The organism is Peribacillus sp. V2I11 (assembly GCF_030817135.1).
GTDB lineage: Bacteria > Bacillota > Bacilli > Bacillales > DSM-1321 > Peribacillus > Peribacillus simplex.
The window spans coordinates 4100316-4157736 of the sequence record NZ_JAUSYW010000001.1 but is presented as its reverse complement, the minus strand read 5'-3'; the positions used below and the strand labels follow the sequence as shown (position 1 = coordinate 4157736).

The window sequence follows — 57421 nt, the reverse complement described above, 5'->3', positions numbered from 1 at the left end:
GAACCCCCTTTCATCTCAATGTATGAAATGAAAGAGGGTTCTAGCACAAAATTATAAGGGAATGAAAGTCTATTTTTTCAGATGGACTGAAAAAATCCAGGGATCCCGAATTACCTCCTGGACCTTTGAAGACTTCGCTTCGCCCTTGGCGGTCCCAGCACTTCTGACATGATGATGCCATCAATCAGCTGTTTTTTGCCAAAAGACGGTCCTTTGCGATAGACCGGACTGTGATTATCAGATAACGCTGATGTAATTTGATCTACCTTCGCTTTTTGATATGAACGCTCTTGATCGTACTTCTGCTGAAGCCGTCTAAGCTCCGCAATCCTTTGATTCGCTTCGTTCTTCGTCTCATCGATCACTTCAACAGCCTGTGCTGCCTGCTGTTCGACTTTCCTTACGGGAGCAGGTGCAGGCCTTTGCTCTTGATTACCTTGTACCATTTCACCTTGAAGCTCCCGCATGACCTCCTGCCACTTCTTTTTCGGAGGCGTGTTTGGATCATCACTTTGCTGAGGCTGCTTTTTCTTTCCTAACATGGACGTTAAAATACCGATCAAGACAATGATAAGGAATGGGTTCTTGAGAAAGAAATCAATAAAATCTCCCATTTAAAGACCTCCCTTCCCTGACCTAATTATTATTATTATGGTTATTGTTGTTATCTTTTGGATTTTCGGATATTTTACTGATTGAACCGCGCATATCCGTATCGGCCGTGATATTTTGGATATTCATATAATCCATCACTCCAAGGTTTCCGCTTTTCAGTGCATCGGCCATGGCCAACGGAACTTCCGCTTCGGATTGAACAACCTTCGCTCTCATTTCCTGAACACGGGCAACCATTTCCTGTTCAAGCGCAACAGCCATCGCACGGCGTTCCTCGGCCTTTGCCTGGGCTATTTTCTTATCGGCTTCGGCTTGGTCCGTCTGTAATATGGCCCCGATATTTTTACCGATATCCACTTCAGCGATATCAATGGAAAGAATTTCGAAAGCCGTTCCTGAATCCAACCCTTTCGATAATACCGTTCTTGAAATCAAATCGGGATGTTCCAGTACATCCGTGTGCATTTTCGAAGCACCGATCGTCGATACGATCCCTTCCCCTACACGGGCAATGATTGTCTCTTCACCGGCACCACCGACCAGGCGTTCAATGTTGGCACGGACCGTGATCCTTGCCTTCGCTTTCACTTCAATACCATTCATCGCTACACCTGAGATGAACGGAGTTTCGATCACTTTCGGATTAACGCTCATTTGAACGGCTTGCAAAACATCACGACCGGCAAGGTCAATAGCTGCACCCCGTTCGAAAGGTAACGTGATATTGGCGCGTTCTGCAGCAATTAATGCATTCACCACTCGATCGACATTACCGCCAGCAAGGTAATGGCTCTCCAATTGATTCGTTGAAACATTGATCCCAGCCTTATGGGCCTTGATAAGGGGATTGACGACCCTGCTTGGTATAACGCGGCGAAGCCTCATCCCAACTAATGTAAATATACTGATTTTGACTCCTGCCGCTAAAGCGGAAATCCATAACATTACTGGTACGAATGTGAAAAACACTGCCAACACGATGATGGCAGCAATCACTGCCAGTATAATAAATATCGTTCCTGAAGTTATCACTTAATGATTCATCCTTCCTGTATCTCTTAATTTTAATTTGAATCCGGAATTTCCCGGACGACGACCCTTGATCCTTCAACTTTAACGATAATGATTGACGAACCTTTGGAAATAAAGCTTCCTTCGGTCACGACATCCACTCTTTCTTCTTTGACCAAGGCTGTTCCTGAAGGCCTCAAATCTGTAAGGGCCTTCCCTTCTACACCTAATAAATCCAAACGATTAGGATTGCTGACATACCCTTGTTCCGTTTTTGTTGCATCGGTTAATATCATTTTCCTGAAAAATTTCATCTGTTTTCCAAACACCTTTACAAGTAGGATGAATACCAAAATGGATACGGTGACCGCAATTAGCAAGGATATCGTCATATGGACCGGATCTCCCGTTGCGAGGAACAGACTCCCCACAATCGCTGTAAACCCGAGCAGCCCGATAATCCCCCCTGGGATAAAAAATTCAACTAGTACGAGAATGACCCCAATGATGAACATCGCTAACGATTCGTATCCGGTGATACCGGCGACAAGATGACCATAGAAGAATAAGAAAAGACTGGTGATTCCAATGACCCCCGGGATACCAAAACCAGGTGAAAATAATTCCATCACAATTCCGATTCCCGCTATCGTTAATAAAATGGGAACGACGATCGGGTTGGTCAAAAAGCGGGCAAGTTTCTCCGGAAAGCTTTCTTCGATTGACCGAATATCAGCATCCTCAACTCCAAGTATACTATACAGCTCCGCTTTCCCAGAGACGGTGCCTTCACTATATCCAGCCTTTTTTGCCTGTTCAGCTGTAAATGTCAGCAACTTCCCTTTTTCCGCTCCATATTCGGGTAGATCGATGTCAACATCCGCCATCGCCTGGGCGTATATGGGATCGCGTCCATTTTGTTCTGCAGCAGTCTTCATGGCAGCTAACCAATAAGATTGCGCTTTCTTACCTGCAGCGTTCCCTGTTGAATCAATCACAGCCGCAGATCCCATGGTGGCACTCGGAACCATATAGATCTCATCTGCACTTAGTGAAATGTATGCCCCTGCAGATAAAGCCCTGTTATTGACGTAGGCAACTGTCTTGATTGGTGAATCCGACAGTAACTTTGCAATTTCCCCTGCTGCATCCACAGCACCTCCAGGGGTATTCACCTCGAAAACGACAAGATCTGCATCAGCTGCTTCAGCAGTGGTCAGCGCGCGTTCCAAAAAGGCCGAGAGTCCCTTTTCCACCGTTTCTTCAATAGGTACATGGTAAACGATCTTCTCGTTTGCAGATACCGTCGATCCCCCAAAAGAAGACATGGTGAACAGCAATCCAAATAAGAGTACAGATAAATAACGCCAAATTTTCAACGGAACGCCCCCTTTCCCGTATTAAACGCGGTAAGTTCCTCCAGTATTCAGGAGGAAAACCTACCAGTAAATTCAGCACGCAACTAAAATTCGAATAAGGAGCAAATGAAGCAACCCTTTACCCTGTTCTTTAGTTATTACGTATGTATATGAAAAAGGTTTCAAAAAAAGCTAATAAAATTAAAAGTGCCCCTATTATCTTGGGCTTCGTTTGAATAATATACGCATAAAAATCATGAAATACACAAAAACCACAGGCAATTTGCCTGCGGTTTGGTTTCGAGTTTTAAGTTTAGAGTTTAAGATAGATGTTGTTGTACTAATTTGTTTACTAGAGAACCATCCGCTTTACCTTTAACTTTAGGCATTAAAGCTCCCATAACTCGGCCCATATCTGCTTTGGATGTTGCATTGACTTCTTCAATCGTTTGTTTAACGATTTCAGAAATGTCTTCTTCTGAAAGTTGCTCAGGCATATATGCCTCTACGTATACTAGTTCGGTGCGGACTTTATCCACGAGATCTGAACGACCTGCGTTTTCAAACTCCTGGAGGGAGTCTTTGCGTTGTTTTAATTCGCGAGAGAGCACTGTCAATTCTTCATCATCTGTTAAATCTTGTCTCTGCTTCAGGGCTTCGTTTTGAATAGAAGCTTTCAGCATCCGAATAACAGATAGTTTGTCCTTTTCCTTGTTCTTCATCGCTTGTTTCATATCATTATTTAAACGCTCGAGAAGACTCATCTTTCCACCCTCTCTTAGAATTTACGTTTTCTTGCAGCTTCAGACTTTTTCTTACGTTTTACGCTTGGTTTTTCATAAAATTCACGCTTCCTAGCTTCCTGAAGCGATCCTGCTTTAGATACAGTACGTTTGAAACGACGAAGAGCATCTTCAAGCGATTCGTTTTTACGAACGACGGTTTTAGACATCTCTTTCCCTCCCTCCGAAAACAACACACTAACTCAAGTTGTCAACATGTTATACATGTACTAAACAATTATAATATATCATCTTTAGCAGGTCAACCAATAAAATCAAACTTATTTTTAATATCATCATGTTATTATCATAATTTTTCACAAAACGATCATTCAACTTGCATGAAAATCCAATTTATAGCATGTCTCCCTTTAATGGGCCATAAGCTTACTAAGGGGTGACAGTCATGCATGAGCTATTTTTATTCCTTTTATTCATTGCGATATTTTTGGCAGGTATGTCAGTTTTACGAATTGGACTGTTCAATATGTCCGGTGCAGCATTAAAAACTTTTCTTTCAAAGGTTACGGATAAGCCCTGGAAAGGCTTCATGGCCGGAACCATCTTTACGGGGATCCTGCAGAGCAGCTCGGCGGTCATGGTCATGACGGTCGGCCTCGTTTCCGCAGGAAGCTTAACGTTCCCGCAAACAATCGGGATTATTCTTGGAACGAATATCGGCTCCACCTTTACAGCAGAGTTCATGACCTTCTCTTTGGATCGTTGGATCATTCCCGGTGTCGTAAGCGGCGCTTTCCTATGCTTCATGCCAAAAGCATTACCGAGAAGCTTAGGGATGTCCCTGATCGGAATCTCGGCCATCTTCGCGGCGATGAGTGGTTTTAAAACGCTTTCGACACCGATTGCAGCCTATCCATCCATTCAAACGCTCATCCATTACATAGAGGGCCATATGAGTTATGCCCTATTAGCAGGGATATTATTGACAGCACTCATTCACTCCAGTTCGGCAACCATCGGGATAGCCATGAGCTTTTTGATGAATGGGGAGTTATCCGTCTCCTCTGCAATCATCATCATGCTCGGATCGAATATAGGCACTTGCATCACCGGATACATGGCCAGCATCGGTTCTGGTAGACAAGCCGCCTTCACAGCTTATGCACATATTTGGCTAAACGTCATCGGGGTTGCCGCATTCTTGCCTTTTGTGGGCATCCTGGAAAGCACCGCTGCCTTTTTTACCGAAAACAAGGGGACACAGCTCGCCCACGCCAGTGTCATTTTCAATATCTTGACTTCTTTGGCCGTCTTGCCATTCGCACGGCAATTCTCCAACCTCATTCTTTTGGTGCATCGGCCACACTTAAAAAAATAATGGGCTGTCCAAAAATCGTTAGAGACTTTATTTCGGGGCAGCTTCGGGGAAAGATTAGACATAATATGTAGCTGCAACAGATAAATGATTAATGGGAGATTTTTTAGTTAATCTTTTATAATCAGTTTATTGATTTAATAAGTTCAACCACTCATCATAAGTCGTGTTAATGATAAAAGAAAATTAACGATTTCCTCCCCCTGTTTAAGATTTAATATAAGTACGTACACTCCCTGTTGATACCCCCTAATATCTATTAAATCCACAGTAAACTTTTTTTGAATTTTCAGGTTCCAAAAAATGATACGGGTCTTCTTTTTTTCATGGAAGAAATGGACGCAATGCACAAAGGCATGGGATATCTCCTTGAATTACAATCCGATTTAATTATGGAAGTAATAAAAAACAGGCTAGAAAAATATTTCATTTTTCTACGCCTGTTTTATTTCAGGGACTCATTATACGGTCCCTTACAAAATCAATAATCGGAATCAGCCGTTAAGCCCTTTACGATGGAGACACCTGCACTCGCTCCAATTCTTGTTGCACCAGCTTCAATCACTTTCTGGGCATCGCTCGTGTTGCGGACTCCGCCTGAAGCTTTGACACCGATATCCGGGCCAACCGTTTTTCTCATAAGCGTGATATCTTCAACAGTCGCTCCGCCGGTCGAAAAACCAGTTGATGTTTTCACATAATCCGTTCCGGCTTTTACGGCCAATTCACATGCACGGACTTTTTCTTCATCAGTCAATAAAGAAGTTTCAATGATCACTTTTGAAAGAGCCTTACCAGTGGATGCCGCTACCACAGCACGAATATCCCGCTCTACCAACTCATCATCCTTGTCCTTCAATGCCCCGATATTGATCACCATATCGACTTCGTGAGCGCCATTGGAGATGGCGTCTTTCGTTTCAAAAGCTTTGGTTTCCGGTGTGGTTGCACCTAGAGGGAAGCCGATAACCGTACAAACTTTCACTTCTGAACCTTCCAAAAGTTCGCTTGCATATTTCACCCAAGTTGGGTTTACGCATACGGAAGCAAAGTTATACTCTCTCGCTTCTTCGCATAATACCTTTATTTGCTCTTTGGTTGCATCTGCTTTTAATAACGTGTGGTCAATTAAGCCTGCTACATTTTGTGACATTAATAAATCCTCCTCAAAAACAATCTATAACTAGTTGTACGTACCTCTCATGATACCATATTTTATCCACTTTGACGATATATATAGTCTTTACCCGAAAGTGCCAAGAAAACACATCTGAAAGAGGATAAAAAAAAGACAGCGATTAACCGCTGTCTTAGATATTGGATGCTTGTTGCAACGGAAAATCCTTCATGACCGTCACGAACTGACCTTCACTAAATGGATAGCCAGACTTTGTAATTTTCACTTTGACGATTTCACCGACCATTTCTTCCGAAGCCGGGAAGACTACTTTCATGTAATTATCGGAGTATCCCTCATAAAGGCCATTTTCCAACTTCGTTTCAGGAATGACTTCAAGAACTTCCCCCTCGAATCGGGAGGCATACTCTTTTGCCAGCTGATCCGACAAAGTGATAAGGCGGTGGACGCGTTCATTTTTGACCTCTTCATCCACTTGATCTTCCATACGGGCAGCCGGAGTCCCTGTCCGTTTTGAATAAGGGAAAACATGAAGTTCGGAGAATTTATATTTTTCTATAAAGTTATATGTCTCCATGAATTCATCTTCGGTTTCACCTGGGAAACCTACGATGACATCAGAGGTAACAGCAAGACCCGGAAGTGCAATTTTCAACTTTTCGATTCGATCACCGAAGAAATCCATCGTATATTTACGTCTCATCCGTTTTAGAACTGTATCGGAACCCGATTGGATTGGTATATGCAAATGACGAACCACTTTTTTCGATTTCGTCAGCACTTCAATGATCTCATCTGTAATTTGGCTGGCTTCAATGGATGAAATGCGGATACGCTTCAGCCCATCGACTTTTTCCAAGTCCCGCAGCAGCATAGCCAAATTATAGTCTTTTAAATCGTCTCCGTAGCCGCCAGTATGAATTCCGGTGAGGACTAGCTCTTTATAGCCTGCCTCGACAAGCTGTTCAGCCTGGTGAACGACTTCTTTTGGATCGCGGGAACGCATCAAGCCACGAGCCCAAGGGATGATGCAGAAAGTGCAGAAATTATTGCAACCTTCCTGAATCTTAAGTGAAGCGCGCGTACGGTCTGTAAAAGCAGGTACATCCAACTCTTCGTAGACACGGTTTTTCATGATATTTCCTACGGCATTGATTGGTTCACGTTCAACCTTGAATTGCTCGATGTAATCAAGGAGTTTAACCCTGTCTTGTGTTCCTACAACAATATCCACACCTGGTATGGCCATGATTTCTGCCGGCGATGTCTGTGCGTAACAACCCGTTACCGCTATGACGGCATTCGGATTTTTACGAATGGCACGACGGATGACCTGACGGCTTTTCTTATCGCCAGTGTTTGTCACCGTGCATGTGTTGATGACATATACATCTGATGTATTTTCAAACTCAACACGATCATATCCCCCAGTTTTGAATAATTGCCATATAGCCTCTGTTTCATAATGATTCACTTTACAGCCTAATGTATGGAAAGCGACCGTTGCCATTTTTCATCACCTCAAAAGTTCTACATGATAAGAAACAGCGGAAAGTGCATATAAAGGTGCTGTTTCAGTTCTTAATATTCTTGGTCCAAGACCGCAAGCCATAAAACCGGCATCAGTCAGTTTTTCAATTTCCTTATCTGCTAAACCACCTTCAGGCCCAAAAACGAATAGGATGGATTGCCCAGCGGTGATATTTTTCAAGACAGAAGCGAGTACAGAAGTTTCCCCCCGTTTAGCCTCTTCTTCAAAAGCGATTAATTTATGATCGAAACCGGAAGCATACCCGGCTAGCTGATCTGCCGTCATCGGTTCCTTGATGGCAGGGATGACCGTGCGGTGAGATTGTTCGGCCGCCTCTTTTGAAATCTTCTGGAGCCTCTCCAATTTCTTACCTACCTTTTTGTGGTCCCATTTTACCACCGAACGAGCAGCAATAAAAGGGATAAATTCAACGGCACCCAGTTCAGTACCCTTTTGAACGATATATTCCAACTTATCCCCTTTAGGCAGACCGCTCGCTATCACAACCCTCACAGGAAGTTCCTTTTCTTCATTCTTCCATTCGGTAACGGTCCCTATAACAGCATCATCAGTAATTTCCGAAATTTCCGCGACAGCCGTCATACCATTACCTTTCACCGTGATGATCCGCTCCCCAGGTCCCATTCTCATCACCCTGGCGATATGGTGAAAATCATCGCCTGATATCGTCACTGTGTTTCCATTGATGTCTACTTCGTTAAGAAAATACCGTTGCACACTGCCACCTACTTCGTCTAGTCTAAAAAACTCACAGGCTAACAGTCAGGAATCCAGAATGCAAGCCGTGCAAAGATTCAAGCTAAAAAAAGGTACTCTGACTATCCAAATACCCGATAATCAGAGTAACTTTTTCAATTAATCATTTCTTTTCGCGATTATTGCCACCCAATCTTCCATCAAGATCGTTTCTTCAACGGTGAAACCAGATGTTATAATCGCATCCTTCACATCTTGTTTCTTAGTTTGAATGATTCCCGAGGCGATGAAGTATCCGCCAGGTTTAACCACTTTCGCTACATCATCCGTAAAACGCATGATCACTTCGGCAAGAATATTAGCCACGACGATATCCGCTTGTTCATTCACACCATCCAGCAAATTGCCTTGTGAAACGGACACTTTATCCTGCACGTTATTTAGTTCCACATTTTGTATGGCTGACTGTACAGCCACTTCATCCAAATCAAGGGACTGAATTCGTTTTGCGTCCAATAATGCAGCTGCAATGCTCAGAACACCAGAACCCGTTCCAACATCAACGACTAAATCCCCAGGCCGTACTGTACGTTCCAGCGCTTGGATGCACATGACCGTCGTCGGGTGTGTTCCCGTTCCGAAGGCCATGCCTGGATCAAGTTCAATGATCAATTCGTCACTGCTTACTGGAGTGTAGTCTTCCCATGTTGGCACGATTGTAAAACGTTCGGATATCTTGACGGGGTTATAATATTTTTTCCAAGCCGTCGCCCACTCTTCTTCATTCACTTCACTGATTGAAACAACATTTTTCCCAAGGTCTATATCAAAAAGAAGGAGATTATTGATTGATTCCTTAATAGCATCAATGGTATCGCCAAGGAAGCTGTTAACGGGCAGATAAGCCTTGATGACTACACCTTCATTCGGATAATCATCTGGGTTTAAGTGGTAGATTTCGCCAAAAACATTTTCACGTTCCTTGACTAATTCTAGAGGATCCTCAATGACAACACCACTCGCACCTGCCTCATGAAGAATATTCGAAACAGGTTCAACCGCTTCATTCGTTGTTTGGATTGCAAATTCAGACCACTTCATAATCTACCAACTCCCAATTTGTTCTTTTACTTTTATTCACCTATCTTTAAAAGCACGCTTTACTTTTGAGAAAAAGCCATCTTCTTGTTCATCAACACCTTGTCCGCTGATATCACTGAACTCACGAAGCAGGTCCTTTTGTTTTTCCGTTAATTTCTTAGGGGTGACCACTAATACGACCACATGCTGATCTCCTTGGCCATATCCTCTGACATTCGGAACACCTTTTCCTTTTAAACGGAAACGAGTGCTTGTTTGTGTACCTGCAGGAATCTTCAGCTTCACTTTACCATGCAGCGTCGGAACTTCTATTTCATCGCCTAATGCTGCCTGGGCAAAAGTAACCGGCATTTCACAATAAATATCATCGCCATCCCGCTCAAAGAATTCATGGCTGCGCACATGGAAGACTACATACAGGTCTCCTGCCGGGCCGCCATTGATTCCTGGTTCTCCTTGGCCGGTTACACGCAACTGCTGGCCATCATCAATACCTGCTGGCACCTTGACTTGGATCTTTTTACGTTTTTGGACTTTTCCGTCGCCGCCGCATGTTGAACATTTATTAGGAATGATTTTTCCTGTTCCTTGACAATGGTGACATGCTCTCCGGTTCACAATCCTTCCGAACGCCGTGTTTTGTTCAACATTCAATTGACCGGTTCCATGACAATGTGAACAGTTTTCCACTTTTGTACCTGGTTTGGCACCGGATCCTTTACATGTATCACAATTCTCTTCACGCGGAATTTCGATCTCAGTATCTTTTCCGAATGCAGCCTCTTCAAAAGAAAGCGTCATCGTATACTGTAAATCCGCACCTTGACGCGGCGCATTAGGATCTCTTCTGCGTCCGCCGCCGCCAAAGAAGCTACTGAAAATATCTTCAAAACCGCCGAAACCGCCAAAGTCCTGACCGCCAAAGCCCTGATTGGGATCTGTATGTCCGAATTGGTCATAATGGGCCTTTTTCTGTTCGTCACTCAACACTTCGTAAGCTTCCTTGATTTCCTTGAATTTATCCGCAGCATCGTCCGCTTTATTAATATCAGGGTGATATTGTTTGGAGAGCTTTCGATACGCTTTTTTGATTTCATCCTTCGAAGCACTCTTCGAAAGGCCTAACACCTCATAATAATCGCGTTTACTCATATCTAAAATCCACTCCCGATTCGATTCACATAAAGGTAATATTATCACTGAACGAAGATAATAATCAACTAGAAAAGTGCAAACGGCTTTAACACATTTTTGTAAATGGTATTGCCAGCCCCAATTTGCACACATTTTTCTCTGAAATCCCACGATTCCCCACCAGTGATTGTAGCACTTCCCGACAATGATTCCATCCACTGTAAAAAAAGCCAAAGTCAAGATAACCTGACTTTGACTTTTTTACAATGGCAGGCAGAAATACTGCCCAATATATCAGTGTCCCGATTGGGCCACTTTTTATTTTTTCTCTTCTTCGTTAACTTCAGTGTATTCAGCATCAACCACATTATCGTCTTGAGCAGACTCGCCAGCACCGGCTTCGCCAGCTTGCTGAGCTTTTGCAGCTTCTTCATAAAGCTTCATTGTCAAAGCTTGAACGATTTCGTTAAGCGCATCTTTTTTCACGCGGATTTCTTCAAGCTCATTCTTCTCGATTGCAGCTTTCAGCTCATCCTTCGCTTCATTCGCTTTTGTTACTTCCGCTTCGTCCACTTTGCCTTCTAGATCTTTAAGAGTTTTTTCCGTTTGGAAAACTAATTGATCAGCTTCATTACGAAGTTCAACTTCTTCTTTACGTTGTTTATCGCTATCGGCATTTTCTTCCGCTTCACGTACCATGCGTTCGATCTCTTCATCAGAAAGTCCTGAAGATGATTTGATGGTGATCGCTTGTTCTTTGTTCGTGCCAAGATCTTTCGCACGAACATTCACGATACCATTCTTATCGATATCGAATGTCACTTCAACTTGTGGAACTCCACGCGGTGCCGGCGGAATGTCACTCAATTGGAAACGGCCAAGAGTTTTGTTATCCGCTGACATTGGACGCTCACCTTGAAGGACATGGATATCAACTGCCGTTTGATTATCAGCCGCTGTCGAGAATACTTGTGATTTACTTGTCGGAATCGTAGTATTACGGTCAATCAGTTTCGTGAATACTCCGCCCATCGTTTCAATTCCAAGTGAAAGTGGAGTTACATCAAGAAGGACAACGTCTTTAACATCCCCTGTTAATACGCCACCTTGAATTGCAGCACCCATAGCCACCACTTCATCAGGGTTTACACCTTTGCTTGGTTCTTGACCGATTTCTTTTTTGATCGCTTCAACAACCGCAGGAATACGTGTAGATCCACCAACAAGGATTACTTTGTCGATTTCAGATGCTGAAAGACCAGCATCTTTCAATGCTTGACGAGTTGGTCCCATAGTACGTTCCACAAGACCTGTAGAAAGCTCATCGAATTTAGCTCTAGTCATCGTTACATCCAAGTGAAGAGGGCCAGCTTCTCCAGCTGTGATGAATGGTAAAGAAATTTGAGTTGACGTTACGCCGGAAAGATCTTTTTTCGCTTTTTCAGCTGCATCTTTCAAACGTTGAACCGCCATTTTATCTTTTGAAAGGTCGATTCCGTTTTCTTTCTTGAATGCTTCAACTAGGTAATCGATGATGACCTGGTCGAAATCATCCCCGCCTAGACGGTTGTCACCAGCTGTGGACTTAACTTCGAAAACGCCGTCTCCAAGTTCCATGATCGACACGTCAAATGTACCGCCGCCAAGGTCGAATACAAGGATCGTTTGATCTTCTTCCGTTTTATCCAACCCGTATGCAAGTGCTGCAGCTGTCGGTTCGTTGATGATACGTTCCACTTCAAGACCGGCAATTTGACCAGCATCCTTAGTTGCTTGACGTTCTGCATCATTGAAGTAAGCAGGTACAGTGATAACCGCTTTAGTTACTTTCTCGCCAAGATACTCTTCAGCGTATGATTTCAAGTATTGAAGGATGATTGCAGAAACTTCTTGAGGAGAGTATTCTTTTCCTTCAATTACTTCTTTATGATTGGTACCCATATGACGTTTAATGGAAATGATCGTGTTAGGGTTTGTAATCGCTTGGCGTTTTGCCACTTCCCCTACTTGCCTTTCTCCATTTTTGAATGCCACTACGGATGGTGTTGTACGGTTTCCTTCTGGATTCGGGATTACTTTTGGTTCCCCGCCTTCAAGTACAGATACACAAGAGTTTGTTGTACCTAAGTCAATACCAATAATCTTGCTCATAGTTTCACTACCTCCCAATTATTTATATGTAAAAATCCTATTCGTTCACTTTTACCATTGCAGGTCGAATCACACGGTCTTTAAGAAGGTATCCTTTTTGGAATTCCTCGACGACGATGTTCGAACCGAAGTTTTCATCTTGTACTTGCATGACCGCTTGATGCAAACGCGGATCGAACTCTTCGCCAACCGAACTGATCGGTTCGATGCCTTCTTTAGTCAATGCATCAGTAATCGCTTTATAGACCATTTCCATGCCTTGAAGCAAGGATTTCGTCTGTTCATTTTCCGCTTCGATTTTTGTGGCTCTTTCAAAATTATCAAGAGCCTCCACTAAATCACTAGCAATACTTTGAACTCTATATTTTTGAGCCGCCTCCATATCAAGCTTGGCACGGCGTCTTGAATTATCAAAATCTGCCTGCAGACGAAGATAACGGTTATCCATTTCTTCGATTTTCGCCTCAAGTTCAGCAATCTTTTCATGAGCCAATTGAAGTTCATCTTTCTCAACCGGACCATGGTTTTCTTCCGCTGGAATTTCTTCTTCAGCGAAAACTGCTTCTGCAGCGCTTTCCTCGATTGTTTCATTTTCCAATGTTTGTTCTTCGTTTTTATTTTCTGTCACAATCTCACCTCCCTAAAAGGGTTATACAATTTATGCTAAAGTAATATGCCAGGCCGCGGAATATACTCCTCCGCCACCTTAACAATATTACCTTTGCTACTATTTTTGATACAGTTTTGTCATCAGGGCCGTTAAATCTTTCGAGAAAAAAGAAAGCAAACTGATCACTCTCGAATACTCCATTCTCGTTGGACCCAATATGGCTAATGTGCCCACTTGCTCCTGCCCGATTGAGTATGTTGCCGTTATCAAACTGCAGTCATCGAGCACTGTGTTTTGATTTTCACGGCCAATCTTGACGTGGATGCCCGATGGATTTTGAGTAATGAGTTCATAAAATCCCTGTTCCTGCTCAATCATCGATAAAAGCGTGCTTACTTTAGCAATATCATGGAACTCCGGCTGCCTCAGCATATTCGTTTTCCCGCCGAAAAATATTTTTTCGGGCTTTGTGTCCGTCAGGGTCTCCGCAAGGACCGAGACCATCGATCCATAGTTATGAATATGGCGGCTCAATAGAACTGCCACTTCCTTATAGATCTTATCCTTTAGATCAACTAGAGGCACATCGACCAAACGGGAATTCAATATGTTCACCATCTTTTCAATTTCGTTTATATCAAAAGAAGGCGGTAAGGAAATCATTCGATTTTCCACATGACCTGTATCCGTAATGATGATGGCTATTGCCGTTTCGGGACTTAAAGGAATGATCTGGATTTTTTTCAGCTTATGCTCATTCACTTTGGGCCCGAGTACAATCGCCGTATAATTCGTCAGTTCCGAAAGTATTTTCGCTGACTTCTGAACGATCTTTTCCAATTCATAAATTCGTTCTACAAAAACTGATTTTAATATCTTCATTTCATTCTTTTTCGGAGCTTGAGGAGAAAGTAAATGATCCACATAATATCTATACCCTTTTTCAGAGGGGATCCTACCCGAAGAAGTGTGGGTTTTTTCTAAAAATCCCATTTCTTCAAGATCTGACATTTCATTGCGAATTGTGGCAGAGCTGAACGTAATTTCATCTTTCTTCGACAAGCTTCGTGACCCGACTGGCTGGGCAGAATGGATGAAATCCTCGATTATCACTTGTAGAATCAATAATTGACGATCAGTTAGCATGTATGATCACCTCTGTTAGCACTCTGTCTCATCGAGTGCTAATATACTAATAAATTATCAAATGAAGCTTATGATGTCAACAATGAAAACCGCTAATTCATCGTTAAAATAACATAGATTTCCTTCAGTCAGAATCAATGACGCCTAAAAATGATTGGAACACTTCATTTCCAAGCAGTTTGCCCCGCTCGGTCAAGCGCACGAACCCGCCTTCCACCTTAAGCAGACCCTTTGCCGATCCTTCTTCGAGCGGTTTCCTGAAAATCTCCGTCATTTCAACAAAAAATTTATTTTTGAAGATTTCCAATGAAACACCTTCCGTTTTCCGGAGCCCCAAAAACATTTCCTCTTCCATCCGTTCATGAAGCGGTACCGGGTGTTCTTCCAATACAGGCAGCTCGTTCACCAGCAATGGCGTGATGTATTTCTTCACAGGCCCATGATTGGCCACCCTTTTACCTCCAGTATAGCCATGTGCACCGGCACCAATTCCATAATACTCCACATTATCCCAATATGTCAGGTTGTGCCTGCTTTCAAACCCAGCTCGGGCAAAATTACTGATTTCATATTGATGCAGACCATGCTTCTCCATCTCTTCCATCAGCCTCTCATACATCAAAGCCTCGAGCTCCTGCGGCGGCAGGTTTAATTTACCCCTTCGCATCTGATTATAAAAAACCGTCTTCGGCTCAACGATCAATGAGTAGCTGGAATAGTGCGGCAATTGAAGGGCAATCGCTTTATCCAGCGTATCCTTGAAATCTTCCATCGCTTGTCCCGGCAATCCATAAATCAAATCGATGCTTATATTCGTAAAGCCAACCTCTTGAGCCAAATGAATCGTTTCATATACTTCAGAAGCCCGGTGAGTCCGGCCAATTCGTTTTAATAATTCATCATTGAAGCTTTGCACTCCAAAGCTAAGTCTATTGACCCCTGAATCATAAAGTATCTCGAGTTTTTCCCTCGAAAGATCCCCTGGATTGGCTTCGAATGTATATTCACCTTTTTTTGGATCAAATGGCAAGGTTTCATTGATTGCTTCACATAAGAATGCAAGCTGCTTTTCATCTAGAGATGTCGGTGTCCCTCCACCTACGAAAACCGTATCCAATTCGGCAGTCGGGTATTTGGAAAGCTGCATACCCATTTCCCTTTTCATCATCTGTAAATATTCGTCAACCGGCTGTCCCTGCAAAAATACTTTATTGAAATCACAATAGTGACAAATATGTTCACAAAATGGTATATGGAGGTAGGCGCTTTTAATCATTGTGTTCACAACCTTTTAATCGAATGAGTCGATAGAAAAAGAGGCTAGATCTCCTCTACCCTCTTTTTTCTATCTATCGTTTATTTTATTTATTTCTTTGGTGTCGTATCATCCATTTTCAAAACAGCCATGAAAGCTTCTTGCGGCACTTCAACGGAACCTACCTGTTTCATCCGCTTTTTACCTTCTTTCTGTTTTTCGAGCAACTTACGTTTACGGGAAATATCGCCGCCGTAACATTTAGCCAATACGTTTTTGCGCATTGCGCTAATCGAAGAACGAGCCACGATTTTTTGCCCGATTGCTGCTTGGATCGGCACTTCAAATTGTTGTCTCGGAATCAGTTTCTTCAATTTTTCAACAATCACTTTACCGCGTTCATAAGCAAAGTCCTTATGGACGATGAAACTTAAAGCATCGACAGTTTCAGCATTCAGCAAGATATCCATCTTCACAAGCTTGGACGGTTTATAGCCGATCATCTCATAATCGAATGACGCATAGCCTCTTGTATTGGATTTCAATTGATCGAAGAAATCATACACGATTTCCGATAATGGTATTTCGTAATGAATGCTTACACGAGTCTCATCGATATATTCCATATCAATGAAGTTACCGCGTTTATTTTGACAGATTTCCATGATCGCCCCGACAAACTCCGTCGGTGCCATCATCGTTGCTTTGACATATGGCTCCTCGACCCGTTCGATCTTTTGAGCATCCGGCATATTCGACGGATTATCCACTTTCAGGACTGTTCCGTCTGTTTGGACCACATCATAAATAACACTTGGTGCAGTGGTGATCAGATCAATTTTGAATTCACGTTCAATCCGTTCCTGGATAATTTCCATATGAAGGAGTCCAAGGAATCCGCAACGGAAACCGAAGCCCAATGCTTGCGATGATTCCGCCTCGAACTGCAGCGCTGAATCGTTCAATTCCAATTTCTCCAACGCATCCCGTAAATCATTGAATTTCGATGCGTCAATTGGGTATAAACCGCAATATACCATCGGATTCATCTTCCTGTAACCCGGCAATGGTTCTGACGCACTATTCACAGCGCTGGTAATCGTATCACCAACAGTCGTATCACCAACGTTTTTAATGGCAGCCGTAAGGAAACCTACATCACCGACGTTCAGTTCATCCAACAGCTGGGTCTTAGGGTTGAAGACACCCAATTCGGTAACATCGAATTCCTTGCCAGTGGACATCATTTTGATTTTGTCTCCCACTTTAATGGAACCCTCAACAACACGGATATAGGCAACTACACCGCGGTACGCATCAAACAGTGAATCGAAAATAAGCGCCTTGAAAGGAGCATCGGGATCACCTTGTGGAGCTGGAACCAATTCAACGACCTGTTCCAAAATATCCTCGATTCCGATTCCCGCTTTAGCCGAAGCCAAGACTGCATCGGAAGCATCCAAGCCAATCACTTCCTCGATTTCTCCACGCACCCGTTCCGGATCTGCACTCGGCAAATCAATTTTATTGATGACCGGAAGGATTTCCAGATTGTTGTCCAAGGCTAAATACACGTTTGCAAGCGTTTGGGCCTCAATCCCCTGTGCCGCATCGACAACAAGGACAGCACCTTCACACGCTGCAAGGCTTCGTGACACTTCATACGTAAAATCGACATGTCCCGGTGTATCAATAAGATGGAAAATATATTCTTCGCCATCTTTTGCGTTATATTTCAATTGAATCGCATTCAATTTAATCGTAATTCCACGCTCACGCTCTAAATCCATGGAATCCAACAGCTGACTCTTCATTTCACGCTGAGTCATGGCGTTCGTTTTTTCAATGATACGATCCGCCAATGTAGATTTACCATGATCAATATGAGCAATGATGGAAAAGTTACGGATCTTTGATTGTCTTTTTAATTTTTCTTCTCTATTCATGACGTTCACTCCCACTAGTCGACACAATACACTATTTTTTATTATATCAATAGAAAATGCAAGATTCAACAGAATAGTTACAAAAGAAGCATCATTGCAGGGCATTGGATAAAAAAAGGCTGCATTCCGGATTCGGATGCAGCCTTTTGGCAGGGCATACTCAACTTATTCCATACCTATATCATATCAATAAGCGATTGAAAGGCCCCTGATATGGTCTCTCCAAGCGTTTTACCGATCGATGAGAAAAAGTTGAAGGCTTTCATTTCTTCAAGCTTTTCTTTTTTCGTCTCCAAATCATGACTCGTTACTTTTTCGCCAAGGATATCCGCTTCCATCTCCCCTTGGTCCGATTGGTTAATAATGAATGCACTATTCAAAGAGGGATCTTCATACCCCTTCATTTTTTTCATCCCGTCGTTCGCTTGCTGCATACCGATTAGAACACCTAAAAATAATACGAGCACAATCCCTGTACATTTCAACCAAAATCGAACCATGATAAAAGAACTCCTTTCAAATTACTTCGCTTCCGAATCCCCGGTCGTGTTATCCACTGCTTTGGCATCCCAGTAAAATTCACTGAAAACATTGCTAAAGGCATCAACGGTCAAGTACATTTCCTCGAAAGTATTATCAACACCGCCTATTTCTATGAGCATGGCATTGCTTGACAAATCCTGATTGTATACTCCATTCTGCCCCGCTCCGCCTTGTTTCATAACCCCTCGTGAAATGCCAGGGTATTTTTTCTCCAATGCTTTATGAAGCTTATTGGCAAGCGCCGCATTTTTTTCGAAGTTCGGGTTATTGCCCCCGATCACGAAGGCAATCTTGGCATAATCTTTACCGTTAATGTTAATGGTCGTATGTTTTTTTCGTTTAGAATCACGATGGATATCAATCATATATTCTAGATCTTTGTTGGTAGCCAACGCAGTCTGAACGGATTTACGAGACTCTTGATAGGATTTGGCATAATTCAATCCTTTATTATTCAGATTTCCCATGATGTCCGTTTTATCGAGCGAGGAGCCAATCCCCTTATCAGCCAAATCTTCAACCATCCGTTCCCCGAGTTTCGTAATATTGATTTTCGAATGGTAGGCTAGGTCGGGATTGGTCACTCCTTTTAAATATGGAAGATATGACTCCCGGTTATGGCTATGGTATATCTCGACCACTTTCCGTCCATTGGTCGTTTGTTTCGGCTGATTGGACACTCCTTTTTCCGGTTCTTCAATCTCATCCAGGTTTTGCAGGGATGCATCCCTTTCTTCATTCAGGACGTCTACTGGCGGCGAGGATTCATACGGCATATTCGTATAATTCGTTCCTTCCCCAGCAACGAGAATTTCATTATCAAAAATCGAAAAGCCAGGAAGTTCCCTGCCAAGTAAACTTCGCGGGTCCTCGAGTGAAATGTTGGTCGAGATTTTTATCAATTGATTCGTGATCACCGATTCCTCTTTACCTTCCGGCAGGGCATTAAAAAGATAATGATTTTCATTTGCCAGCATCGAGAACAGCATTTTTCCCGAGAATTGGTTGGCTACAGTATGTACGGAATTAGAAGATATCCGATACTCCGGTCTTAGGGAAGTCATGACCCCACTGACTGAAAAAACAAAAAGAAGCAAGGCGAGAATACCTAGAAAAGTTTTTATTATTGTTGATCCGTGAATGGCTGTTATGATTCCTGGGGAATTTCTTCTTTTCATCCTTCCACCCTCTCTATAGCTTGTCTATTAATACCTATGACTTTGCTAGAAAGGGTAGAACACCATTTTTGGGCACTGAAAGTGATTTAACGGGTATAGTAGCCGGTATTATCTTGATTTATTGAATGATGCAAGGCTGCATTTAACCCATTGGCTATCAAATTGGCCATATCCTCAATGAAAACATCGACTTCTTTCGGTGTAACCATTAAATTTTGACCAAGCGGTGACAGTACCTCATAAATCAATTTCCGTTTCTCATCATCAGGGAGGACACCTATCATCCCCAAGAAGGTTTGGCGCTCCTTTTCACCCGGCATATCCTCTTCGGTCAGCTTTGTGCGCTTCCCAAAACTGAATCCAGCGGGTGCCAACGAACGTGATGGTCTGTCCCCTTCATTCAGTTCCTTGCCAAAGTGCTTCAAAATATAATCTATCGTATCGCTGGCAATTGATACGGCATCCACGACGGTAGGTATTCCAATTGCTATAACAGGAACTCCCAGTGTTTCCTGGCTCAATTCTTTTCGTTTATTTCCAACACCAGACCCTGGATGGATGCCTGTATCCGTAATTTGAATCGTCGAATTCACCCGGTCGATCGAACGGGCAGCCAATGCGTCAACCACGATCAGGAAATCAGGATTACTTTTTTCGATGACTCCTTTTATGATGTCACTCGTCTCGATTCCCGTAATCCCCATCACCCCGGGGGAAATCGCACTGACCGGCCGATAGCCTTCCTTGACGGACTCCGGCTGCAATTCGAATAAATGTCTTGTGACTACAAGGTTCTCAACGACTGCAGGCCCAAGAGCATCGGGAGTAACATTCCAATTACCAAGACCGACAACCAAACAACTGCTTTCTTTGGTGATTTTATTCCGTTTCAAGAAGTATGCCAGTTCGTTGGCGAACACCTTTTCCACCCGTTGCTGCGTATCCGTGTCCTGCTGGCGGATTCCCTGCACTTCAATGGTCAAATAGCTGCCCTGCTTCTTACCGATTTCTTTTTCACCCTCAGCCGTGACCTCGACTAAGGATACCTTAAGATCATCCACATCTTTTTCCTTAATAATGACCCCTTCGATACGGGATACATCCACTTCCTCTACAACACCTTTATGTTCAAGGGCAATTTCCTTTGCTTCAATCGCCAAATCTGTACGAATTCCGTATTCACTAAGGTCCAAATTATTTTCCATAACGGCCTCCTGATGTTTGAATTGTATCTAATCTAGTATTTTCAATAGTCTCTCTTAAACATTCTGTCATTTTTGCTTTTTTATTATTCATTTTTTTGGTACAATGAATGATGACGAGATGAATTTATTACTGAAATTATAATTCCTTTTATAATTCCTTTTCGATTCTCAATCTGAAGTATTGCATATTTATGAGCAGTCTGATAGAATATCACTTGTGCTATTTGATATGGATTTGAAAAGTCGAGTTCATATAATCTCGATTTCTTTGTAGGAGGTGAACGGAATGCCAAACATTAAATCTGCTATTAAACGTGTGAAAATCAACGACAAAAAACGCGTTCATAACATTACTGTTAGATCAACTATGCGTACTACAGTGAAAAACGCTGAAGTTGCATTAGCTGGTGAAAACGTTGAAGCTGCTAAAGAAGCTCTTTTAACAGCTGCTGTGAAATTAGACAAAGCTGCATCTAAAGGATTAATCCATAAAAATGCGGCAGCCCGTAAAAAATCTCGTTTAGCGAAAAGACTTAACGCTCTTAACGCATAATGACAAAAAATTAAACGATCCAATCGGATCGTTTTTTTTGTGCCGTTTTTTCATAAAAAAGGTGACAGGATATCTGTCACCTTCAGACTGTAGACAAACTCGATGAAAATCGAGTTTGTCTATTTTTATGGCTTGTACAATTTGGACGTTGATTTCCACTCCAGGCACTCGCTTTCCGCGGGCGGTCGGGGAGCCTCCTCGGCTTTCGCCTGCGGGGTCTCCCCTAGACGCGCTTTTCCCGCAGGAGTCTCGTACCTTCCGTTCCAATCAACTATGTTTAAAAATTTAGATAGAACTCCTTTTGCCTACAGTCTTTTTTGTTTTAAAATAGAACTATTAAAACTTGAGGTGATGAGGATGCTTTCGAAACATGATTCTATTCAGCGAGATCAACTTGAAATGATTACTTTAGATCAACTGGTGCCACCGAACCATTTGGTTCGTAAAATGGAGGCTTCCATTGACTTCACTTTCATTTACGACTTGGTGAAAGATATGTATTCAGAGGTAGGACGCCCAAGTATTGATCCAGTTATTTTAGTTAAACTGACATTCATTCAATATACCTTCGGTATTCGTTCCATGCGTAAAACGATTGAAGAAGCTGAAACAAATATGGCTTACCGTTGGTTCTTAGGCTATGGTTTCCATGATAAAGTACCTCATTTCTCAACGTTCGGGAAAAATTATGAGCGACGCTTTAAAGATACAGACCTGTTTGAACAGATTTTCTATCGCATCTTAATAACAGCTGCTGATAGAAAGTTAATAAGTGCTGAACACGTATTCGTCGATTCCACACATGTGAAAGCCAATGCGAATAAGCGCAAATTTGAAAAGAAAATCGTACGCAAAGAAACACGAGCATATCAAGGACGTCTTCAAGATGAAATCAATCAAGATCGTGAAAACCATGGAAAGAAACCTTTTCCACCAGATAAATTTGATAAGAAAGAAACCAGAGCAATTAAAGAAAGTACTACGGATCCTGAGAGTGGCTACTATGTGAAAGATGAACGAACAAAACAGTTTGCCTATTCATTCCACGCGGCCGCAGACCGCAACGGTTTTGTATTGGGAACGATTGTAACACCTGGTAATACACATGACAGTCATATTTTGGAACCACTTGTTGAGCAAGTGATTGAGAAAGTTGGAAAACCAGAAGCCGTTGCCGCAGATGCAGCTTATAAAACACCAGCAATTACAAGCTACCTATTTAACAAAGAAATTACACCTGCTTTACCCTATACACGTCCTCGTACAAAAGAAGGATTCTTTCGCAAACATGACTATGTTTATGATGAACACTTTGATTGTTACCTTTGCCCTTCGGGCGAAACTTTAAAGTACTCAACAACAAATAAAGAGGGCTATCGCGAGTACAAATCGCCAAAACAAATTTGTGCAACATGCTCTTTTTTATCACGGTGTACAGAAAGCAAAGACCATCAAAAAGTAGTGACACGGCATATCTGGCAAGCATATGTGGAAGAAGCAGATCATCTGCGTCACCATCAAGATGTAAAACCTATATATGCGAAACGCAAAGAAACGATTGAGCGTGTATTCGCAGATGCAAAAGAAAAGCATGGTATGCGATGGACTACTTTAAGGGGACTTAAAAAATTGTCGATGCAAGCGATGCTTACTTTCGCTGCCATTAATTTAAAGAAGATGGCCACGTGGACATGGCAAGGTCATAAAATGGCTTAACATAGTGGCTCGAAGAGCCCAAATCTCTTAACCTTTGGTCAAAATTTAAAAGGGAATTTCAAAAAGGGTTCGGAATTTTTTAATTCCGAACCCCTTTTGTCTACAAACTGAAGGTGACAGGATATCTGTCACCTTTTTTATCATCTAATTTTTAAAAGCAGCAGCTCAAGCGTGATCGCCTTATCGGCTTGGCCGGTCTTCATTTTATAATCCGCTTCCGCTAAGTCGTTCATGATGCTCAACAGCTCGCGTTCCTGGAATTTCCCCGTCTTTTCAAGTGCCAGCTTTACCCTGTAAGGGTGCACTTTCAGTTGACCTGCAATTTTTTGCTGGCTATAGCCCTGACGGGAAAGCTCCTTCACTTGATACATGAGCCTGACCTGACCTGCCATGACACTCAAGATCTTGATCGGCTCTTCATTCTGCCTGAGAAGATCGTGCAGGATCGTCATGGCACTCTCCATCTTTCGCTGTAACACATGATCAACAAGCGTGAAGATATTCTGTTCAAGGGATTTAGCGACCAGCTTTTCCACTACCTCGACCGTAATGTGTTTATCAGCTTCTGCATAAAGCATCATTTTATCCAGTTCATTCGTCAGCATCATCAGATTCGTTCCTGCAAGTTCAAGTAAAAGCTCTGTAGCCTGTTCATCTATTTGGACTGAAGAAGCTTCGACCCTCTCCTTCACCCACCCCTTTAAGTCATGATCACCAAGCTTTTTCGCTTCAACGAGAACCGCCTTACGCTTCAGTTCCTTGGTGATTTTTTTCCGTTCATCCAATTTCTCATAAGGTGCGGTCAATACGACAATAGAATAAGGAACCGGGTCAGCCAAATACGCTTCCAGTCTTTTCACATTATGTTCAACTCTTGACTTCGTTTTTTCAGCTGTCAAAAAAAATGGGTTTTGCATGAAAACAAGGCGCCTTTCCCCGATAAACGGGAGGGTTTCGACATCTTCAAGCGCAGTTTCAACAGGCGTCTCTTCTAAATCAAATTGAGAAAAGTTAAAATCCATCTCATCTTCGTGAAGGACATTCTCGATCAATAGCTGCTTCGTTTCATTAATTAGATAGGCTTCCGTCCCATATAACAAGTATACTGGAGCGAATTGCCCTTTTTTTATACTTTTCCAAACGTCTAATACCAATAGAATCCGCCTCTTTACTATGTATTCTTCTCTAATGGTATAGGTGGATGGACCATTTGACAAGCTATAAAGGGAACTAGCCCCTTAAAAGGGCTAATTCCGGATCTATATGAACACTTTCAAGAAAGGCCCGGGTAATCTTCCTTGAAAGCGGGTAAAGTATTCATGTAGAACAAAAAATGAGCTTTTCTTTTTCGCTTGCTTTGTCTGTACTTATATTTTGACCTCAAAATCCCAAACTATTTGTGACAACTCTTGTCAGTAAAGGAAATGAAGGAATGAAGCCTGTAGATTTTTTTTTGGTAATGTTTTATACTATTAGCAGAAATAGGAGGGGTAAATAATGAACGAATTCGAAAAGAATGTTCAATCAAAGACAGATGACGTCGCTGATTCCGCTATAGGATTCATCGGTTCTTTTGTATTTTTCGCTGCCATGTTCACCATAGCTGTCGTCATTAAAGCTGTCGGATCCTGATTTCATTAACTACATGCACTTATTTTTCCTGATGGAGGCTGCCGCTGCAGTCTCTTTCTTTTTGATTTTCTACATACTATGGGAGAGTCTTCCGAAAGGTTCCACTGCTTTTGTAATACTTGTAAATAATAGAACCCTCCTCGTCTGTCCTGAACACCTTTATTCCATTTCCCTCCAGATTCCTAATTACGTCTTCATGAGGGTGACCGTAGCCATTATCTTTTCCAACTGAAATAAGCGCCGCTTTCGGCTGTAGCTGTTCAAGGAAGGGCGCGGAAGAAGAAGTTTTACTGCCATGGTGCCCAACCTTCAAGACATCCGCCTGTACATGCGGAAATGTGCTCAATAGTTCCCTTTCCCCTTCTTCTCCCATATCGCCAGTTAATAACCATGACAATCCCCCAAGCTCCGTGAATAGAACTATGGATGAATCATTCTTATTTTCTTCTTTCTCATATGGACCTAGCACAGCAAACGGCGCTCCGCCCGCCACCCATTGGTCCCCCCTTTTCAGGACCGTCATTTTCATTTTTTTATCTCTTGCCATGGACACAAAATCCATATCCCTGTATTGCTCTTCACTCCAGCCTCCAATGATGATCTCCCCAACTTTAAAATTTTCAATTAATTCTTTTGCACTTCCCATATGATCTGCATCCGGATGGGTTAAAATGAGTTTGTCCAATTGGTGGATTCCCTTACTTTTCAATAATGGAATAATGATATCATCCGCAGTGTTGAACTTCTTTCGCTTTTTTGCCCACGTGTCGATTGGAAATGTAATTTGCCCACCCGTATCAATCAAATAGTTACCGCGATTGAAAGGCAGGATAATTAAAATGGAGTCACCTTGTCCAACGTCGATGATCTGCACTTCACCAAAAGGTGAGAACCTTTGTAAATTATATTGAAAAAGCAAAAGGACAATTAATATTCCGCACCAGATTTTACTTTTTTCAAAAGATACATCCCAAGCCAGATATAACCCTAAAAGGGAAATAACAAGTAATGCCATCATGATGAAAGCTGGTTTTCCAAACGGAATGGAGGCCAGCGGCAAATCCGATGCTGCATCCGCGGCTTTATTACAGAGTACGAAGGTGAAATTCAATAATGATATGAGGGGTTGCCCCAAGGAAGGCAGTAATAAATGAAAAAGGAGGGAAATCAGTGAAAATGGCAGCAATATGATGGAATAAAGCGGAACATACAATACGTTCAGAAACACGCCAAGAAAGGATACTTCAAAAAAGTGAAAAAGCAAAATCGGAAGGGCTGCCAATTGGCAGATGGAACTGATGATGAAAAGCTGCGTTGTTTTCTTCGGGTATTGCAAGAAAATGCTTGAAGACATGATAATGGAGAAAGTGACTGCGAATGAAAGCTGAAAGCCTATATCATAGAGCATATTAGGCCGGAAAAACAATAGTGCCATATAAACCGATCCGATTGCGGCACCCGCCGAGATCCGCTTCTTGAATAACAAGAGTAGAAAGAAAAGCATAGCCATTAAACAGGATCTCACCACTGATGGACTGGCACCTGAAAGTAACATGTAAACCGGAAGGAAGATTAAGATGGCCACCATCATTCTCTCCCGTGTAATCCCAATCCTGATGCCGAAGTAAAATAACATCCCCGTTAAAAAACTGACATGAAGGCCGGAAATCGCCAGTAAATGAACCAGACCCAATCGCTGATAATTAGTAAGGTCACCTTCATCTATATATGTCTGGTCGCCGAATATGAGAGCTGTGACAAAACCGCTCGATTCTTCCGGAAAGTGTTCTCTAATATACGCAATTCCCTTCAAGCGCAAATTACGAATCGAAACTAGAATCGAGTTTCCACCCTCTTTGCATTCTTGAAATGAAATGGAATCCGCTTTGAATATCCATTGGATGCTTTGGCGCAAAAGATAACGCTGGTAATCGAAACTGTTTTCATTCCTGTTTTTGTCGGGAATTTGCAATGTCCCTTCAGCCGGACATGATAAACCGATTCGCAGAAACTGACTCAGTTTTTCCTGTTCCAATTCGGAGGTGATTTTATAACGAAGCACTAGCCGTTCGCCTTTCTCACTGCCCACGAATCCTTTTAATGAATTTCCATCAATATTCGGTTGGTCGGTAAATGTGATGATAAATTGGCTTTCCGTTCCATGATAGGCAGTTTTGTTTCGGTGATCGGAGAAGGAGGCGGCCCCTAAAAATATCCCCATGATCACCAAATGAAAACTAAGGGCCTTCACACTTAACCCCACCGGAAAATAAAGGAAACAGAGAAAAATAAGGATAATGATCAGCAGCTTTACATTTAAATAAGAATGGGCCGTAACACCAAATGTGGCCGAAACGGCTAGTAAGATAAGATGTCTAGCCATGCCTGCCCCCGTCCTATTTAATTTTCAAATATCTGATTGGCCTGCTTTTCCAGCTCCAATAAATCTTCTTTTCCCAGGCCTGTTCGTTCAAGTTGATCTAGCAATGAGAATACAAAGTCCTTTTTTTGTTTTCCATTAACATCGATGGCCCCTTTTGCTTCGACCTTCTCGGTCTTGATACCAGCCTGTTTAAATAATTCCAGAGCATATGGATGATTTTTGTAATCCTCCGCATAATATACAGCCTTGATGCCAGCCTGGATAAGTGATTTACAGCACTGAAGACACGGAAAATGCGTCACATATATTTCTGCCCCATCAGTAGGCACCCCAAATTTCGCGCATTGTAAAAGTGCATTCATTTCTGCATGTATCGTTCTGACACAATGATTATCAATTACATAACAGCCGTCATCAATACAATGCGTCCCTCCCGCAATGGACCCATTATATCCCCCTGCAATGATTCGGTTGTCCCTGACGATCGTCGCCCCTACCGTGAGGCGTGTACATGTACTTCTTAAAGCTAATAAATGGCTTTGCGCCATGAAATATTGATCCCAACTAATTCTGTTCATGTTGTATCCCCTTAGTATGATTTTCTTCAATTTTACCCTCTTCCTGTCCATTTGTGTAGCATATTCGATCATTCATTTCACGGAAATGGAATCCCGTAACCTTTCAAATGTTTTATCGCCGATTCCCGTTACCTTTTTCAATTCATCGACCTCCTTGAATTTCCCTACCGTATCCCTGTATTCCAGGATCGCATTCGCTTTGGATGGTCCAATTCCCGTCAAGGTTTCCAAATCTTCCTGTGTAGCTGTATTCAAGTTCACCAGTCCTCCTGACGTCCCCCCAGAAACGGCATCACGAGACGACCCGACTTGTATATTCTCCAAGTACCCCTTGTCTTCTTCACCTATTTCCGGAACATAAATGACCATTTGGTCTTCGACGATTTGGGCAAAATTCACTTTATCCTTATCAGCCTTGTCCGTAAAACTGCCCGCAGCCGAAATCAAATCAATTACCCGGTCACCTGCCTTTGCAGTAAATATGCCAGGGGACTTGACCGCTCCTTTAACGTCCACTTTAATGATCTCAGGTTCGGCAGGCGTTTCATTTTCACTTTGTTCGATTTCAGCTTCTTTTGCAGCAATGGAAAATATATCTTCCGTATCAGCAGGATCCTCCCCTTGTTGCAAAAAAAAGTAAATGCCCGCTGCCACAAATGCCACGGCAACGGTAATCATCGTCATTTTCCTTTTTAAAATTCCTTCCATTTCTTTTCCTCCTTGCTGGATTTCGCACAATACATTGTCATAGGACAGATTAAAAATACATAGTGTTTTTAGGAGTATCAATCGCTTTAAGTGAGAGGAGTTGATCGGAATTGAAGAAAATCGGTGTTATCGGAACCGGAAATATGGGTACCATTTTAATCGAGGCATGGCTGGAGGCAAAAATATTGAATCCGGCAGATTTAATCATTACAAATCGCACGCTTTCCAAAGCATTGGTGTTGAAAGAGAAACACCCTGGTATCAAGGTTGCGGAAAGCGCAGCCGAAATCGTCCAACAAGCGGACTTTATCTTTCTTTGTGTAAAACCATTACAAATTAACAGCCTATTACAAGGCATCAAACATCATATAAAAAGGGATCAGCTGGTTATTTCCATCACAAGCCCAGTTTCAGTCTCACAGCTTGAATTGGCAGTGAATGCCCCCTGTGCCCGTTTTATACCGAGCATAACGAACCGTGTGGGTTCAGGGGTATCGTTACTGAGTTTCAGCAAGAGCTGCAGTAAGGAGAAAAAGTCGGCTTTATATGATTTGGCCTCTGTCATTTCGGCACCGGTCATCATTGAAAATGATATCACCCGGGTAGCTTCCGATATCGTCAGCTGCGGTCCTGCCTTCTTCAGCTATTTAGCGCAAGCTTTTATTGATGCGGCTTGCCAAACGACGAAGATCGATAAAGAAACCGCTACGACTTTGACTGAAAACATGCTGGTTGGCTTAGGGGAACTGCTTGGTAAAGGAGTTTATACATTGCCGACCCTGCAGGAAAAGGTTTGTGTAAAGGGTGGAATAACGGGTGAGGGGATCAAGGTTTTGGAAGCTGAAACCGGGGAAATGTTCCATCATCTTTTTCAAGCGACACATGAAAAGTTTGCAGAGGATCTACACGAAGTTGAAAAGCAGTTCGGCCATCCTTATTAATATTCGTAATCTATATCTCATTTCCTTCTTAAAATAAAAAAAAGAAGAGGTCAGACCTCCACTCGTACATGTGATGTACGACGGAGATTCTTGACCTCTTTATTATTTACTGGCTACAAACAAGATTCTTTCGGTTTCCGTTGCAAGCGGTGCTTCTTCAAGATCCGCCATAATTTCAGAAACCGTAAAACCTGCTTGCTCCAACCACTTTTTATATTGTTCAACCGGATAGGTCCGTTGATAATGCAACTCATCAAAACGGTCATACAGACCGCTTTCATCGTCCCTTACGAAAAAACTTAAATCATGTTCCACACTGTAAGGTTCTTCACCCGGGTAGCAGTCCCATATATAGGAAACTTCTTCACCATTGACGGCAAACGTATTGTCACGGAAGATTTCTTCCATTTTATAAATGGAATGGATATCAAACAAGAATAATCCGCCATCCTTCAAATGCTCATGAACCCGGCTGAACGTCTTGACTATATCCTCTTCATCGCGAAGGTAGTTCAGCGAATCACAAAAAATCGTGACACAATCAAATTGGCCAAGTCCCTCGAGTTCTGCCATATTCTGCTGGAAAAGTGGAATCGATAATCCAAGCTTAACCGCTTTTTCATTAGCAACAAGAAGCATTTCATCAGATAAATCCACGCCGGTGACTTCGAATCCGTGTTGCGCCAATTCAACGGTCATTTCCCCGGTTCCACACGCTAAATCCAGGACTTTCCTTCCATCAATTCCATACTGTTCCAGCTTCGCCGTAAGGATCATCAGCCATTTTTCATAAGGTGCGTCCTTCATCAATTCATCGTATACATAGGCAAAGCGTTCGTAAGTCATGAAGTCAGTTCACTCTCTAGATCTTCAAAAGGTGCATCTCCCCATAAACGTTCGAGGTTATAGTAGTTTCTTTCATCTTTATGGAATATGTGGGCCACTACATCGCCAAGATCCACAAGGACCCATTTCGCCTCGTCAAAACCTTCAAGACGTTTAATATTGATTCCTGATTCATCAGCTTTGCTCTTCATTTCACGAGCTATTGCTTGTACTTGTTTTTCAGAATTACCGTGGCAAATCAAAAAGTAATCCGCTACAAGGGAAATACCTTGCATGTTCAATGCCACGATATCCTCCGCTCTTTTATCATCCGCCGCTTTTGCTGCAATTACAAGAAGTTCACGTTCAGTCATTACATCTTCTCCTTCAAATTCATGATCAAATCATTATATGTCTTAAATGTGTCAGGGTAAATTGCCTGATTCCTTTTCATTAAAAAAACAACTGTATTCCTTAAAGCCTGGATGACAGCATGATCCAAATTTTGCTTTGCTGTCTGCCTGACTTCGTCGACACCGGGAAAAGAACGTCCCGGCTCAATATAGTCAGCAAGGTATACGACTTTATCCAAAAGGCTCATGCCAACCCTGCCAGACGTGTGATAGGCAATGGCATCCAAGATTTCAGCGTCCTGAATGCCAGCTTCCTTTTTCACCAGAAAAGCCCCGACAGGAGCGTGCCACAGCTCCATATTGTATTCAAGTAACGCCGGGTCCATTTTTTCAGCGATTATAATTTGCTCCATTTCCTCTTTTGGACGAAATTTTGCATAATCATGGAAAATGGCTGCCAATTCCGCTTTTTTGACGTCGGCACCATACCGTTCAGCAAGTACAATCGCTGACTCGACCACACCCAAGGTATGAATGTACCTGCGCTCGGTGATTTGTTCTTTGACCAGCGCCAATGCTTTCTCACGATTCATATAAACCATTCCCTTTAATATACTTCACCACTGGATCTGCTATTAAATATTTCACGGTTTTCCCCATTCTTAACTTCCTTCGTATCATGGAAGACGAAATGAACATCTGGGGGACTTTCACCATCGTGATTGGGTATAAGGTCTTTTCATTATATCCAGGGCGCTTCACCCCGACGAAATTGACCATATGCACCAGCTCGTCGATACGGTGCCAATTCGGTAAGTACTCAATCATATCTGCGCCAATTATGAAATAGAACTCATTGGTTGGCTCAAGTTCTTTCAGCAATTTTATTGTATCATACGTATAAGATGTGCCTTTTCTTTCTATTTCAATACCCTCAATATAAAAAGATGGGTTTCCGGCTATCGCGTTTTCCAACATGGCCAACCTGTCCATATCGGATACTTCCTCCGATTTTTCCTTATGTGGAGGAACGTGATTTGGCATGAACCTGATTTCATCTAGCTCAAGGGCATCCAGCACTTCATTCGCTATAATTAAATGCCCGATATGCGGAGGATTGAATGTACCGCCAAGAATTCCAATTTTTTTCATAGATAGGTTCCTTAAGGTAATTTAAGTTGTTTGTTTTCTTTTGATTCTTTATACAGCACAATTGTGTTGCCGATAATCTGAACCAATTCCGCCCGTGCACCTTTTGATAAAGAAAGTCCCACATCATTGCGGTCCTCTTCACAGTTTTGAAGGATGCTGACCTTGATTAATTCACGTACTTCAAGCGCCTCACCAATTTGCTTGATGAGATTATCATTGACGCCGCCTTTACCAACTTGAAAAATTGGGTTGAGGTGATGGGCCTTTGATCGTAAAAATCTTTTCTGTTTTCCTGTTAACATGTGTTACCTCCTAGTTTGTTCAAGACAATATCTGTCATTCTTGCTGTATCCGGCATAATGCCTGTCCATATCTCAAATGCGAGCGCGGCCTGGTTGATGAACATACCCAGACCATTTTGCGTTTCCGCCCCTTTTTCCCCAGCTTCACGCAGCAGCTTGGTTTGCAGGGGGTTATAGATGATATCACTGACAATTGCACCGGTTTTAAGCTGGTCGACCTTTAACGGTGAATGATCCAATTCCGGACTCATTCCAGAAGAAGTCGTTTGGATGATTAAATCATATTGTGATAAGCTTTCTTCCGCTTCGATAATCGAGAGTGCCTTCGATACTTTATCATATGGGCAATCAGAAACAAGCTGGGCCGCTCTTTCCTTTGTCCGGTTTGCAATATCAACTTGCTTTACCCCTTCTTTTACGAGGGTAAAATAAATCGCACGCGCAGCACCGCCCGCTCCGATCACTAACGTTTTTTTAGCCTTGATGTCACCTGATATTTCATCGCATAAAGATTTAAAAAATCCTTTTCCGTCTGTATTATACCCTATAAACCGACCATTTTTGTTAACAACCGTATTTACAGCCCCGATTGCAAGGGCCAGTTCATCCACTTCATCAAGGAAAGGGATGATTGAAGTCTTATGAGGAATCGTGATGTTAAACCCTTCTATACCAAGGGCTTTCATGCCTTTCACGGCATCGCTCAAACGCTCTGGTGTCACATGAAAATGATGATAAACCGCTTCTATATTTTCTTTTTCAAATGCATCATTATGAATGTCCGGTGACATCGAATGTGCAATTGGATCTCCCATTACCCCATATATCTTTTTCATAGACTAGACGACCCCTATATTTAGATTAATGATTTGCGAACGATCACATTGACGCCCTTTGGAACATGTGCAACGATTTTCGCTCCTGGCTCATTGACCGTCACCCAGCCAAGACCAGAAAACACAATATCCATTTTACCATCTTTCAAGGAAAATTCATGTGGAATCAGCTTCGGAAACTCCTCGATTTGTTCAGGCCGCGGGGGCGTCAGTAATTCCCCGGCATGGTTTTTATATAATTCATCGGCATTTTCCAGTTTCGTACGGTGAATATTCAATTCATTAGAAAGGTAGCAAGTCAGTGAACGCCTTCCGCCTGAGACATAGTCCAACCGGGCCAACCCTCCGAAAAATAGCGTCTGCCCTTCATTCAGCTGGTACACTCTCGGCTTGATTTCCTTTTTCGGCATGATCACCTTGAAATCCCGTTTGTCCACATAGTGAGCCATTTGATGATGATTAATGATTCCTGGTGTATCGATCAATGCCTGTCCATCATCCAAAGGAATTTCGATCATATCCAAGGTAGTCCCAGGGAAGTGGGAAGTCGTGATGATATCACCTTCACCGCTCACTTCTTTTATAAGACGGTTGATGAAAGTCGATTTCCCTACATTCGTACAGCCCACCACATAGACATCTTTACCTTTTCGATACCGCTCAATCGCATCAGCTGCTTCAAGGATGTGCTTTCCCCTTTCCGCACTGACAAGCAGGACATCAATCGGGTTAAGACCCAATTCCTTGGACGATTGCTTCATCCAATTGATCAACTTGTTCGGTTTTACGGATTTAGGCAATAGATCAACCTTATTTCCGATCAGAAGAACATCATTTCTTCCTACAAATCGATGCAGGCCAGGCAGCCAGCTTCCATTGAAATCAAAAATATCGACGATTTTGACGATTAAAGAGTCGGTTTCGCCTACTTTATTCAAGATTTTCAAGAAGTCATCGTCTGTTAAGGATACATCCTGAACTTCGTTATAATGTTTCAATTTAAAACAGCGCTGACAAACGATGCTCTCTTTTTCCAGAGCCGATTTTGGGGCAAAACCCAACTCCTTCGGATCTTCAGTCTGGACCTTGACACCGCAGCCGATGCACACTAATTCTTGATGATTGTTCAATTGTGATCCTCCCATTCTATCATTCCTTTTCGTTTAAAAAACGCCATGATCTTTCTTTCAAAATAACGATTGATCCTTGTTCTGAATTCGTCGGTTTGTGCCACAGGAACCACTAAGATCGTATGAAACCCGCCTCTGTTCCCTCCCAATACATCCGTCAATAACTGATCGCCGATCACAACCGTTTCTTCTAATTTCAATCCCATTGTCTTACGGGCTTTATGGAAAGCTCTTGCCATCGGTTTTCTGGCCTGGAAGATAAACGGAATGTGAAGCGGATCGGAAAAAGCCCGAACCCGATTTTCATTATTATTGGACACAATCGTCACTAAAATCCCATGATCCCGCATATTGTCGAACCATTTGATTAAATCGGGAGTGGCAGTTGGCCGGTCCCATTCAACGAGAGTATTATCCAAATCGGTAATGATTCCCTTAATCCCTCTTTTTTTCAATTCTTGAGGATCTATATTAAAAATGCTTTTAACATGTTCACTCGGTAAAAATAAATTAAGCATATTGGCACCTCTATATTTTCATTAAAATTTACCGTCTCCATCATATCGAATTTTCAGCTCACTTTCAAAAAAAATTAGGAAAGAAGGGCTGACGGTAAAAAAACATCATAATGTATGTTTTCAGATATGGAAAGGCATTTTTTATTAAAGAATGGGAAATTTGCAGGCTGACCAGAACCAAAGAACTAATTATTCATAAAAGATTTCGACAAAAATTTCAATTATTCAACCTGTGGATAACTTTACTAACATTTTCCATACTGATGTGCACCATTTCGATCACTTTGTAAACAACTTAACCACAGGTTATCCACTTTCAACTGTGGATAACAGAACGATTGTTCTCCACGTTTATTTCTGATACAGTAGGGGTACATCAAGGAAGACTTATCAATATATGCAAGTAAACACCAAATTATTCCTCGCAATCCCTACTGGAGGTGAGCAGCCGTAAATGGCGTTCTGATGCAAAAACTATCTGATGACCTGTTGCTTGAATCCTATTTTAAAGCGCAGAACTTAAAGTTGAGTACCGAATTCATCCGCCTTATAGAAACGGAAATTCATCGAAGATCCTTAACGCATAAAATCCGATCAATAATATGAAATACATAGGCTGACATCAAATGTCAGCCTCTTATTTTCATTTGAAGTTAGACGGCCCTCATGAATCCGATTGTTTCACCCACACGGACATCTGCGGGAATGGAAATGTTTCCTTCAAGTTCAAAGCTTCCTTTTTCAAAAAGAAGCACCACTGTGGACCCAAAGCTGAAATAAGAAAATTCCTGTCCTTTTTCCAATTCATCCGAATCATCAGTGATGACGATCGAATTTATGAACATGGCCCCGACTTTCACCATTGCCAGACTTCCCGCTTCATTTTGAAGTTCAGTTATTGTCCGATAATTTTTTGATAATGGCTCTTTTCCATATTTCATCCCCCATTTATTAACGGGGTATGATTTCCTTCCAAGGGTCCAACGTTTGACTACAGAACCCTTGATTGGTGCATGGATCCGATGGTAATGACTCGGGCTTAAGTATAACACGAGATATTTGCCGCCCAAGTACTTTGCCAAAAAAAGCTCATCCCCGAGCATTTCCTCCATTGAATATACCTTTCCCTTAACGACGATCTTTTTATCAGCGCGTATCTCCCCTGAATCCTCGAGAACACCGTCCACAGGACAAGCTACCGCATAAGGAACTTCCGTAATTGGCCTGGCGTCCGCCTTTAACTGCCTTGTAAATAGCTCGTGAAGATTGGTATAAGCTTTTAACTCCTTACCAAATTCCTCTTGATTAAGGTTGAATGTCCTTACATAAAATAAAATTAAGGGCCTGCTCCAACGAGATTGGCTGAAATGCTTTAATAAACCTGATGAATACTGACCATTCGTCAGTTCAATAAGAATGCGATACAAAGACTGAAACAAATATAACCACTCCAAATTGTAAAATTATTCTATAAATCCCTTGCATAAATTGTGTTAAATAAAATATTATTATATAATAAATACTTATGTTTAATATAATTTGTTTTAATTTGTTTCATTTGAAAGGAGTGAAAAGATGTTTTTATTACACGCCCTAGATCAATCCATTAAAAAATTGAAAGCACAAACAGCAAATATACTTACTTTAATGAACTTATCCCTTGGTGGATTTGCAATAATTGCCGTGATGCACGGCCAATTGAATTTAAGCCTGCTTTTAATCTTCCTGGCTGCCCTTGCAGATCGCTTTGACGGTATGGTTGCACGGAAATTCAACATTGAATCGGAATTGGGTAAGCAACTTGATTCCATGTGTGACATCATATCCTTTGGCGTCGCACCAGCTCTATTATTATACCAAGGAATATTAATAGAATTCGGAGCACCCGGCACACTCTTCACGGTTTTCTATATTGGCTGTGGCGCATTTCGTCTCGCCCGCTTCAATATTAGTGAAAGCAATGGATATTTTACAGGAGTTCCAATTACGGTTGCGGGCTGCATCGCTACTTTAAGTTATCTAGCCATCCCGTATTTCCATCCGGTCTTTTTCTTATCCCTCATGATTATATTATCATTACTTATGGTCAGTCCATTTAAACTGAAGAAAGTTTAAATAAGAAAGCGGATGTCCTAACGGACATCCGCTTTTTTCGTTCTTATTCCAGCCTAAAACCCATCTTATGCTTTTCGGGCTAGGGGATCGGTCAAACGCATGAATTCTTCTACATCCTCCATACAGGCATTGACCGCTTCTTCCCAAAAATCCCGGGTCTTTAAATCGACGCCTAAATGTTTCTCCGCCAAATCCTCGACCTTCATGGAACCGGTATCCTTTAATAGAGCGATATATTTTTCTTCGAATCCTGCGGGTTCTTTCAGGGCATTCGCGTATATGCCTAATGAGAATAAGTATCCGAATGTGTACGGAAAATTATAAAATGGTACACCTGTAATATAAAAATGGAGCTTTGAAGCCCAGAACGTTGGATTATAATCACTTAAAGCATCGCCATAAGCTTCTTTTTGTGCATCGACCATCAGTTCATTCAACCGTTCGGCACTTACATATCCTTGTTTCCTCTCATCATAAAACCTTGTTTCGAATAAGTAGCGGGCATGGATATTCATCAATAATGCCACGGAACGCTGAATTTTATCTTCTAAAAGCACCAGCTTTTCTTCCTCACTGGCCGCTTCCTTCACAGCTGCATCCGCTACGACCATTTCAGCAAAAGTAGAGGCTGTTTCAGCCACATTCATTGCATATGACCGATTCAATGGATGAATATCCCTCATCGCATAAGAATGGAAAGCATGTCCCAATTCATGAGCCAATGTCGATACATTGGATGGGGTACCCGAATACGTCATGAAAATTCGTGACTGCTTATTTAATGGAAAGCCGGTGCAAAAGCCGCCTGGTCTCTTACCTGGCCTGTCCTCAGCTTCAATCCATCTGTCTTCAAAAGCTTTTTGGGTGAAGTTTGCTAATTGAGAGCCGAACTTAGAGAATTGCTGTATGATGAAGTCTGCACCTTCTTGATAATCCATTACTTTGGACTCTGCCGTAACAGCGAGCGGTGCATCCAAATCCGCCCAACTTAATTTATCCAAATCCAGTAACTCCGCTTTCCTTTCTAAAAACTTCACAAGCGGCTCCTTATGATCGGCGATTACATTCCACATGCTTTCGAGGGTTTCTTTTTTCATCCTCCCTATTTCAAGAGGCTCTTTCAAAATATCATCCCAGCCCCTTTTTTCATTCACACTGAGACGGAATCCTGCCAAGTGGTTCAAAGTCCGGGCAAAAAGGTCACTTTTTTCCTCCCAAGCCTGTTCCCACGCAGTAAATAATTCTTTTCGGGCCCTTTCATCAGGATCAGAAAATTTATTCGCCGCTTGGCCTACAGAAAGCTTTTCACCCTTATAAGGAATGGTCATTGATCCGACGATCGTATCATACATTTGGCTCCAACCTTCGAAGCCGTCCATGGCCAATTGGGTGATTAATGATTCTTCCTTCACGGAAAGCTTTTCCTTTGCCTTTTCCCGACGTTCATTCAATACGAATTTCAATTCATTCAATGGTTCTTTTTCGAGGATTTTATCAAAAAACGCATCATCAAGCTGTATCAACTTTTCATCCAGCTTGCTTAACACCATTTTTAGTGAAGCGACTATCTTCATTTGTTTGATCCGCAGCTGACCAGCATTTTTATCCTGCGCATTTTGAGCTTCCAGGCATCCAACGAAAGCACCTGCCTGTGAAGATTTCATATTTGTATTTTTAAAAAGATCAAATGCCTGGAATAAACTTATTTCATCATTTCCTTCTGGATTGATATTGCTTACAAGTCGGTCTAATTCTTTTACCTCATCGTTAATTCCATCTAAAAAAGTCAGGAACTCCTTAGAAGAGCTTCCTCCTTTAAAAAAGATATCCAAATCCCACGTCAAAGAATATGCCATCCTGCATTGCCCCCTTTTTATCACTAATCCCATTATAGAGGTTCATTCAATATTTTTCTAATTAAAAGGAATTTTCAGTATATTTTCAGAACATTTTTCTATATCCCGGATTAAAAGCATGTTATGATGAATATATTCTTGGAAAAGGGGTGGGTGATTCATATGAAATTCTTTATTCACATGTCTGCCATCATCCTGCTCCTTTGGACACTTCCGGTACAGTTCCATCATCATGCACAGCAGCTAACCCTTGAAGAACATACCGATGTTCATCATTGGGATAAGGCAGACAAGAAACAGCCTTTCGTGCCTTCCTTCAGTTCCTGGCAGTCACTTATCATTATTCTCATTTTCGAGTTTTCCATTTTAAGTTTTCTATATTTTCACTCAAATCTTCGCCAACGATATCTCAGTCCGGTTTTTTTCCAGGCGAATTACGTAGCCTTACGCTCTGACATTTTATAAATAAATAAAATGGAGGAGTGATTCATATGTGGTTCCGACTAATTATGGTAGGGGTCTTTTCTTTAACCGCTTCACGTCTGTTCCTTTTTCAGGGAATCGAGATTTATCATGCATTTGCAGATATGATCAGAAATAAATATTAAAAATAAAGAGTGCGGGGAAATTTCCCCGCACTCTCTTTGACATTTACCATCCCTATCCTTTAGCTTTCTTTTCCTTCTCTTTTTCTGCTCGGTAAAATTCGTGGAACATCTTCATCAAGGCACGTTTTTCGATCCTTGATACATAACTGCGGGAAATGCCAAGCTCTTTAGCGATTTCCCTCTGGGTTTTTTCCTTTTTCAAATCCAGTCCGAACCTGCCTACAATGACTTCCTTTTCGCGTTCATCCAAAATATCAATATACTTTTTCACTTTTTCAATTTCCATATTGAGCTGAATCGTATCGATGACATCTTCCGATTCCGATTTCAGTACATCGATTAAACTGATTTCATTCCCTTCTTTATCTTGACCGATCGGATCATGCAGGGAAATATCTTTCTTCGTTTTCTTTGTCGCTCGTAAATGCATCAAGATCTCATTCTCAATGCATCGCGCCGCATATGTGGCCAGCTTCGTACCCTTCCCATCCGAATAACTCTCAATGGCCTTTATCAAACCAATTGTCCCAATCGAAATCAAATCCTCTGTATCTTCGCCCGTATTCTCGAATTTCTTGACGATATGGGCAACAAGCCTGAGATTATGCTCAATCAGGATGTTACGGGCATCACCGTCTCCCTCACTCATAAGCTTCAGATATTTCTTTTCATCCTGAGATGACAAGGGCTGGGGAAAAGCGTTGTTTTTCACATAGGAAACGAATAAGTAAAATTCTTTGATAATATAACCGACAACTGTAAGTATTCCGGGCATTGGTTTCATCCCCCGTTTCTTTGGCTTCCCTATTCATACCTATGCAACATTGGGCTTGTTCGTGTCTGTCCCACTAAAAGAAATCATGAAAGTGTAAAATGTTCAAACCAGCTTGGATGAATTCCCAAACGAACGAAGGCAAATGTTCATATAATGATAGGGAAATTTTTAGGGAAAGGGGGTCTTTACAATGGGATATAACTATGGACCATACGGATGCAGCTATGGTTATCCGGCTCCTGCTCCTTGTTATGCAGGGTCCGGTTACGGCTTTGGTTATGGCCTGTTTATTGTCCTCTTGATTTTATTGCTCATTTTCGGGTTTTGGTGGTTGCCGGGATGTGGATTTGGTTATGGAGGATCAGGTCCGTGCTGCTGATTCAGGCAAAGAAAAAAACTCGGCCCGAGTGCCGAGTTTTTTATTTTACATATTCATTTCTAATGTTGTGTTCCGAGTTAATCTGCGTCATGACCATTAATCAACATACCTTCAATTTTTCATGTTTCCAATGGCCTTTTCCACTGTATATATACATACAAACCATGACAATGCTGGCAATGCACCGGCAAATCCGTTAGCCGGTATCCTTCTCCTGCCAATAGCAACGCTTCTCTCCTTTTACGTGTAACAAGTTGAACATATTAACCTCCACCTTTCTTGAATTTATTTTTATGAAACGGGATACCAACCTCGTATATATTTAGAAAAAAGGACGATGCTTCAACGCTTTATCTAGATGTTCTTCTCGAATCTTGTGGATTCTCTCCTGTTGCAAACATTCCTCGGCAGTCATTTTTTTCATTTTAATCGTGATTGTGAAAAAAAGCATATTCAGTGTCATAATATCACCTCCTTTAAGGGAGCGGCCCAACAAAAAGGCATAAAAAGGCCGCAGAAAGTTACGTCCTCCTGCGGGGATTTTTGGAAAATATAAAAAGGCCGCAGGATAAAACACTTCTCCCTGCGGCCGCTATGTCTGAATGATTAATAAAGCCAAATTGCTTTAGAAATATTCCGCTTGGCACAGGTCGAATGGTATATGATTGTCATTTGAAACGGACCGGCTAATAGTGACGACTCCATACAGATACAATGTCATTTTCTTCGACCTCCTTTGGAATATTTTTTATTACCTGGTAAGTATATCCACAAATTCAATATTTGTAAACGGCTTTTGCCTATTTTTTTGAAATTTCTATCTTTTTACCCACTTACAAGAGCAATTATTACCTTAAAGGAGGCAAGTAGTATGATAAATCTGCCCATATCCAGGCAACAACGTCAGAAAAACAAAAAAACCTGATTCTTTTAAAGAATCAGGTTTGCTTCTATTGTTGTAAAGAGTCCTGGTCATCCATTTCGGCCAAGATCTTTTTATATTTTTTGGATAATCGGAAAAATACTATGGATATGCCCAGGAACATGATTGTCGCTCCCATATAGACATATGTGTCAATCATCGCTTTGTCGCCAGAGGGAAGGATGGTTCCTAAATAGAAGAACGAACCCACACATAACAAAGTGATCGCAAATTGTTTAAAATCGACCATTTTCGAACGCAGCATTGCCGCCGTTTGCTTTTTGCGGTTTTTCATGCCATTCCACCTTCTTTCAAGCTAATAAGATATTGATATCTCATTCTACCATATTTATTCCAAATGTCAGGGTGTAAATAATGGCAGTCAGCTTTGAAGCGGTCCCTCCCCGGTTATCCTTGTAGCGCTTGTTCCAAGTCTTCCAATAAGTCTTCTACGTCTTCCAAACCGACTGAAATGCGAATCAACCCATCGGTTATTCCAAGCTCTGCACGGCGCTCAGCCGGAATGGAAGCATGTGTCATCAAGGCTGGAATGGAAATTAAGCTCTCCACCGCCCCCAGACTTTCCGCAAGTGTAAAGAATCTCACTTTATTCAAAACGGACTCGGCTTTTTCGGCACTGCCGACATCAAATGAAACCATACCACCGAATCCACGTGATTGTTTTTTGGCAATATCATGATTTGGGTGGTTTTCAAGACCTGGGTAATAGATTTTCGAAACATCTTTATGCCCGGATAGGAAACGTACGATTTCAGATGTATTTTTTTCATGTTCTTCCATCCTGATTCCCAGCGTTTTAATGCCTCGCATCAGCAACCATGAATCCTGGGGCCCTAGCACGCCTCCTGTAGAGTTTTGGATGAAATGAAGGTCATTGCCAAGTTTTTCATCATTCACCACGACAAGACCCGCTACAACATCGCTGTGTCCCCCCAGGTACTTCGTAGCGCTATGAAGCACGATATCGGCTCCAAGTGTAAGTGGATTTTGCCAGTATGGCGTACTGAAGGTATTATCCACAATGGTGAGGATGCCGTTTTCTTTAGCGATTTTTGAAACTTCTTCCAGATCGGTGATTTTCAATAATGGATTCGTCGGGGTTTCAATGAACAGTGCCTTCGTATTGTCCTTTATCTCTTTTTCGATCGAGTGTATGTCACTCGTATTGATGAACGTAGCTTCCACCCCGAAGCGGTTAAGCACTTTAGTGATGACCCGGAAAGACCCTCCATAAACGTCATCGGTCATCAATACATGATCACCTTGACTGAACAGCATCATGACCGCGGTCATCGCTGCCATTCCTGATCCGAAGGCGAAACCCCTTTTTCCTTCTTCGAGATCCTTGATCAATTCTTCGAGGGCATGTCGGGTTGGGTTGCCCGTACGGGAATATTCATATCCCCGATGATTTCCCGGACCATCCTGTTTATAGGTGCTCACTTGATAAATCGGCACCGAAACCGCTCCTGTTTTTTCATCACCAAAAATGCCGCCATGGATCAATTGCGTTTTTTTTCTCATTTTACATTCCTCCCTGATAAATTTTTTTGCTTAAGTATCGTTCACTGGAATCCGGAAATATGACGACGATATTCGACCCCCGGGAAGCCCTGGCTGCTTCTTTCATGGCCGCTGCAAATGCCGCGCCGGAAGAACTGCCGACAAGAAGGCCTTCTTTGATCGCCAATTCCTTTACCATATGGAAAGCGTCACGATCGCTTATCGTATGGATTTGATCAAAATACGTTTCATCCATATAGGCAGGTAAAAATTCCATCCCGATCCCCTCTGTTTTATGGGGTCTTGCTTTGCCGCCGTTTAAAATCGATCCTTCTGGTTCGACAATGACCGTTTTGACAGCAGCGTTCTTTTCTTTTATATATCGCGATGTTCCCATGAATGTCCCGCCCGTCCCGGCACCGGCAACAAACACATCAACATCGCCTTCCATCTGTTCCCATATTTCAGGTCCCAGCGTTTTAAAATATGCATCAGGATTGGATGGGTTGGCGAACTGCTGGGGACAATAAGATCCCGGAATTTCAGCCAGCAGCGCCTTAGCCGTGGCGATTGCTCCTGCCATCCCTTCCTCTGTCGGGGTCTGGATCACATTTGCTCCAAGGGCACGCATCAATTCCTGTTTCTCGGCACTGAATTTCTCCGGAACGCAAAATATCACGTTCACTCCACTGTTTATCGCAGCCAACGCCAAGCCAATTCCAGTATTTCCGGCAGTCGGTTCGATGATCGTCCCGCCCTTTTTCACCTTCCCCGTCTGTAACGCTTGGGCTAACAGTTCTTGACCAAGCCGATCCTTCACACTGCCTCCCGGATTAAAGTATTCCAGTTTGGCAAAGATACGGACTTCATCCGGAAGCGGGAAATGGGTGATTTCCATCATCGGCGTTTCCCCTATCAACTCATGAATGTTTTTAAAGACTTTCATATTTGGACATCCTTTCATAGTTATCCTACCAATTTAATGAGGATTATGCAATAAAGAAATCAGCAGAAAGGCTTCCGCTGATCACTTACCATTCATTTCATTTTTTCAACCATTTTCAAAATCAGTGCCGCTGAATGAAGAGCCGCTGTTTCCAGGAATTTATCAAAGGAAATATTGGACTCCTTACCTGCGATATCCGAAAGGGAACGAATGATGACAAACGGTGTTTTGAACTGGAAGGCTACCTGAGCAATGGCAGCAGCTTCCATTTCCACCGCATATAAATCAGAGAATTTCCCTCTGACGAATTCAACCCTGACAGGATCATTCATGAAAGAATCCCCCGTCACGATCAACCCTTTCGCCACTTGTATATCCTCGATTTCTTTTGCTGCTTCTTCTGCGACCGCGAGAAGCTTTTCATCCGGGATGAAAGCTGCAGGCAGCTGAGGGACTTGACCGTACTCATATCCAAAAATCGTCACATCGACATCATGGTGCCGTACTTCCGTGGATATGACCACATCCCCTACATTTAGTGCTGGATGATAACCGCCGGCTGAGCCAGTATTGATGACGGCATCCGGTTTGAATTTCTCTAACAGGATCGCAGTGGACATTGCCGCATTCACTTTACCGATTCCCGATTTAAGCAAAATGACCTCGACACCATTCAGTGTGCCTGTATTGAACTCGGAACCCGCAATGGTCACCCGCTCCAAACCTTCCAATTTATCACGTAAAATTGTAACTTCTTCTTCCATTGCTCCGATTATGGCTACTTTCATTAGTAAAAACCTCTTCCTATAATTTTTCCGCCTCCATAATCCAGACAAATTGATTGCAGCGCTCGAAGTTCACATTATATCCATTTTCTTCAAGCACTTTTTCCAAAAAAGGAATCGTAGTATAATATTCCGTTTGCAAATCGTTCGCCAAATTATGAAAGCCTGCCTGCCTTGCATCTTGAATCGCTCGTTCATGCGCTTCCCTTGATTGATACATCGTATCCGCAAACACTATTTTACCACCAGTATTCAGTAACTTTCCATAGTTGACTATCGCTTTTTCTTTTTCTTCATCGGTTAAATGGTGAAACGCGTACGTACTCACGATCGAATCAACCTGTTCCGGCTGCGGAAAATCGATAAAATCGCCATCTGCAATTTCCGTTTTTCCGCGCAGCTTGCTTAACGCTATTTCCCTCATCGCGGGTGAAGGTTCTATTCCCGATACCTTTAGGTCTTTATTCAAAAGCCTTTCCGTCAAATTCCCGGTACCCACTCCGAACTCCAGCACATGACCATGAGCCCGATCCGTGACGCTGTCCAATATGCTATCATAATGTTTAAAAACCTCTTGATACTCAATATCGTGTCCACCAACCGTATCATCATACGATTTCGACCATTCTTCAAATAAATCTATGAATTCTCTGCCCATTTTTAATCACCTTTTATGATAAGATAATAAAACCTATAAGCATAATATGAAATAAACACAGAAACAGTTCTTGTTTTTTTAGGCAAATTCATTAGGTTCAGATTCGGCCAAAATGGTGTTAAACTAAAAGTATCTGAATGTTGGAGGGGAACAGTCATGAGTTTTCAACTCGACTTAAACTTATTCGAAGATAAAATAGAATTTTTCGAGGCAGAAAGCATTAAGAATCTTGAAGAAAAAATTCAATCACAAATTGAAATCAATAAAGCGATCATGCTCCAGGTGGAATCCGTGTCACACCAAATGTATGTAAGTGAAGAAGGCAGACGTTTTTATAGTGCAGTCGTCCACTTTAAAGCAAAAAAATGATCACCATGAAAAACCCCCGAAAAGTGGAATTCCTTTCGGGGGTTTTTCGTTTATACATTTTTGACCATTACCTTTTATCGTTTGTCTTCAGCTCTTCGACTTTTACAGGTTTCCAACCCGATCCGTCCACCCATTCAATATAAACGCGGAAGGTTTTAGGATTATCTCCTTCAGAAACGGTACCGATTGCCGTGGTGGGCGAACCGCCGTTTTGCAGCCACCATAGCTTCATGCTGCCTTCATCGATTCCAGCTCCACTTGCTATGGCTTTACTCATTTCATTCCAATCGACCGAGCCCTTTTCAAAGCTTGTAGTGTGCTCACCGGATTGCTCAGTTCCTACTGGTTTCCAGCCCTCACTTGTATATGTAGCTGCAACATTGCCATCGCCGCTGCCTTCCACTTCCACAAGTTCGGCATCTCCTGCTTTTTCTGGATCTGCATCATCTTCAGCCTTCTCTTCTGCATCTTCGTCTGTTGCTTTACTATCTTCTTTTTCTGCATCTTCTTCTGTTGCTTCACTATCTCCTACTGCGTCTTCCTTCTCGGAATCCATTTCTTCCTCTTTGCCAGCAGGTTTGTCCACTTCTTTCCCCTTATCTGTCTCGGCGATTTGCTTTGGTTCAGTCGTGGCTTTTTTTGATTCGGTTCCATCATCACTTAAGAAAATCGTGACTGCGACAATGACGATTAAAATGGAAACGATGGCGATTGCAATATTATATATTTTATTTACTTTTCTTTTTTGATCTCTCTGATTGAAACGTGAGCCCAAGGTCCATTCCTCCCTTACCATTTCTTACTGCCTCATTTTAACATGATTTGGCCAGATATAGAAGGGAAGGGTTTCCTACTCTTTTCGCCAATTCTCGCTATTGTCCTGGTCCTTGGAGTACAGGACTTTTACAATATCTGAAAAAAGAGGCGTCATGCTGGAACTGTTTTCCTTCGTTTCAAAACTTACGGTAACAAGAGCATATTTGGGATTTTTATATGGAAAGTAGCCCGCAAACCATTTATTGAGCTTCCCTTTTTCGATATTGGTCTGAGCTGTTCCAGACTTGCCAGCGACCTCAACAGGCAAATCTCTCAAGGAAGCGCCCGTCCCTTTCTCTTCCGTCACGACCTTCCTAAGAAGATGCTGCATCTTCATCGTTGTATATGGAGACAGTGTTTCGCCGCCAATACTTTGATTGGGAAAATCGACTACGGTCGTACTATTGTTAAATTCGACCTTGGAAACGGCTTTGACCTGTTCCTTCTTGCCGCCGCGGGCAATCGTTGCCATCATATTCGCTATCGCTAATGGTGTCGTTTGGACATCCTGCTGGCCAATTGCTGTTTTGGCAATCATTTTGGGATCTTTTTTTAAATCGTCATCATGCCAGACCTTCCCGGTTTGTTCATGATGCAATTGAGTAACTTCGGTGTGATAGACGTCCCCTTGCCAGCCCGTTTCACCAACCAACCCTAACATTTTTGCATATTTATCCAAAAACTCGGGATCCTTTTCAGCTATTTCCTGTGACAATTCGGCAAATGTCCTGTTGCAGCTTTGGGCAAAGCTATTTTCAAAATTAAGCATGCCCAGTTCCCTCTGTTTATCCGTTTTGCCGTCTATCGTCAAATTACAATTAAATGTCCGGGTGGGACTGGCCGCTTCATAATCGATGGCCGCTGCTGCCGTGACCGTTTTAAAGACGGAACCCGGCGTTTTTTGAGTCAGCATCATATTGACGGCCCCTTCGCCATTCGGATCTTTTATATTAAGCGCCGGACGTGATACCATGGCGACGATTTCACTTTTTTCAATATCGATCAGTACGAGACCGCCTTTTTTTATCCCGCGTTCATCGACGAGTTTCTCCGCTTTCTCCTGAATTTCTTTATCGATCGTCGTCACGACCTTCACCGGGTAAAGCGGATTCGCAGGTTCCACATATTTAACATCGACACCGAACATTGGGCCTCCACTGGCGTCCACGTGAAAAACGAGCTTTGATTCACCTGAAGAAAGCAAAAACTCATCGAAGGTCCTTTGCAGCCCCGTATTGCCTATTTTCGTTTCAGGAGATAAATTCATGTCCGGATAACGTTTTTTCTTTTCCGCATCAGATATATTCGTCGTTCCGATCAACTGCGCGGCAGGGGTTTGTTCAGGATATAATTTCTCGTTCACGGCAAAGACCCCGGGAATCTTCAATTCATTGATTGCCTTCGATTGGCTGGACGTCAACTCTATCGGATCATCCCCCCCAAAGACGAATGGTTCATCCGCTTGTTCTATCGCCCGTTTTAATTCCGCTTCCGATTTGCCTATTATCGAGGCCACTTCATCTATAGGCCATGTCATTTTTTTCAAAAATGGAAATAGGACGAGCGTCGGGATTTCTTCATGTGCTAGCGGTTCCCCATTTCTGTCATAAAACTTTCCGCGTCCATCATCAATCTTTAATATCTGTGAACGCTGATTCACGCTTGCTTCTAACAGGTTCACATCATGCTTTGAAAAAGATTCTGTCGATATAAGTTGGATGTAGGCAAGCCTGCCAATGAGCATCAGCATAAAAGTGGTCAAAAAAAGAGCCAGCAACCTCATTCGTTTCTTTTTCATAAAATACACCTCGTAACCATTGTTGACGAGGTGCGAATTTTTAAACAATTATGAACAAATTTAACGCGGCATTTTTCCGATAAAAAAGAGGATGCCCCATGGACATCCTCTTTTGCATTTAATTAGCTGATGGAAACAATCTTGACGCTCATTTCGCCGCCAGGTGTCATGATCGATACCTTGTCGCCGACCCTTTTCCCTATCAGGCTTTTCGCGATTGGGGAATCATTGGAGATTTTCCCTTCGAATGGATCCGCTTCAACGCTTCCTACGATGGAATATGTTTCTTCGTCACCATTTGGAAGTTCCACGAATGTTACCGACTTTCCAAGTGAAACTGTATCTGTATTCGTATCATTGCCTTCAATGATTTTTGCATTACGGATCATGTTTTCGATTGTTGTAATGCGTCCTTCAACGAAAGCCTGCTCTTCTTTTGCGGAATCGTACTCTGAGTTCTCGGAAAGGTCCCCAAAACTGCGGGCGATTTTGATTCTTTCCACCACTTCTTTACGTTTAACCGTTTTTAACTGTTCCAGTTCCTGTTCAAGCTTTAACTTACCTTCTTTAGTCATTGGATATTCTTTTTCAATTGCCAAAACCCTTCACTCCTTCAAATTCTTACAGCAAGCATTTGCTGTGACAAGTTTATGTACTATATAGTGCTTAACCCTGAAATCGAGTCAAAATATATAATTGCGCGCCTTAAAAAGTACGCGCTTCGATACTAAGAAACAATCCGTTCCTTAGTATATAAACCGACTGCGGTGAGCAGCCGGTTCGTTCTGTATCAAGAATAGAGTATTGCGTTTTCCAACATTTGTCCAGTCTTTCCCAATAAATAAATGGGATTATTTAAATAAACGGCGGAAAAAGGCCCCTATCATTATTTATGCTATGTTATTACAAAAAAGACTTTTGTTCAAGGATTGTTTGAATTTTTGTCACCATAAGGTCAATCGCCACATGGTTCTGACCGCCTTCTGGAATGATGATGTCGGCATAACGCTTCGTCGGTTCTATGAACTGATTATGCATCGGACGGACTACACTGATGTATTGTTCGATGACGGAATCTATGGAACGGCCGCGTTCTTTAATATCACGGGTCATCCGACGAAGGATCCGCAAGTCTGCGTCAGTATCAACATACAACTTCATATCCATCAGGTCTCGGAGGCGCTCATCCTCCAGCACAAGAATCCCTTCAAGGATGATCACATCCTGGGGCTCAACGGTGATGAATTCTTCTGAACGCGTATGGATCGAATAATCATAAACGGGTTTTTCTATCGTTTCATAGCGCAGCAATGCGTTAATGTGATCGATAAGCAAATCATTATCAAATGCAAGCGGATGATCATAGTTCGTTTTCAAGCGCTCTTCAAAAGGCAGATGACTTTGATCTTTATAGTAATAATCTTGTTCGATCATCAAGATGGAATGTCCTTGAAAGAATTCAAAAATGGAACGGGTAACACTTGTTTTACCTGATCCCGACCCTCCTGTAACTCCGATGACCACTGGTTTCTTTCTTGTCATGTCAATTCTCCTTCCGCATCATATTGTTCACATAAACTCTATTATCTACTTGAATGCGGACAATTTGAAGCGGATGGCGGGCTGCCTCCAGCTCCTTACCTGACTCATCCCAGATCGTACCTATTTTTTGAGTGAAGTTTTCGATTTCCGGTCCAAAAAACTCCACTTCATCCCCAGGCTTGAAGAAGTTGCGTTGCTGCATGGTAACGATTTTAGTTTCCTCGTCGTAATCAAGCACCAATCCAGCGAAGTCGAAGCGAGTCTTTACGGTATGATTCCCGAACATTTGCTGTTTATACCCAGGAATTTCCCCTTCCATGAACGATGATGCCGTCTCACGGTTCGCACACTTATCAAGCTCTTCCAGCCATTCTTGTTTAATCTTGAAATTGTCCGGATCGGCACAATACGCATCAATCACTTTACGATAGACGCTGACAACTGTAGCGATATAGTGAATGGACTTCATTCTTCCTTCGACTTTCAAGCTGTCTATGCCAATTTCAATCATGCCTGGCAGTGATTCAATCAGCTTCAAGTCTTTTGGACTCATTGCGAATGGAGCATCTTCTTTATCGAATAAAGCCTTTTCCCCGTCTTGATCCAACTCATATAAATCATAATCCCAGCGGCAAGACTGACAGCAGCCGCCGCGGTTCGAATCACGCGCCGTCATATGGTTCGAAAGGGTGCAGCGTCCAGAATAGGCAATGCACATGGCCCCGTGAACGAAAGCCTCGATTTCGATGTCGACCTTCTCTTTCATTTCACGGATTTCATCAGCACTTGTCTCACGTGCCAAAACAACCCGCTCCAAGCCTTCCTCTTTCCAATACTGTACAGCCTTCCAGTTCGAAAGCGATTGCTGTGTGCTTAAATGGATCTCGACATTCGGAGCGACCCGTTTACAGGTTTCGATGATTAATGGATCGGCGACGATGATACCATGAACCCCAGCCTCCTGAAGACCTTCCAGGTATTCATCCAGACCATCGATATTTTCATTATGTGCGAAGATATTTGTGGTTACATATACTTTAGCGCCATACTTTTTAGCGAATTCGACGCCTTCCTTCATTTCCTCAAACGTGAAGTTTCCGGCATTGGAACGAAGACCATATTCCTGACCGCCAATGAACACGGCATCCGCGCCGTAATGAACGGCAATTTTTAATTTTTCCAGATTGCCGGCCGGAGCCAGCAATTCCGGTTTTTTTACAATGACTCTCTTTCCATCAACGATCTTGGAAATTTTATCAGCAATAGCATTCAAGGCTATTCCTCCTCTTTCTCTTACCCTTTTCTTTAATAAACCGATTCTTTAAAGAAGAACCCGGTATCCAACTCACGGCTATCCGGCTGAACCGCTTTGACTTTTTCAAAAAGATCCGATTTCCTATCATCATACCGGTCAGGGTCTTCAGCACATACGTCAATCGCTTCCCGATATAACTTTGTCATTTCCACGATATATTCCGGTGTTTGTAATACCCCTTCGATTTTCAGCGAATCAATTTCCGCATCAATCAATTCCTGAAGTTCATCAATCATGCACATATCATTCGGACTCATGATATGTGTACCATTTTCATCTTCATAAATCGGGTATTTATTTTCACGTTCCTTATCATGCAAGAACATATTTCTATGTTCCTTCCGATTTTCCACTTCCAATGCCTTGCCTTGGTATTCAAAGTAATTGCCCAAGAGAGTACGCTTCGATTGGAACATGCATGTCATGCCGTGCACTTGCACTTCAATCTCCACTTCGGCATTTTCCTTCATTTCCACTATCTCGTCCAGACTTATCTCACGGGCAGCCACGGCACGGACAGCACCGCGTTTCCCCCAATAATTACATGTGTACCAGTTCGTAACCGTCATCTCTGTATTCCAGTGCAGGGGCATATCGGGTGCCACGGCACGGACAGCCATTAAGACTGCGGGATCACCGAATATGATCCGGTCGGCACCAGCCTGCTTAAGGAAAGTGACATACCCTTCAAGCTCATCCACTTTTTCATTATGAAAAATGGCATTCATGGATACGTATACTTTCTTGCCCGCGGCATGCGCAAGCTCAATCGCCTTCTCGACATCTTCACGTTTGAACTCCCCTGCCAGCCTAAGCGCATAACGTTGTTCGCCAATGACGAAGGCGTCAGCGCCAGCATCGATGAGTTCTCTTATATGATCGACACTTGTCGGAGTCACGAGTAATTCAGGCTTTTTCATTTTTGTCACCTCTATGTTTACTAATGGCCACACCATCACCAATCGGCAAAATTACCGTATCGAAATTTGGATGTTCATGTAACCAGATGTTAAAGTCTCTGATTTTTTTGATGAGAGCTCGCTTTCTTCTCGTCATTTCCATGTCTTCAATGTTTTCGGCAACCAGGCCTTTGAATAAAACATTATCTGTAATGATGATGCCAGCACCAGCAAGGAATGGTTCAAACAGTTCAAAGAATCGCTTGTACTGCCCTTTAGCTGCATCAACGAAGATGATATCAAACGGGCCATGTTCCATCACTTTCGGACCCGCTTCAAGGGCATCCCCTTCAATGAGGGTAATCCTTTCCGACAGTCCCGCCTTCTTGAAGTTGGCCCTTGCCTGCTCAATACGGGCTTCATTCCGTTCAAGTGTGACGATTCGAGCTTCCGGAAGGGTCTCGGCCATCCTTATGGCCGAATAGCCAATCGCCGAACCTACTTCCAATATCGCCTTTGGCTGATGAAGCCTTAAAATCTGAAGCAGCACCTCAATGCCTTCTGGCTCCATGATCGGCACATTATTTTCCATCGCAAAATCTTCCAACTCCTTAAGCAAACCCGTACGCTCCGGAATTAAGGAATGAAGATATTGTTCTATTTTTCCGTTCAAAACGTTTCCTCCAATTATAAGGAAAACAAAAGCGCTTGGTCAGTAACATGAAAAAATTGATTGGACAATTTCTTCACAAGGAGCTGAAACAAGTATGCTTGACAATCTACATTTCCTTATCTTTCAAAATAAAACCCGGCATTCGCCGAGTTACGTCACCGATTAAAATCGGATCAAAAATTCACTTGTACTATTCTATCATAAAAACAAGGGGAAAGTAATATCCCTCCCCCCTCAGTCTCATTTCATTTATTTATTTATTTATTTATTGGAAATATGCTCTGCCTTTTTGTTATTGTGGTCATCCAAGGTCTTGGAGTAAAGGACTTCCCCTTCAGGTGTTGCCAAAAAGTACAGATAATCCGTTTTCTCAGGCTTCAGTACCGCATCGATCGATGTCGTTCCTGCATTGGCAATCGGCCCTGGCGGCAGCCCCTTGTTCTTATACGTATTATAAGGGGATTTCACCTCAAGGTCTTTATAAAACACCCTGCTCTTATGTGAACCCTTCGCATACAAAACGGTCGGATCCGTTTGAAGCGGCATATCTTCCTCAATACGATTGTAAAAGACGGATGCTATCTTTCCGCGATCGACTTGTGCCGTCGCCTCTTCTTCAACAAGCGAAGCGAAGGTCAGCATCTGGTGTACGGAATAATCGTTCTTGTCCATTTGGCTCTCGTAAGCCTGCAAGGTCTCTTCCGTTTTCTTCAGCATCTCGATGACGATCGATTCCAGGGTCGGCTTTTCCTCATAAAAGTCATAAGTAGCTGGGAAAAGGTACCCTTCAAGCGGATATAAAACCTTTTCATTTTCAATTTCCGATGTCAAAAGCTGCGGAAATTTCTCTTGCATGGAATTTACGAACTTCTTATCATTCAATTTCTTAAAGACCTTTTTCGGATCTTCACCCGTCTTCACTGCGATGATATCGGCAATTTGGATAAGCTGCTTTCCTTCAGGAATCGTTATTTTCATTGCAGCTTCCTTCATGAGTTTTCCGGTTTTGATGCTTGTGACGATATCTTCAATTGGCATGGAAGGTGATAATTTATACTCCCCTGCCTGAAAACCGGATTCATTGCGGAATTTAATATAATATTTGAATACGCGTGCGTCCTTTATTATTCCCTGCTCTTCAAGCAGTGTTGAAATTCCGTTAACGGAAGAACCGATTGGGATTTTCACTTTCTTGATGGTGTCATCATCTGGATCGACTGGTTTCATGGCTGAGTTGATATATAAAAAGCCGACAAGACCAACTATCCCAATTAGTAAAATAAGCGAAGCTATCGTAATCATGATGATTTTACGAACCTGCTTGGCTTCTCCTTGCTGTTCTAACAATTTCATTCGGATATGTTCCTTTTTAGATAAATTTTTATCTTTTTCATCCATTTTCATTCCCCCTGCAAACTCACACCAACCACAGAATGGTTTCTAGAAGATGCTTTCTCTAATTAATCTTTGCTTCGAACATTATACTAAAATCAACAAATAATTACATGTTTTTTGCAAAACTACATTCATCAATACTCTATTTATGGCAAAAACGCACTACTTTTGTCAATATAAATAGGAAAATAGTGATACTTATCTCTTCAGCTTAAAAAATGCACCAAAATTTATTTCCTGCATGTGTTAGGCATTTGAGGAAATGACAGGAATATTCATGTAGGAATGGTATGATTAATTTAAGGATAAAGAAAGGTGTGAAGGAGTTGGATAATTCTTATTTTGTAGGTTGGGGGACATTGGCACTCATAAACGCCGGACTTGCTCAAGGTAAAAATAGAACGGCAATGAATTGGTTCTTGCTATCATTATTTTTGGGTCCGCTTGCTACTTTTATGCTTTTATTCGCAGAGAAAAGATAAGGGGTTACTGGTACATAAATGAAAAAACCGACCTTTATGGAGGCCGGTTCAGACTGAAAATCGAGTTTGAGTTATTAAGGGTTTGTACAGTTTGAACGTTGATTTCCACTCCAGGTACTCGCTTTCCGCGGGCGGTCTCGGGAGCCTCCTCGGCTTCCGCCTGCGGGGTCTCCTTTGACACGCTTTTCCCGCAGGAGTCTCGCACCTTCCATTCCAATCAACTTTGTATAAAATCATCGAAACCCTTTTGTCTAAAAAAGTGGTTCGGAATGGTCACAACCGAACCATAAAATGTTATTTGGTGGTGGACTTGATTTCCACTCCAGGCACTCGCTTTCCGCGGGCGGTCTCGGGAGCCTCCTTGGCTTCCGCTGCGGGGTCTCCTTAGACACGCTTTCCCCGCAGGAGTCTCGCACACCCGCTCCCATTCAACCTTGTTTTAAAATTTTAGTTTGAGCCTCTTTTCAAAAAAAAACCGACCTTTAGGGGCCGGTTTTTTTCTAATCTTATTCTTCTTCTGCTTCTTCTTGGTCAAGGAATGTATTTAACATTTCTTCGACAAGATCCCATTCTTCTTCTGTTTCGATCGGTGTAAGTTCACCATCCTTATTATCTTCGCTTGGTACGAATGATGAAGCGTGGATTTCAATTTCTTCCTCATCATCTTCTGCAGACATCGGATAGTAAAGTACATAAGATTTGTTGAATTTATCTGAGTCGAATGTGAAAAGGATTTCGCAAAGCTGCTCATTTCCGTTTTCATCTACTACTGTAATGTTGTTTTCGCCGTGTTCCATTTGTATTCACCTCATATTGAATTTGTTTGTCTGTCCAAGAATCCTTGCAGAATCATGACAGCTGCCATTTTATCAATGACTTTCTTGCGTTTGCTTCGGCTCACGTCCGCCTCAAGAAGGACACGTTCAGCCGCCATAGTTGTCAACCGTTCATCCCAGAGAAACACCGGCAGCTTGAATTTGTTTTCTAATCGTTTAGCGAAATCTTGGCTGATCTCGCCTCGCGGTCCAACAGTCCCATTCATGTTTTTAGGTAAACCGAGGACAATTTTAGAAACATCATGCTCTTTTATGATTTCATTGAGGCGTTTAAAGCCGAAGTCATTTCCAGCTTCGTTAATTTTGATCGTTTCCAATCCTTGTGCAGTCCAACCCATCGCGTCACTCACGGCAACGCCGATGGTTTTTGAACCTAAATCAAGTCCCATTGTGCGCATTAGTATTCCTCTCGATGGTTCTTAAGATACGACTTAACCAATTCTTCGATGATTTCATCGCGTTCAAGCTTACGAATAATGTTTCGGGCATCCATATGGCGCGGGATGTAGGCCGGGTCACCAGATAATAGATATCCGACAATCTGGTTGATCGGGTTATAACCTTTTTCCTGAAGTGCAACATAGACTTGAGACAATACTTCTTGTACATCTCTTTCGAATGGTTCTTCGGGAAAATTAAATTTCATCGTTTTATCAAAGGAACTCATTAACATGCACCTCTCCTCAGCGTCCAGAATCCACTATTACCTACATTGTACAACACTTTCCATTGATTATGAAATCGATAAGACCCATTCTTCAACAAAATTAAGTGCTGCATCCAATTTTTCAGGGTCTTTTCCGCCGGCTTGGGCCATATCCGGGCGTCCGCCACCGCCACCGCCGCAACGGGAAGCAACTTCTTTGACCAATTTACCAGCATGGAAACCGCGGTCGATGTAATCCTTAGTCACCCCGGCAATCAAATTGACTTTATCACCTTGGGCCGAACCTAATACGATAATGACAGAATCAAGCTTCTGTTTCAAATCATCCGCCATGGCACGCAGATTATTCATATCGGTAGCTTGAACCTTTGCCACCAATACTTGAACGCCATTTACGTCTTTTACATTAGAAACAAGGCTGCTTGCTTCGATATTACTTAATTTTGCAGTAAGGCTTTCATTCTCACGATGAAGATCCTTCACTTCAGCTAGAACCGTTTCAATTCTTGAAGGAACATCTTTCAAGTTCGTTTTCAATTTGGCCGCCGCGTCTTTCAAGACACCGATTTGATCAGTCATCAATTTGTATGCCCCGGCACCCGTTAACGCTTCTATACGGCGAGTCCCTGCACCGATGCCGCTTTCGGAAACGATTTTGAACAAGCCGATTACCGCTGTATTCGGAACGTGGACACCGCCGCATAGTTCAAGACTGTAATCGCCTATTTGAACGACACGGACAATCTTGCCGTATTTTTCGCCGAACAAGGCCATTGCGCCCATAGCCTTGGCTTCTTCGATGTTTTTATAGTCCGTATTCACTTGTAAGCTTTGCCAAATCTTTTCATTTACAATCGTTTCGATCTGTTCAATCTCTTCCGCCGTTATCTGGCCAAAATGAGAGAAATCGAAGCGAAGGCGCTCAGCCTGTACGAGTGAACCAGCTTGGTTGACATGTGTACCAAGCACATCTTTCAACGCCTGATGCAGAAGATGCGTCGCTGTATGGTTTTTCGTGATATGGATTCGATTTTCTTGATTTACTGTAGCAACGATATTGGAATCTGCTGTTAAAGTGCCGGCAGTAACTGTTACACGGTGCAGATTTTGGCCATTAGGAGCTTTTTGGACATCATGGACATCAACCTTCACGGATTCACTGGCCATCGTTCCTATATCGGCTATTTGTCCGCCGCTTTCCGCGTAGAAAGGAGTCTTGTTCAGTATCACTTGAACTTCTTCCCCTTCTTGTGCCTCCGTTACAAGCTCGCCATTTTTTATGATGGCAGCAACTTTGGCTTCGACAGCAACTTGATCATAGCCGACAAATTCACTTTCAACTTTAATATCGCCCAATACCCCGCCTTGGATTTGCATGGAATCAACATCTTGACGCGCTGAACGGGCACGTTCACGCTGTGCATCCATCTCTTTTTCAAATCCGGCTTGATCGACCGTCATGCCTTCTTCTTCTGCATATTCTTCCGTTAACTCAATCGGGAAACCATATGTGTCATATAAACGGAATGCATCACTGCCCGGGATGGTCGTACCGCCTTTTTCCTTTTCCTTTTTAATGACTTCAGAAAGGATGGACAGTCCGTCATTTAGAGTTTCATGGAAGCGTTCCTCTTCATTTTTGATTACTTTTGCAATGAACTCTTTATTCTTGAGGAC

62 protein-coding genes (1 of these 62 running past the window's edge) are annotated in these 57421 nt (G+C 42.4%); 11 read left to right on the top strand and 51 right to left on the bottom strand.

Annotated features, from left to right (window positions below; all coding sequences use genetic code 11):
- Positions 1–110: 110 nt before the first annotated feature.
- The 5 genes from QFZ73_RS20300 to rpsU form a co-directional block, all read right to left on the bottom strand.
- Positions 111–614 carry a hypothetical protein gene (locus QFZ73_RS20300; RefSeq protein ID WP_307269978.1) on the bottom strand — a complete coding sequence of 168 codons (504 nt, stop codon included), beginning with the start codon at positions 612–614 and terminating at the stop codon, positions 111–113.
- A 22-nt stretch (positions 615–636) separates the two neighbouring features.
- Positions 637–1629 (bottom strand): flotillin-like protein FloA, encoded by a 993-nt coding sequence (floA, locus tag QFZ73_RS20295; protein ID WP_373459019.1) that lies wholly within the window; start codon positions 1627–1629, stop codon positions 637–639.
- 50 nt (positions 1630–1679) lie between these two features.
- Positions 1680–2999 (bottom strand): NfeD family protein, encoded by a 1320-nt coding sequence (locus tag QFZ73_RS20290; protein ID WP_373459018.1) that lies wholly within the window; start codon positions 2997–2999, stop codon positions 1680–1682.
- 305 nt (positions 3000–3304) lie between these two features.
- Positions 3305–3748: a GatB/YqeY domain-containing protein gene (locus QFZ73_RS20285; protein WP_251430754.1), complete on the bottom strand. Its 444-nt coding sequence runs from the start codon at positions 3746–3748 to the stop codon at positions 3305–3307.
- 14 nt (positions 3749–3762) lie between these two features.
- On the bottom strand, positions 3763–3936 hold the full coding sequence (gene rpsU / locus QFZ73_RS20280; RefSeq protein ID WP_028391853.1) for a 30S ribosomal protein S21: 174 nt from the start codon (positions 3934–3936) through the stop codon (positions 3763–3765).
- A 236-nt stretch (positions 3937–4172) separates the two neighbouring features.
- Between rpsU and QFZ73_RS20275 the strand changes: the two genes are divergently transcribed.
- A complete protein-coding gene (locus QFZ73_RS20275) occupies positions 4173–5105 on the top strand; it encodes a Na/Pi symporter (protein WP_251430749.1) in 933 nt (310 codons plus the stop codon).
- A gap of 478 nt (positions 5106–5583) precedes the next feature.
- Here the strand turns inward: QFZ73_RS20275 and deoC are convergent, their stop codons facing one another.
- The 13 genes from deoC to gpr form a co-directional block, all read right to left on the bottom strand.
- On the bottom strand, positions 5584–6255 hold the full coding sequence (deoC, locus tag QFZ73_RS20270; RefSeq protein WP_063233000.1) for a deoxyribose-phosphate aldolase: 672 nt from the start codon (positions 6253–6255) through the stop codon (positions 5584–5586).
- A gap of 157 nt (positions 6256–6412) precedes the next feature.
- Entirely contained in the window at positions 6413–7750 is a 1338-nt protein-coding gene (gene mtaB, locus QFZ73_RS20265; protein ID WP_251430747.1) for a tRNA (N(6)-L-threonylcarbamoyladenosine(37)-C(2))-methylthiotransferase MtaB, read from the bottom strand.
- A gap of 6 nt (positions 7751–7756) precedes the next feature.
- Positions 7757–8509 (bottom strand): 16S rRNA (uracil(1498)-N(3))-methyltransferase, encoded by a 753-nt coding sequence (locus QFZ73_RS20260; protein ID WP_307269967.1) that lies wholly within the window; start codon positions 8507–8509, stop codon positions 7757–7759.
- Between the two features lie 138 nt (positions 8510–8647).
- Entirely contained in the window at positions 8648–9589 is a 942-nt protein-coding gene (gene prmA, locus QFZ73_RS20255) for a 50S ribosomal protein L11 methyltransferase (protein WP_251430742.1), read from the bottom strand.
- 36 nt (positions 9590–9625) lie between these two features.
- Positions 9626–10741, bottom strand: coding sequence for a molecular chaperone DnaJ (gene dnaJ, locus QFZ73_RS20250; RefSeq protein ID WP_063232996.1), 1116 nt, complete (start codon positions 10739–10741; stop codon positions 9626–9628).
- Between the two features lie 300 nt (positions 10742–11041).
- Positions 11042–12874 carry a molecular chaperone DnaK gene (dnaK, locus tag QFZ73_RS20245; RefSeq protein ID WP_034308533.1) on the bottom strand — a complete coding sequence of 611 codons (1833 nt, stop codon included), beginning with the start codon at positions 12872–12874 and terminating at the stop codon, positions 11042–11044.
- A 37-nt stretch (positions 12875–12911) separates the two neighbouring features.
- A complete protein-coding gene (grpE, locus tag QFZ73_RS20240) occupies positions 12912–13502 on the bottom strand; it encodes a nucleotide exchange factor GrpE (protein WP_251430739.1) in 591 nt (196 codons plus the stop codon).
- Between the two features lie 99 nt (positions 13503–13601).
- Positions 13602–14630, bottom strand: a complete 1029-nt coding sequence (gene hrcA / locus QFZ73_RS20235; protein WP_063232993.1) for a heat-inducible transcriptional repressor HrcA — start codon at positions 14628–14630, stop codon at positions 13602–13604.
- Positions 14631–14754: 124 nt separating this feature from the next.
- Positions 14755–15906, bottom strand: a complete 1152-nt coding sequence (gene hemW / locus QFZ73_RS20230; protein ID WP_307269954.1) for a radical SAM family heme chaperone HemW — start codon at positions 15904–15906, stop codon at positions 14755–14757.
- Positions 15907–15995: 89 nt separating this feature from the next.
- Complete coding sequence (gene lepA / locus QFZ73_RS20225; protein ID WP_251430733.1) at positions 15996–17831, bottom strand: translation elongation factor 4; 1836 nt, start codon at positions 17829–17831, stop codon at positions 15996–15998.
- A gap of 176 nt (positions 17832–18007) precedes the next feature.
- On the bottom strand, positions 18008–18331 hold the full coding sequence (locus QFZ73_RS20220; protein ID WP_251430721.1) for a YqxA family protein: 324 nt from the start codon (positions 18329–18331) through the stop codon (positions 18008–18010).
- Positions 18332–18352: 21 nt separating this feature from the next.
- Entirely contained in the window at positions 18353–19552 is a 1200-nt protein-coding gene (gene spoIIP / locus QFZ73_RS20215; protein WP_251430719.1) for a stage II sporulation protein P, read from the bottom strand.
- Between the two features lie 86 nt (positions 19553–19638).
- Entirely contained in the window at positions 19639–20757 is a 1119-nt protein-coding gene (gpr, locus tag QFZ73_RS20210; protein WP_251430717.1) for a GPR endopeptidase, read from the bottom strand.
- A gap of 286 nt (positions 20758–21043) precedes the next feature.
- Here gpr and rpsT point away from each other — a divergent pair, with 286 nt between their 5' ends.
- Both rpsT and QFZ73_RS20200 read left to right on the top strand, forming a co-directional pair.
- The gene (rpsT, locus tag QFZ73_RS20205) at positions 21044–21310 is read left to right on the top strand and encodes a 30S ribosomal protein S20 (RefSeq protein WP_034308554.1); all 267 of its coding nucleotides are present in this window, start codon (positions 21044–21046) and stop codon (positions 21308–21310) included.
- A gap of 357 nt (positions 21311–21667) precedes the next feature.
- A complete protein-coding gene (locus QFZ73_RS20200) occupies positions 21668–23026 on the top strand; it encodes an IS1182 family transposase (RefSeq protein WP_307269942.1) in 1359 nt (452 codons plus the stop codon).
- A gap of 140 nt (positions 23027–23166) precedes the next feature.
- On the opposite strand, the gene holA is transcribed toward QFZ73_RS20200, so the two are convergent.
- On the bottom strand, positions 23167–24180 hold the full coding sequence (holA, locus tag QFZ73_RS20195) for a DNA polymerase III subunit delta (protein WP_307269939.1): 1014 nt from the start codon (positions 24178–24180) through the stop codon (positions 23167–23169).
- A 343-nt stretch (positions 24181–24523) separates the two neighbouring features.
- On the opposite strand from holA, the gene QFZ73_RS20190 reads away from it, so the two are divergent.
- Positions 24524–24658 (top strand): YqzM family protein, encoded by a 135-nt coding sequence (locus QFZ73_RS20190; RefSeq protein ID WP_034308559.1) that lies wholly within the window; start codon positions 24524–24526, stop codon positions 24656–24658.
- 76 nt (positions 24659–24734) lie between these two features.
- On the opposite strand, the gene QFZ73_RS20185 is transcribed toward QFZ73_RS20190, so the two are convergent.
- From QFZ73_RS20185 to QFZ73_RS20175, 3 genes are all read right to left on the bottom strand, one after another.
- Positions 24735–27041 (bottom strand): DNA internalization-related competence protein ComEC/Rec2, encoded by a 2307-nt coding sequence (locus QFZ73_RS20185; RefSeq protein WP_307269934.1) that lies wholly within the window; start codon positions 27039–27041, stop codon positions 24735–24737.
- 17 nt (positions 27042–27058) lie between these two features.
- Complete coding sequence (locus QFZ73_RS20180; protein WP_251428725.1) at positions 27059–27619, bottom strand: ComE operon protein 2; 561 nt, start codon at positions 27617–27619, stop codon at positions 27059–27061.
- Between the two features lie 72 nt (positions 27620–27691).
- Complete coding sequence (locus tag QFZ73_RS20175; protein ID WP_307269928.1) at positions 27692–28327, bottom strand: helix-hairpin-helix domain-containing protein; 636 nt, start codon at positions 28325–28327, stop codon at positions 27692–27694.
- Positions 28328–28437: 110 nt separating this feature from the next.
- Between QFZ73_RS20175 and comER the strand changes: the two genes are divergently transcribed.
- Complete coding sequence (gene comER, locus QFZ73_RS20170) at positions 28438–29268, top strand: late competence protein ComER (protein ID WP_307269925.1); 831 nt, start codon at positions 28438–28440, stop codon at positions 29266–29268.
- Positions 29269–29370: 102 nt separating this feature from the next.
- Here comER and QFZ73_RS20165 read toward each other — a convergent pair whose 3' ends face one another.
- The 8 genes from QFZ73_RS20165 to QFZ73_RS20130 are packed head-to-tail and all read right to left on the bottom strand — an operon-like array spanning position 29371 to position 34384.
- Entirely contained in the window at positions 29371–30114 is a 744-nt protein-coding gene (locus QFZ73_RS20165) for a class I SAM-dependent DNA methyltransferase (protein WP_307269921.1), read from the bottom strand.
- Entirely contained in the window at positions 30111–30467 is a 357-nt protein-coding gene (rsfS, locus tag QFZ73_RS20160) for a ribosome silencing factor (protein ID WP_063232984.1), read from the bottom strand. Before rsfS ends, QFZ73_RS20165 begins: the two co-directional genes overlap by 4 nt.
- Positions 30467–31039: a bis(5'-nucleosyl)-tetraphosphatase (symmetrical) YqeK gene (gene yqeK / locus QFZ73_RS20155; protein ID WP_251428733.1), complete on the bottom strand. Its 573-nt coding sequence runs from the start codon at positions 31037–31039 to the stop codon at positions 30467–30469. The genes rsfS and yqeK overlap by 1 nt, the downstream gene beginning before the upstream one ends.
- Positions 31029–31598: a nicotinate-nucleotide adenylyltransferase gene (locus QFZ73_RS20150; protein WP_307269914.1), complete on the bottom strand. Its 570-nt coding sequence runs from the start codon at positions 31596–31598 to the stop codon at positions 31029–31031. Before QFZ73_RS20150 ends, yqeK begins: the two co-directional genes overlap by 11 nt.
- A gap of 11 nt (positions 31599–31609) precedes the next feature.
- Positions 31610–31900, bottom strand: a complete 291-nt coding sequence (gene yhbY, locus QFZ73_RS20145; RefSeq protein ID WP_098369748.1) for a ribosome assembly RNA-binding protein YhbY — start codon at positions 31898–31900, stop codon at positions 31610–31612.
- Positions 31894–32736, bottom strand: a complete 843-nt coding sequence (gene aroE, locus QFZ73_RS20140) for a shikimate dehydrogenase (protein ID WP_251428739.1) — start codon at positions 32734–32736, stop codon at positions 31894–31896. The genes yhbY and aroE overlap by 7 nt, the downstream gene beginning before the upstream one ends.
- 20 nt (positions 32737–32756) lie before the next feature.
- On the bottom strand, positions 32757–33866 hold the full coding sequence (yqeH, locus tag QFZ73_RS20135) for a ribosome biogenesis GTPase YqeH (RefSeq protein WP_373458957.1): 1110 nt from the start codon (positions 33864–33866) through the stop codon (positions 32757–32759).
- Positions 33863–34384 carry a YqeG family HAD IIIA-type phosphatase gene (locus tag QFZ73_RS20130; RefSeq protein WP_307269904.1) on the bottom strand — a complete coding sequence of 174 codons (522 nt, stop codon included), beginning with the start codon at positions 34382–34384 and terminating at the stop codon, positions 33863–33865. The genes yqeH and QFZ73_RS20130 overlap by 4 nt, the downstream gene beginning before the upstream one ends.
- A gap of 465 nt (positions 34385–34849) precedes the next feature.
- Between QFZ73_RS20130 and QFZ73_RS20125 the strand changes: the two genes are divergently transcribed.
- Positions 34850–34990: a sporulation histidine kinase inhibitor Sda gene (locus tag QFZ73_RS20125; protein ID WP_251428750.1), complete on the top strand. Its 141-nt coding sequence runs from the start codon at positions 34850–34852 to the stop codon at positions 34988–34990.
- A gap of 47 nt (positions 34991–35037) precedes the next feature.
- On the opposite strand, the gene QFZ73_RS20120 is transcribed toward QFZ73_RS20125, so the two are convergent.
- The gene (locus QFZ73_RS20120; RefSeq protein ID WP_307269894.1) at positions 35038–35823 is read right to left on the bottom strand and encodes a phosphatidylserine decarboxylase; all 786 of its coding nucleotides are present in this window, start codon (positions 35821–35823) and stop codon (positions 35038–35040) included.
- A gap of 136 nt (positions 35824–35959) precedes the next feature.
- On the opposite strand from QFZ73_RS20120, the gene pssA reads away from it, so the two are divergent.
- Positions 35960–36499, top strand: a complete 540-nt coding sequence (gene pssA, locus QFZ73_RS20115; protein ID WP_251428756.1) for a CDP-diacylglycerol--serine O-phosphatidyltransferase — start codon at positions 35960–35962, stop codon at positions 36497–36499.
- A gap of 65 nt (positions 36500–36564) precedes the next feature.
- Here the strand turns inward: pssA and QFZ73_RS20110 are convergent, their stop codons facing one another.
- On the bottom strand, positions 36565–38355 hold the full coding sequence (locus QFZ73_RS20110; protein WP_307269889.1) for a M3 family oligoendopeptidase: 1791 nt from the start codon (positions 38353–38355) through the stop codon (positions 36565–36567).
- Positions 38356–38517: 162 nt separating this feature from the next.
- On the opposite strand from QFZ73_RS20110, the gene QFZ73_RS20105 reads away from it, so the two are divergent.
- Positions 38518–38820, top strand: a complete 303-nt coding sequence (locus tag QFZ73_RS20105; RefSeq protein ID WP_251428762.1) for a hypothetical protein — start codon at positions 38518–38520, stop codon at positions 38818–38820.
- A gap of 195 nt (positions 38821–39015) precedes the next feature.
- Here the strand turns inward: QFZ73_RS20105 and sigK are convergent, their stop codons facing one another.
- A complete protein-coding gene (gene sigK / locus QFZ73_RS20100; protein WP_034308596.1) occupies positions 39016–39738 on the bottom strand; it encodes an RNA polymerase sporulation sigma factor SigK in 723 nt (240 codons plus the stop codon).
- A 190-nt stretch (positions 39739–39928) separates the two neighbouring features.
- Between sigK and QFZ73_RS20095 the strand changes: the two genes are divergently transcribed.
- Positions 39929–40117, top strand: coding sequence for a hypothetical protein (locus tag QFZ73_RS20095; RefSeq protein ID WP_048682791.1), 189 nt, complete (start codon positions 39929–39931; stop codon positions 40115–40117).
- A gap of 322 nt (positions 40118–40439) precedes the next feature.
- Here the strand turns inward: QFZ73_RS20095 and QFZ73_RS20090 are convergent, their stop codons facing one another.
- From QFZ73_RS20090 to QFZ73_RS20065, 6 genes are all read right to left on the bottom strand, one after another.
- Positions 40440–40580, bottom strand: a complete 141-nt coding sequence (locus QFZ73_RS20090; RefSeq protein ID WP_076365157.1) for a YrzI family small protein — start codon at positions 40578–40580, stop codon at positions 40440–40442.
- A gap of 487 nt (positions 40581–41067) precedes the next feature.
- Positions 41068–41334, bottom strand: coding sequence for a YrhC family protein (locus QFZ73_RS20085; protein ID WP_069981698.1), 267 nt, complete (start codon positions 41332–41334; stop codon positions 41068–41070).
- A gap of 113 nt (positions 41335–41447) precedes the next feature.
- Positions 41448–42584: a bifunctional cystathionine gamma-lyase/homocysteine desulfhydrase gene (locus QFZ73_RS20080; RefSeq protein WP_251428765.1), complete on the bottom strand. Its 1137-nt coding sequence runs from the start codon at positions 42582–42584 to the stop codon at positions 41448–41450.
- Position 42585: 1 nt separating this feature from the next.
- Positions 42586–43509, bottom strand: coding sequence for a PLP-dependent cysteine synthase family protein (locus tag QFZ73_RS20075; RefSeq protein ID WP_307269879.1), 924 nt, complete (start codon positions 43507–43509; stop codon positions 42586–42588).
- 92 nt (positions 43510–43601) lie between these two features.
- Complete coding sequence (gene mtnN, locus QFZ73_RS20070; protein ID WP_251428771.1) at positions 43602–44297, bottom strand: 5'-methylthioadenosine/S-adenosylhomocysteine nucleosidase; 696 nt, start codon at positions 44295–44297, stop codon at positions 43602–43604.
- A gap of 16 nt (positions 44298–44313) precedes the next feature.
- Positions 44314–44952, bottom strand: coding sequence for a class I SAM-dependent DNA methyltransferase (locus QFZ73_RS20065; RefSeq protein WP_251428774.1), 639 nt, complete (start codon positions 44950–44952; stop codon positions 44314–44316).
- Between the two features lie 156 nt (positions 44953–45108).
- Here QFZ73_RS20065 and QFZ73_RS20060 point away from each other — a divergent pair, with 156 nt between their 5' ends.
- Positions 45109–45321: a DUF2536 family protein gene (locus tag QFZ73_RS20060; protein WP_048682770.1), complete on the top strand. Its 213-nt coding sequence runs from the start codon at positions 45109–45111 to the stop codon at positions 45319–45321.
- A gap of 67 nt (positions 45322–45388) precedes the next feature.
- On the opposite strand, the gene QFZ73_RS20055 is transcribed toward QFZ73_RS20060, so the two are convergent.
- The 8 genes from QFZ73_RS20055 to mltG form a co-directional block, all read right to left on the bottom strand.
- Positions 45389–46096 (bottom strand): YrrS family protein, encoded by a 708-nt coding sequence (locus QFZ73_RS20055; protein ID WP_307269866.1) that lies wholly within the window; start codon positions 46094–46096, stop codon positions 45389–45391.
- 75 nt (positions 46097–46171) lie between these two features.
- Positions 46172–47935, bottom strand: coding sequence for a peptidoglycan D,D-transpeptidase FtsI family protein (locus tag QFZ73_RS20050; RefSeq protein ID WP_307269862.1), 1764 nt, complete (start codon positions 47933–47935; stop codon positions 46172–46174).
- A 122-nt stretch (positions 47936–48057) separates the two neighbouring features.
- On the bottom strand, positions 48058–48534 hold the full coding sequence (greA, locus tag QFZ73_RS20045) for a transcription elongation factor GreA (RefSeq protein ID WP_063232968.1): 477 nt from the start codon (positions 48532–48534) through the stop codon (positions 48058–48060).
- Between the two features lie 304 nt (positions 48535–48838).
- Positions 48839–49477 carry a uridine kinase gene (udk, locus tag QFZ73_RS20040; RefSeq protein WP_251428783.1) on the bottom strand — a complete coding sequence of 213 codons (639 nt, stop codon included), beginning with the start codon at positions 49475–49477 and terminating at the stop codon, positions 48839–48841.
- Position 49478: 1 nt separating this feature from the next.
- The gene (locus tag QFZ73_RS20035) at positions 49479–50750 is read right to left on the bottom strand and encodes a peptidase U32 family protein (protein ID WP_144479406.1); all 1272 of its coding nucleotides are present in this window, start codon (positions 50748–50750) and stop codon (positions 49479–49481) included.
- A gap of 32 nt (positions 50751–50782) precedes the next feature.
- Entirely contained in the window at positions 50783–51712 is a 930-nt protein-coding gene (locus QFZ73_RS20030; RefSeq protein ID WP_307269856.1) for a peptidase U32 family protein, read from the bottom strand.
- Positions 51699–52364, bottom strand: a complete 666-nt coding sequence (locus QFZ73_RS20025; RefSeq protein ID WP_307269853.1) for an O-methyltransferase — start codon at positions 52362–52364, stop codon at positions 51699–51701. Before QFZ73_RS20025 ends, QFZ73_RS20030 begins: the two co-directional genes overlap by 14 nt.
- A gap of 261 nt (positions 52365–52625) precedes the next feature.
- The gene (mltG, locus tag QFZ73_RS20020; RefSeq protein WP_251428792.1) at positions 52626–53762 is read right to left on the bottom strand and encodes an endolytic transglycosylase MltG; all 1137 of its coding nucleotides are present in this window, start codon (positions 53760–53762) and stop codon (positions 52626–52628) included.
- A 323-nt stretch (positions 53763–54085) separates the two neighbouring features.
- On the opposite strand from mltG, the gene QFZ73_RS20015 reads away from it, so the two are divergent.
- On the top strand, positions 54086–54241 hold the full coding sequence (locus QFZ73_RS20015) for a hypothetical protein (RefSeq protein ID WP_251428795.1): 156 nt from the start codon (positions 54086–54088) through the stop codon (positions 54239–54241).
- 506 nt (positions 54242–54747) lie between these two features.
- On the opposite strand, the gene QFZ73_RS20010 is transcribed toward QFZ73_RS20015, so the two are convergent.
- The 4 genes from QFZ73_RS20010 to alaS all read right to left on the bottom strand — a co-directional run.
- Positions 54748–55038 (bottom strand): DUF1292 domain-containing protein, encoded by a 291-nt coding sequence (locus QFZ73_RS20010; RefSeq protein WP_063232962.1) that lies wholly within the window; start codon positions 55036–55038, stop codon positions 54748–54750.
- A gap of 11 nt (positions 55039–55049) precedes the next feature.
- Positions 55050–55475: a Holliday junction resolvase RuvX gene (gene ruvX / locus QFZ73_RS20005; RefSeq protein WP_249594864.1), complete on the bottom strand. Its 426-nt coding sequence runs from the start codon at positions 55473–55475 to the stop codon at positions 55050–55052.
- Complete coding sequence (locus QFZ73_RS20000) at positions 55475–55744, bottom strand: IreB family regulatory phosphoprotein (protein WP_034311358.1); 270 nt, start codon at positions 55742–55744, stop codon at positions 55475–55477. Before QFZ73_RS20000 ends, ruvX begins: the two co-directional genes overlap by 1 nt.
- A gap of 66 nt (positions 55745–55810) precedes the next feature.
- Positions 55811–57421, bottom strand: partial view of an alanine--tRNA ligase gene (alaS, locus tag QFZ73_RS19995; protein WP_307269834.1) — the 3' portion only. 1026 nt of this gene lie beyond the right edge of the window; the window shows 1611 of its 2637 coding nt (coding positions 1027–2637); its start codon lies off the right edge, out of view; it ends in the stop codon at positions 55811–55813.

Excerpts from the sequence above, each read along its gene's own strand:
- QFZ73_RS20300 (WP_307269978.1), bottom strand. The coding sequence starts at position 614 with ATGGGAGATTTTATTGATTTCTTTCTCAAGAACCCATTCCTTATCATT.
- QFZ73_RS20285 (WP_251430754.1), bottom strand. The coding sequence starts at position 3,748 with ATGAGTCTTCTCGAGCGTTTAAATAATGATATGAAACAAGCGATGAAG.
- rpsU (WP_028391853.1), bottom strand. The coding sequence starts at position 3,936 with ATGTCTAAAACCGTCGTTCGTAAAAACGAATCGCTTGAAGATGCTCTT.
- QFZ73_RS20275 (WP_251430749.1), top strand. The coding sequence starts at position 4,173 with ATGCATGAGCTATTTTTATTCCTTTTATTCATTGCGATATTTTTGGCA.
- deoC (WP_063233000.1), bottom strand. The coding sequence starts at position 6,255 with ATGTCACAAAATGTAGCAGGCTTAATTGACCACACGTTATTAAAAGCA.
- mtaB (WP_251430747.1), bottom strand. The coding sequence starts at position 7,750 with ATGGCAACGGTCGCTTTCCATACATTAGGCTGTAAAGTGAATCATTAT.
- prmA (WP_251430742.1), bottom strand. The coding sequence starts at position 9,589 with ATGAAGTGGTCTGAATTTGCAATCCAAACAACGAATGAAGCGGTTGAA.
- dnaJ (WP_063232996.1), bottom strand. The coding sequence starts at position 10,741 with ATGAGTAAACGCGATTATTATGAGGTGTTAGGCCTTTCGAAGAGTGCT.
- dnaK (WP_034308533.1), bottom strand. The coding sequence starts at position 12,874 with ATGAGCAAGATTATTGGTATTGACTTAGGTACAACAAACTCTTGTGTA.
- hrcA (WP_063232993.1), bottom strand. The coding sequence starts at position 14,630 with ATGCTAACTGATCGTCAATTATTGATTCTACAAGTGATAATCGAGGAT.
- hemW (WP_307269954.1), bottom strand. The coding sequence starts at position 15,906 with ATGATTAAAAGCGCCTACCTCCATATACCATTTTGTGAACATATTTGT.
- lepA (WP_251430733.1), bottom strand. The coding sequence starts at position 17,831 with ATGAATAGAGAAGAAAAATTAAAAAGACAATCAAAGATCCGTAACTTT.
- QFZ73_RS20220 (WP_251430721.1), bottom strand. The coding sequence starts at position 18,331 with ATGGTTCGATTTTGGTTGAAATGTACAGGGATTGTGCTCGTATTATTT.
- spoIIP (WP_251430719.1), bottom strand. The coding sequence starts at position 19,552 with ATGAAAAGAAGAAATTCCCCAGGAATCATAACAGCCATTCACGGATCA.
- gpr (WP_251430717.1), bottom strand. The coding sequence starts at position 20,757 with ATGGAAAATAATTTGGACCTTAGTGAATACGGAATTCGTACAGATTTG.
- rpsT (WP_034308554.1), top strand. The coding sequence starts at position 21,044 with ATGCCAAACATTAAATCTGCTATTAAACGTGTGAAAATCAACGACAAA.
- QFZ73_RS20200 (WP_307269942.1), top strand. The coding sequence starts at position 21,668 with ATGCTTTCGAAACATGATTCTATTCAGCGAGATCAACTTGAAATGATT.
- QFZ73_RS20190 (WP_034308559.1), top strand. The coding sequence starts at position 24,524 with ATGAACGAATTCGAAAAGAATGTTCAATCAAAGACAGATGACGTCGCT.
- QFZ73_RS20185 (WP_307269934.1), bottom strand. The coding sequence starts at position 27,041 with ATGGCTAGACATCTTATCTTACTAGCCGTTTCGGCCACATTTGGTGTT.
- QFZ73_RS20180 (WP_251428725.1), bottom strand. The coding sequence starts at position 27,619 with ATGAACAGAATTAGTTGGGATCAATATTTCATGGCGCAAAGCCATTTA.
- QFZ73_RS20175 (WP_307269928.1), bottom strand. The coding sequence starts at position 28,327 with ATGGAAGGAATTTTAAAAAGGAAAATGACGATGATTACCGTTGCCGTG.
- QFZ73_RS20165 (WP_307269921.1), bottom strand. The coding sequence starts at position 30,114 with ATGACTTACGAACGCTTTGCCTATGTATACGATGAATTGATGAAGGAC.
- rsfS (WP_063232984.1), bottom strand. The coding sequence starts at position 30,467 with ATGACTGAACGTGAACTTCTTGTAATTGCAGCAAAAGCGGCGGATGAT.
- yqeK (WP_251428733.1), bottom strand. The coding sequence starts at position 31,039 with ATGAATCGTGAGAAAGCATTGGCGCTGGTCAAAGAACAAATCACCGAG.
- QFZ73_RS20150 (WP_307269914.1), bottom strand. The coding sequence starts at position 31,598 with ATGAAAAAAATTGGAATTCTTGGCGGTACATTCAATCCTCCGCATATC.
- yhbY (WP_098369748.1), bottom strand. The coding sequence starts at position 31,900 with ATGTTAACAGGAAAACAGAAAAGATTTTTACGATCAAAGGCCCATCAC.
- aroE (WP_251428739.1), bottom strand. The coding sequence starts at position 32,736 with ATGAAAAAGATATATGGGGTAATGGGAGATCCAATTGCACATTCGATG.
- QFZ73_RS20130 (WP_307269904.1), bottom strand. The coding sequence starts at position 34,384 with ATGCTTAATTTATTTTTACCGAGTGAACATGTTAAAAGCATTTTTAAT.
- QFZ73_RS20125 (WP_251428750.1), top strand. The coding sequence starts at position 34,850 with ATGCAAAAACTATCTGATGACCTGTTGCTTGAATCCTATTTTAAAGCG.
- pssA (WP_251428756.1), top strand. The coding sequence starts at position 35,960 with ATGTTTTTATTACACGCCCTAGATCAATCCATTAAAAAATTGAAAGCA.
- QFZ73_RS20110 (WP_307269889.1), bottom strand. The coding sequence starts at position 38,355 with ATGGCATATTCTTTGACGTGGGATTTGGATATCTTTTTTAAAGGAGGA.
- QFZ73_RS20105 (WP_251428762.1), top strand. The coding sequence starts at position 38,518 with ATGAAATTCTTTATTCACATGTCTGCCATCATCCTGCTCCTTTGGACA.
- sigK (WP_034308596.1), bottom strand. The coding sequence starts at position 39,738 with ATGCCCGGAATACTTACAGTTGTCGGTTATATTATCAAAGAATTTTAC.
- QFZ73_RS20095 (WP_048682791.1), top strand. The coding sequence starts at position 39,929 with ATGGGATATAACTATGGACCATACGGATGCAGCTATGGTTATCCGGCT.
- QFZ73_RS20090 (WP_076365157.1), bottom strand. The coding sequence starts at position 40,580 with ATGACACTGAATATGCTTTTTTTCACAATCACGATTAAAATGAAAAAA.
- QFZ73_RS20085 (WP_069981698.1), bottom strand. The coding sequence starts at position 41,334 with ATGAAAAACCGCAAAAAGCAAACGGCGGCAATGCTGCGTTCGAAAATG.
- QFZ73_RS20080 (WP_251428765.1), bottom strand. The coding sequence starts at position 42,584 with ATGAGAAAAAAAACGCAATTGATCCATGGCGGCATTTTTGGTGATGAA.
- QFZ73_RS20075 (WP_307269879.1), bottom strand. The coding sequence starts at position 43,509 with ATGAAAGTCTTTAAAAACATTCATGAGTTGATAGGGGAAACGCCGATG.
- mtnN (WP_251428771.1), bottom strand. The coding sequence starts at position 44,297 with ATGAAAGTAGCCATAATCGGAGCAATGGAAGAAGAAGTTACAATTTTA.
- QFZ73_RS20065 (WP_251428774.1), bottom strand. The coding sequence starts at position 44,952 with ATGGGCAGAGAATTCATAGATTTATTTGAAGAATGGTCGAAATCGTAT.
- QFZ73_RS20060 (WP_048682770.1), top strand. The coding sequence starts at position 45,109 with ATGAGTTTTCAACTCGACTTAAACTTATTCGAAGATAAAATAGAATTT.
- QFZ73_RS20050 (WP_307269862.1), bottom strand. The coding sequence starts at position 47,935 with ATGAAAAAGAAACGAATGAGGTTGCTGGCTCTTTTTTTGACCACTTTT.
- udk (WP_251428783.1), bottom strand. The coding sequence starts at position 49,477 with ATGACAAGAAAGAAACCAGTGGTCATCGGAGTTACAGGAGGGTCGGGA.
- QFZ73_RS20030 (WP_307269856.1), bottom strand. The coding sequence starts at position 51,712 with ATGAAAAAGCCTGAATTACTCGTGACTCCGACAAGTGTCGATCATATA.
- mltG (WP_251428792.1), bottom strand. The coding sequence starts at position 53,762 with ATGGATGAAAAAGATAAAAATTTATCTAAAAAGGAACATATCCGAATG.
- QFZ73_RS20010 (WP_063232962.1), bottom strand. The coding sequence starts at position 55,038 with ATGGAACACGGCGAAAACAACATTACAGTAGTAGATGAAAACGGAAAT.
- ruvX (WP_249594864.1), bottom strand. The coding sequence starts at position 55,475 with ATGCGCACAATGGGACTTGATTTAGGTTCAAAAACCATCGGCGTTGCC.
- QFZ73_RS20000 (WP_034311358.1), bottom strand. The coding sequence starts at position 55,744 with ATGAGTTCCTTTGATAAAACGATGAAATTTAATTTTCCCGAAGAACCA.